The sequence below is a fragment of the Gillisella vitis genome (assembly GCF_021559775.1).
In the GTDB taxonomy this organism is placed as follows: Bacteria; Pseudomonadota; Alphaproteobacteria; order Rhizobiales; family Rhizobiaceae; genus Allorhizobium; species Allorhizobium ampelinum.
This window is the reverse complement of the sequence record NZ_CP056047.1, coordinates 1,429,321-1,482,432: the sequence shown is the minus strand read 5'-3', so window position 1 is coordinate 1,482,432 and position 53,112 is coordinate 1,429,321. Positions and strand designations below refer to the sequence as shown.

67 protein-coding genes and 5 tRNA genes (2 of these 72 cut by a window edge) are annotated in these 53,112 nt (G+C 57.6%); 32 read left to right on the top strand and 40 right to left on the bottom strand.

Annotation, left to right across the window (positions count from 1 at the left end):
* The 18 genes from AVCG78_RS07095 to AVCG78_RS07010 form a co-directional block, all read right to left on the bottom strand.
* Positions 1-878, bottom strand: the 5' portion of a protein-coding gene (locus AVCG78_RS07095) for a phage tail tube protein (RefSeq protein WP_071585178.1). Its footprint begins 52 nt before the window's first position; the window shows 878 of its 930 coding nt (coding positions 1-878); it begins with the start codon at positions 876-878; its stop codon lies beyond the left edge, outside the window.
* A gap of 77 nt (positions 879-955) precedes the next feature.
* Positions 956-1,396, bottom strand: coding sequence for a phage tail terminator-like protein (locus tag AVCG78_RS07090; RefSeq protein ID WP_071585177.1), 441 nt, complete (start codon positions 1,394-1,396; stop codon positions 956-958).
* Positions 1,397-1,399: 3 nt separating this feature from the next.
* Positions 1,400-2,029, bottom strand: coding sequence for a hypothetical protein (locus tag AVCG78_RS07085; RefSeq protein ID WP_071585176.1), 630 nt, complete (start codon positions 2,027-2,029; stop codon positions 1,400-1,402).
* Positions 2,029-2,310 (bottom strand): hypothetical protein, encoded by a 282-nt coding sequence (locus tag AVCG78_RS07080; protein WP_071585175.1) that lies wholly within the window; start codon positions 2,308-2,310, stop codon positions 2,029-2,031. Before AVCG78_RS07080 ends, AVCG78_RS07085 begins: the two co-directional genes overlap by 1 nt.
* A 1-nt stretch (position 2,311) precedes the next feature.
* Positions 2,312-2,695: a hypothetical protein gene (locus tag AVCG78_RS07075; protein WP_071585174.1), complete on the bottom strand. Its 384-nt coding sequence runs from the start codon at positions 2,693-2,695 to the stop codon at positions 2,312-2,314.
* Complete coding sequence (locus AVCG78_RS07070) at positions 2,695-3,339, bottom strand: phage head-tail connector protein (RefSeq protein WP_071585173.1); 645 nt, start codon at positions 3,337-3,339, stop codon at positions 2,695-2,697. The genes AVCG78_RS07075 and AVCG78_RS07070 overlap by 1 nt, the downstream gene beginning before the upstream one ends.
* On the bottom strand, positions 3,339-3,614 hold the full coding sequence (locus tag AVCG78_RS07065) for a hypothetical protein (RefSeq protein WP_071585172.1): 276 nt from the start codon (positions 3,612-3,614) through the stop codon (positions 3,339-3,341). The genes AVCG78_RS07070 and AVCG78_RS07065 overlap by 1 nt, the downstream gene beginning before the upstream one ends.
* Positions 3,611-4,075, bottom strand: coding sequence for a hypothetical protein (locus AVCG78_RS07060; protein WP_071585171.1), 465 nt, complete (start codon positions 4,073-4,075; stop codon positions 3,611-3,613). The genes AVCG78_RS07065 and AVCG78_RS07060 overlap by 4 nt, the downstream gene beginning before the upstream one ends.
* Before the next feature lie 60 nt (positions 4,076-4,135).
* Positions 4,136-4,603, bottom strand: a complete 468-nt coding sequence (locus AVCG78_RS07055) for a hypothetical protein (RefSeq protein WP_071585170.1) — start codon at positions 4,601-4,603, stop codon at positions 4,136-4,138.
* 96 nt (positions 4,604-4,699) lie between these two features.
* The gene (locus tag AVCG78_RS07050; RefSeq protein WP_071585169.1) at positions 4,700-6,103 is read right to left on the bottom strand and encodes a phage major capsid protein; all 1,404 of its coding nucleotides are present in this window, start codon (positions 6,101-6,103) and stop codon (positions 4,700-4,702) included.
* Positions 6,104-6,175: 72 nt separating this feature from the next.
* Positions 6,176-7,540, bottom strand: coding sequence for an HK97 family phage prohead protease (locus AVCG78_RS07045; protein WP_156582723.1), 1,365 nt, complete (start codon positions 7,538-7,540; stop codon positions 6,176-6,178).
* Positions 7,537-8,853, bottom strand: a complete 1,317-nt coding sequence (locus AVCG78_RS07040) for a phage portal protein (RefSeq protein ID WP_143049418.1) — start codon at positions 8,851-8,853, stop codon at positions 7,537-7,539. The genes AVCG78_RS07045 and AVCG78_RS07040 overlap by 4 nt, the downstream gene beginning before the upstream one ends.
* On the bottom strand, positions 8,854-9,036 hold the full coding sequence (locus tag AVCG78_RS07035) for a hypothetical protein (RefSeq protein WP_071585166.1): 183 nt from the start codon (positions 9,034-9,036) through the stop codon (positions 8,854-8,856).
* A gap of 21 nt (positions 9,037-9,057) precedes the next feature.
* Positions 9,058-10,770 (bottom strand): terminase large subunit, encoded by a 1,713-nt coding sequence (locus tag AVCG78_RS07030; RefSeq protein ID WP_071585165.1) that lies wholly within the window; start codon positions 10,768-10,770, stop codon positions 9,058-9,060.
* 1 nt (position 10,771) lies between these two features.
* Positions 10,772-11,167, bottom strand: a complete 396-nt coding sequence (locus tag AVCG78_RS07025; RefSeq protein WP_234796164.1) for a hypothetical protein — start codon at positions 11,165-11,167, stop codon at positions 10,772-10,774.
* Between the two features lie 185 nt (positions 11,168-11,352).
* On the bottom strand, positions 11,353-11,613 hold the full coding sequence (locus tag AVCG78_RS07020; protein WP_071585163.1) for a spike base protein, RCAP_Rcc01079 family: 261 nt from the start codon (positions 11,611-11,613) through the stop codon (positions 11,353-11,355).
* Positions 11,610-11,939 carry an HNH endonuclease gene (locus AVCG78_RS07015; protein WP_071585162.1) on the bottom strand — a complete coding sequence of 110 codons (330 nt, stop codon included), beginning with the start codon at positions 11,937-11,939 and terminating at the stop codon, positions 11,610-11,612. Before AVCG78_RS07015 ends, AVCG78_RS07020 begins: the two co-directional genes overlap by 4 nt.
* Positions 11,940-12,227: 288 nt before the next feature.
* A complete protein-coding gene (locus AVCG78_RS07010) occupies positions 12,228-12,896 on the bottom strand; it encodes a hypothetical protein (RefSeq protein WP_143049417.1) in 669 nt (222 codons plus the stop codon).
* Here AVCG78_RS07010 and AVCG78_RS07005 point away from each other — a divergent pair.
* From AVCG78_RS07005 to AVCG78_RS06995, 3 genes are all read left to right on the top strand, one after another.
* The gene (locus AVCG78_RS07005; protein WP_156582724.1) at positions 12,895-13,161 is read left to right on the top strand and encodes a hypothetical protein; all 267 of its coding nucleotides are present in this window, start codon (positions 12,895-12,897) and stop codon (positions 13,159-13,161) included. The genes AVCG78_RS07010 and AVCG78_RS07005 overlap by 2 nt on opposite strands.
* 677 nt (positions 13,162-13,838) lie before the next feature.
* Entirely contained in the window at positions 13,839-14,819 is a 981-nt protein-coding gene (locus AVCG78_RS07000; RefSeq protein WP_071585160.1) for a hypothetical protein, read from the top strand.
* Positions 14,816-15,019, top strand: a complete 204-nt coding sequence (locus AVCG78_RS06995; protein ID WP_071585159.1) for a hypothetical protein — start codon at positions 14,816-14,818, stop codon at positions 15,017-15,019. The genes AVCG78_RS07000 and AVCG78_RS06995 overlap by 4 nt, the downstream gene beginning before the upstream one ends.
* 87 nt (positions 15,020-15,106) lie before the next feature.
* On the opposite strand, the gene AVCG78_RS06990 is transcribed toward AVCG78_RS06995, so the two are convergent.
* From AVCG78_RS06990 to AVCG78_RS06935, 12 genes are all read right to left on the bottom strand, one after another.
* Positions 15,107-17,095: a phage/plasmid primase, P4 family gene (locus AVCG78_RS06990; protein ID WP_156582726.1), complete on the bottom strand. Its 1,989-nt coding sequence runs from the start codon at positions 17,093-17,095 to the stop codon at positions 15,107-15,109.
* A complete protein-coding gene (locus tag AVCG78_RS06985) occupies positions 17,092-17,232 on the bottom strand; it encodes a hypothetical protein (RefSeq protein ID WP_156582728.1) in 141 nt (46 codons plus the stop codon). Before AVCG78_RS06985 ends, AVCG78_RS06990 begins: the two co-directional genes overlap by 4 nt.
* A 59-nt stretch (positions 17,233-17,291) precedes the next feature.
* Positions 17,292-18,560, bottom strand: a complete 1,269-nt coding sequence (locus tag AVCG78_RS06980) for a hypothetical protein (RefSeq protein ID WP_071585156.1) — start codon at positions 18,558-18,560, stop codon at positions 17,292-17,294.
* On the bottom strand, positions 18,557-20,764 hold the full coding sequence (locus tag AVCG78_RS06975; RefSeq protein WP_156601544.1) for a DNA cytosine methyltransferase: 2,208 nt from the start codon (positions 20,762-20,764) through the stop codon (positions 18,557-18,559). Before AVCG78_RS06975 ends, AVCG78_RS06980 begins: the two co-directional genes overlap by 4 nt.
* 2 nt (positions 20,765-20,766) lie before the next feature.
* Positions 20,767-21,087: a hypothetical protein gene (locus AVCG78_RS06970; RefSeq protein WP_071585155.1), complete on the bottom strand. Its 321-nt coding sequence runs from the start codon at positions 21,085-21,087 to the stop codon at positions 20,767-20,769.
* The gene (locus tag AVCG78_RS06965; RefSeq protein WP_071585154.1) at positions 21,080-21,589 is read right to left on the bottom strand and encodes a hypothetical protein; all 510 of its coding nucleotides are present in this window, start codon (positions 21,587-21,589) and stop codon (positions 21,080-21,082) included. The genes AVCG78_RS06970 and AVCG78_RS06965 overlap by 8 nt, the downstream gene beginning before the upstream one ends.
* Positions 21,586-22,047 (bottom strand): hypothetical protein, encoded by a 462-nt coding sequence (locus tag AVCG78_RS06960; protein WP_071585153.1) that lies wholly within the window; start codon positions 22,045-22,047, stop codon positions 21,586-21,588. The genes AVCG78_RS06965 and AVCG78_RS06960 overlap by 4 nt, the downstream gene beginning before the upstream one ends.
* Positions 22,044-24,653, bottom strand: coding sequence for a DNA methyltransferase (locus AVCG78_RS06955; RefSeq protein ID WP_071585152.1), 2,610 nt, complete (start codon positions 24,651-24,653; stop codon positions 22,044-22,046). Before AVCG78_RS06955 ends, AVCG78_RS06960 begins: the two co-directional genes overlap by 4 nt.
* Positions 24,650-25,081 (bottom strand): helix-turn-helix domain-containing protein, encoded by a 432-nt coding sequence (locus AVCG78_RS06950; protein WP_071585151.1) that lies wholly within the window; start codon positions 25,079-25,081, stop codon positions 24,650-24,652. The genes AVCG78_RS06955 and AVCG78_RS06950 overlap by 4 nt, the downstream gene beginning before the upstream one ends.
* The gene (locus AVCG78_RS06945) at positions 25,078-25,281 is read right to left on the bottom strand and encodes a hypothetical protein (protein WP_071585150.1); all 204 of its coding nucleotides are present in this window, start codon (positions 25,279-25,281) and stop codon (positions 25,078-25,080) included. Before AVCG78_RS06945 ends, AVCG78_RS06950 begins: the two co-directional genes overlap by 4 nt.
* Positions 25,278-25,757, bottom strand: a complete 480-nt coding sequence (locus AVCG78_RS06940; protein ID WP_071585149.1) for a hypothetical protein — start codon at positions 25,755-25,757, stop codon at positions 25,278-25,280. Before AVCG78_RS06940 ends, AVCG78_RS06945 begins: the two co-directional genes overlap by 4 nt.
* A gap of 280 nt (positions 25,758-26,037) precedes the next feature.
* Positions 26,038-26,220 carry a hypothetical protein gene (locus AVCG78_RS06935; RefSeq protein ID WP_234796163.1) on the bottom strand — a complete coding sequence of 61 codons (183 nt, stop codon included), beginning with the start codon at positions 26,218-26,220 and terminating at the stop codon, positions 26,038-26,040.
* Between the two features lie 21 nt (positions 26,221-26,241).
* On the opposite strand from AVCG78_RS06935, the gene AVCG78_RS06930 reads away from it, so the two are divergent.
* The 20 genes from AVCG78_RS06930 (at position 26,242) to AVCG78_RS06835 (ending at position 37,874) form a co-directional block, all read left to right on the top strand.
* The gene (locus AVCG78_RS06930) at positions 26,242-27,087 is read left to right on the top strand and encodes an XRE family transcriptional regulator (protein WP_156582730.1); all 846 of its coding nucleotides are present in this window, start codon (positions 26,242-26,244) and stop codon (positions 27,085-27,087) included.
* Between the two features lie 301 nt (positions 27,088-27,388).
* Positions 27,389-27,889 (top strand): hypothetical protein, encoded by a 501-nt coding sequence (locus AVCG78_RS06925; protein ID WP_071585147.1) that lies wholly within the window; start codon positions 27,389-27,391, stop codon positions 27,887-27,889.
* 7 nt (positions 27,890-27,896) lie between these two features.
* Positions 27,897-28,085 (top strand): hypothetical protein, encoded by a 189-nt coding sequence (locus AVCG78_RS06920; RefSeq protein WP_071585146.1) that lies wholly within the window; start codon positions 27,897-27,899, stop codon positions 28,083-28,085.
* Positions 28,082-28,417, top strand: coding sequence for a hypothetical protein (locus tag AVCG78_RS06915; RefSeq protein WP_071585145.1), 336 nt, complete (start codon positions 28,082-28,084; stop codon positions 28,415-28,417). The genes AVCG78_RS06920 and AVCG78_RS06915 overlap by 4 nt, the downstream gene beginning before the upstream one ends.
* On the top strand, positions 28,414-29,112 hold the full coding sequence (locus tag AVCG78_RS06910; protein ID WP_071585144.1) for a hypothetical protein: 699 nt from the start codon (positions 28,414-28,416) through the stop codon (positions 29,110-29,112). The genes AVCG78_RS06915 and AVCG78_RS06910 overlap by 4 nt, the downstream gene beginning before the upstream one ends.
* An 18-nt stretch (positions 29,113-29,130) precedes the next feature.
* Positions 29,131-29,376 carry a hypothetical protein gene (locus AVCG78_RS06905; protein ID WP_071585143.1) on the top strand — a complete coding sequence of 82 codons (246 nt, stop codon included), beginning with the start codon at positions 29,131-29,133 and terminating at the stop codon, positions 29,374-29,376.
* Positions 29,376-29,621: a hypothetical protein gene (locus tag AVCG78_RS06900; protein WP_071585142.1), complete on the top strand. Its 246-nt coding sequence runs from the start codon at positions 29,376-29,378 to the stop codon at positions 29,619-29,621. Before AVCG78_RS06905 ends, AVCG78_RS06900 begins: the two co-directional genes overlap by 1 nt.
* Positions 29,621-30,097, top strand: coding sequence for a single-stranded DNA-binding protein (locus AVCG78_RS06895; RefSeq protein WP_071585141.1), 477 nt, complete (start codon positions 29,621-29,623; stop codon positions 30,095-30,097). The genes AVCG78_RS06900 and AVCG78_RS06895 overlap by 1 nt, the downstream gene beginning before the upstream one ends.
* An 11-nt stretch (positions 30,098-30,108) precedes the next feature.
* Positions 30,109-30,525, top strand: a complete 417-nt coding sequence (locus AVCG78_RS06890) for an HNH endonuclease signature motif containing protein (protein ID WP_234796162.1) — start codon at positions 30,109-30,111, stop codon at positions 30,523-30,525.
* Entirely contained in the window at positions 30,509-30,853 is a 345-nt protein-coding gene (locus AVCG78_RS06885; RefSeq protein ID WP_071585139.1) for a hypothetical protein, read from the top strand. Before AVCG78_RS06890 ends, AVCG78_RS06885 begins: the two co-directional genes overlap by 17 nt.
* Positions 30,854-30,912: 59 nt before the next feature.
* A complete protein-coding gene (locus AVCG78_RS06880; RefSeq protein WP_143049415.1) occupies positions 30,913-31,854 on the top strand; it encodes a DUF2303 family protein in 942 nt (313 codons plus the stop codon).
* A 4-nt stretch (positions 31,855-31,858) separates the two neighbouring features.
* Entirely contained in the window at positions 31,859-32,119 is a 261-nt protein-coding gene (locus AVCG78_RS06875) for a hypothetical protein (protein WP_071585137.1), read from the top strand.
* A gap of 4 nt (positions 32,120-32,123) precedes the next feature.
* A complete protein-coding gene (locus AVCG78_RS06870; RefSeq protein ID WP_071585136.1) occupies positions 32,124-32,531 on the top strand; it encodes an ASCH domain-containing protein in 408 nt (135 codons plus the stop codon).
* Positions 32,531-33,304: a hypothetical protein gene (locus AVCG78_RS06865; protein ID WP_071585135.1), complete on the top strand. Its 774-nt coding sequence runs from the start codon at positions 32,531-32,533 to the stop codon at positions 33,302-33,304. The genes AVCG78_RS06870 and AVCG78_RS06865 overlap by 1 nt, the downstream gene beginning before the upstream one ends.
* On the top strand, positions 33,301-34,401 hold the full coding sequence (dnaN, locus tag AVCG78_RS06860) for a DNA polymerase III subunit beta (RefSeq protein WP_174089669.1): 1,101 nt from the start codon (positions 33,301-33,303) through the stop codon (positions 34,399-34,401). Before AVCG78_RS06865 ends, dnaN begins: the two co-directional genes overlap by 4 nt.
* Before the next feature lie 10 nt (positions 34,402-34,411).
* Positions 34,412-36,013, top strand: coding sequence for an NAD-dependent epimerase/dehydratase family protein (locus AVCG78_RS06855; RefSeq protein ID WP_234796161.1), 1,602 nt, complete (start codon positions 34,412-34,414; stop codon positions 36,011-36,013).
* A complete protein-coding gene (locus tag AVCG78_RS06850; protein WP_071585133.1) occupies positions 36,010-36,252 on the top strand; it encodes a hypothetical protein in 243 nt (80 codons plus the stop codon). The genes AVCG78_RS06855 and AVCG78_RS06850 overlap by 4 nt, the downstream gene beginning before the upstream one ends.
* Positions 36,253-36,427: 175 nt before the next feature.
* Positions 36,428-36,670: a hypothetical protein gene (locus AVCG78_RS06845; RefSeq protein ID WP_071585131.1), complete on the top strand. Its 243-nt coding sequence runs from the start codon at positions 36,428-36,430 to the stop codon at positions 36,668-36,670.
* Positions 36,667-36,840, top strand: a complete 174-nt coding sequence (locus tag AVCG78_RS06840) for a hypothetical protein (RefSeq protein ID WP_174089668.1) — start codon at positions 36,667-36,669, stop codon at positions 36,838-36,840. The genes AVCG78_RS06845 and AVCG78_RS06840 overlap by 4 nt, the downstream gene beginning before the upstream one ends.
* Positions 36,840-37,874 (top strand): tyrosine-type recombinase/integrase, encoded by a 1,035-nt coding sequence (locus tag AVCG78_RS06835; protein WP_234796160.1) that lies wholly within the window; start codon positions 36,840-36,842, stop codon positions 37,872-37,874. Before AVCG78_RS06840 ends, AVCG78_RS06835 begins: the two co-directional genes overlap by 1 nt.
* A gap of 61 nt (positions 37,875-37,935) precedes the next feature.
* Here the strand turns inward: AVCG78_RS06835 and AVCG78_RS06830 are convergent.
* The 5 genes from AVCG78_RS06830 to AVCG78_RS06810 all read right to left on the bottom strand — a co-directional run bounded on the left by AVCG78_RS06830 (position 37,936) and on the right by AVCG78_RS06810 (position 39,691).
* Positions 37,936-38,012, bottom strand: a tRNA-Arg gene (locus tag AVCG78_RS06830).
* 43 nt (positions 38,013-38,055) lie between these two features.
* On the bottom strand, positions 38,056-38,361 hold the full coding sequence (locus AVCG78_RS06825) for an ETC complex I subunit (protein ID WP_015916058.1): 306 nt from the start codon (positions 38,359-38,361) through the stop codon (positions 38,056-38,058).
* A gap of 85 nt (positions 38,362-38,446) precedes the next feature.
* Positions 38,447-38,523 (bottom strand) — tRNA-Pro (locus AVCG78_RS06820).
* A gap of 96 nt (positions 38,524-38,619) precedes the next feature.
* Complete coding sequence (locus AVCG78_RS06815) at positions 38,620-39,087, bottom strand: DUF192 domain-containing protein (protein WP_322267439.1); 468 nt, start codon at positions 39,085-39,087, stop codon at positions 38,620-38,622.
* A gap of 25 nt (positions 39,088-39,112) precedes the next feature.
* Entirely contained in the window at positions 39,113-39,691 is a 579-nt protein-coding gene (locus tag AVCG78_RS06810) for a cold-shock protein (protein WP_015916056.1), read from the bottom strand.
* Positions 39,692-39,999: 308 nt separating this feature from the next.
* On the opposite strand from AVCG78_RS06810, the gene gloA reads away from it, so the two are divergent.
* From gloA to AVCG78_RS06785, 5 genes are all read left to right on the top strand, one after another.
* A complete protein-coding gene (gloA, locus tag AVCG78_RS06805; protein ID WP_071206269.1) occupies positions 40,000-40,440 on the top strand; it encodes a lactoylglutathione lyase in 441 nt (146 codons plus the stop codon).
* A 161-nt stretch (positions 40,441-40,601) separates the two neighbouring features.
* Positions 40,602-41,540 (top strand): hypothetical protein, encoded by a 939-nt coding sequence (locus AVCG78_RS06800; RefSeq protein ID WP_071585130.1) that lies wholly within the window; start codon positions 40,602-40,604, stop codon positions 41,538-41,540.
* Between the two features lie 101 nt (positions 41,541-41,641).
* Positions 41,642-41,716: transfer RNA gene (locus tag AVCG78_RS06795), tRNA-Glu, on the top strand.
* A gap of 213 nt (positions 41,717-41,929) precedes the next feature.
* Positions 41,930-42,004 (top strand) — tRNA-Glu (locus AVCG78_RS06790).
* 176 nt (positions 42,005-42,180) lie between these two features.
* Positions 42,181-42,255: transfer RNA gene (locus tag AVCG78_RS06785), tRNA-Glu, on the top strand.
* A 103-nt stretch (positions 42,256-42,358) separates the two neighbouring features.
* Here the strand turns inward: AVCG78_RS06785 and recJ are convergent.
* The 4 genes from recJ to AVCG78_RS06765 all read right to left on the bottom strand — a co-directional run bounded on the left by recJ (position 42,359) and on the right by AVCG78_RS06765 (position 47,470).
* Complete coding sequence (gene recJ / locus AVCG78_RS06780; protein ID WP_156601535.1) at positions 42,359-44,161, bottom strand: single-stranded-DNA-specific exonuclease RecJ; 1,803 nt, start codon at positions 44,159-44,161, stop codon at positions 42,359-42,361.
* Between the two features lie 40 nt (positions 44,162-44,201).
* A complete protein-coding gene (locus AVCG78_RS06775) occupies positions 44,202-45,524 on the bottom strand; it encodes a homoserine dehydrogenase (protein WP_071585128.1) in 1,323 nt (440 codons plus the stop codon).
* A 69-nt stretch (positions 45,525-45,593) separates the two neighbouring features.
* Positions 45,594-46,811, bottom strand: a complete 1,218-nt coding sequence (locus AVCG78_RS06770) for an LL-diaminopimelate aminotransferase (RefSeq protein WP_156582733.1) — start codon at positions 46,809-46,811, stop codon at positions 45,594-45,596.
* Between the two features lie 281 nt (positions 46,812-47,092).
* Positions 47,093-47,470 (bottom strand): hypothetical protein, encoded by a 378-nt coding sequence (locus tag AVCG78_RS06765; protein ID WP_049777171.1) that lies wholly within the window; start codon positions 47,468-47,470, stop codon positions 47,093-47,095.
* Positions 47,471-47,880: 410 nt separating this feature from the next.
* Here AVCG78_RS06765 and AVCG78_RS06760 point away from each other — a divergent pair, with 410 nt between their 5' ends.
* Together AVCG78_RS06760 and sfsA are read left to right on the top strand one after the other, a co-directional pair.
* The gene (locus AVCG78_RS06760) at positions 47,881-49,683 is read left to right on the top strand and encodes a PHA/PHB synthase family protein (protein WP_071206308.1); all 1,803 of its coding nucleotides are present in this window, start codon (positions 47,881-47,883) and stop codon (positions 49,681-49,683) included.
* A 24-nt stretch (positions 49,684-49,707) separates the two neighbouring features.
* Positions 49,708-50,415, top strand: coding sequence for a DNA/RNA nuclease SfsA (gene sfsA / locus AVCG78_RS06755; protein WP_071206277.1), 708 nt, complete (start codon positions 49,708-49,710; stop codon positions 50,413-50,415).
* A gap of 12 nt (positions 50,416-50,427) precedes the next feature.
* Here the strand turns inward: sfsA and AVCG78_RS06750 are convergent, their stop codons facing one another.
* A complete protein-coding gene (locus AVCG78_RS06750) occupies positions 50,428-51,471 on the bottom strand; it encodes a YeiH family protein (RefSeq protein ID WP_409065475.1) in 1,044 nt (347 codons plus the stop codon).
* Between the two features lie 70 nt (positions 51,472-51,541).
* Here AVCG78_RS06750 and AVCG78_RS06745 point away from each other — a divergent pair, with 70 nt between their 5' ends.
* The gene (locus tag AVCG78_RS06745) at positions 51,542-52,456 is read left to right on the top strand and encodes a LysR family transcriptional regulator (RefSeq protein WP_156582734.1); all 915 of its coding nucleotides are present in this window, start codon (positions 51,542-51,544) and stop codon (positions 52,454-52,456) included.
* Between the two features lie 125 nt (positions 52,457-52,581).
* Positions 52,582-53,112: the 5' portion of a type I methionyl aminopeptidase gene (gene map / locus AVCG78_RS06740; RefSeq protein WP_071206282.1), read on the top strand. The gene runs 306 nt beyond the window's last position; the window shows 531 of its 837 coding nt (coding positions 1-531); it begins with the start codon at positions 52,582-52,584; the stop codon falls past the right edge of the window.

The following is a 53,112-nucleotide window of genomic DNA, read 5'->3' as shown; positions in this document are numbered from 1 at the left end:
GCCTGGAACGGCACATCGAGCAGGACCGGCTGCCCATTGCCAACGCCTGTCGGACCGCCATCCATCAGCTTTACCTTCGGCAGGCTGAAGGCATAAGACTTACTGTTGGCGTCCAGCAGCGTGAAGCCAAGATCGATATCAGAGTGGTCGACGATTGCCTGATAGGTATCGAGGTTCTCGAAATAGGTGGTTGCGGTGCCAGTGATTTCAAATCTGCCATACCCATGACTGTAAGGCTCATAGGCACCGACAATATCGTTCTGGTAGATATTGTTGTTGATGCGCATCGTAAGCTTCTGCATCTTCGGCGAATTGGTGATACCCGTCATCGCCAATGATGCGACATTCAGACCGGCATTGAACACCGGCGAGGTTGTCGGGTCGGTATAGGTGGCGCCGGTCAGAATGGCCGATGTCGGGGTTGGGCTGCGAATACCCATAATCCCCCAGTTCGCTTCGACCGATTTGCGCGCTGTCAGCGTCAGGTCCAGCGTGTTCCACCGGACACCCTGATAGCGGATGAATGTATCGGTGGCGCCCTGCTCGAAGAACTGTTCCAGCGTGCCGGTCTTGGGCGTGACGCCGTTTTTCAGAACATTGGTGCTCCAGGCAGAGCACAGGAGCCGTTCCAGCCATGTATCGAAGGTGCCATAGCTCAACAGTGTGTTGATCGATCCGGTTACGGATCGGCCAACGTCAACGATGCTGCCGACATTCCTGTCGGCGCGAACCTCGTTTGGCACGTCGGTCTGCTTGGAAAGTTTCACATCCGAGGTCACATAGCGCATGATCTGGAACGTGGGGGTGGCCGGCGTGGTGCCGATGGTCGTTTCCGACACATCGGCAAGCCGGACCTGACTGCCGTCTGCTACGGTCATAAGAGGCTCCCTCTATGCATGGGTGAAGGGCCAGGCGCTGCGCACCGGCCGGTTATCTGTCGGATCTGTTCGAAATGTCACGCGCCAGTGATGTCGCGGCGATACCAGGCGATGGTGGCTGTCAGCGCCCAGTATTCCGGGAAATCCCGGCCCGGCTCCCCGGCCCCGACGCTCATCTGCGGCATATGAAGCTGCTCGCCCGTCGCAACATCAACGACGATTGACTGCTCACGAAACAGCGCCAGCAATTGTTTTGCCCAGGTGCGGGCCTGACCACTGCCGGAGCCGGATTTTACCATGACATGCAGATAGGCGGCGCCCTCTTCCCGCCACATGTTTTGCCCGGGAGCGCCGACCGTTTCCTGATCGAGGCTATCGCCATAGATCTCGACATAAATGAAGGGCAGACCCGCTTCCGTGTAATCCTGGGCGAACTCGTTTTCGAACACCACTCCGGTGGCAGACCATCCTGCATTCAGAGTGGACTGGAATGCGGCGAAAACTTCAGGGCTGGCCATGGATTACACCGCGTTAATGATGAGGGCTGGATAGGTGATCGGCATACCGGCCTGCCTGTCCTTGCGGCGTCCTCCGCGTTTCAGAATGTATGGAACACCGTTTTGCAAACCCGCGCCAACGGCGAGATAGCGAAAATCGACATCGAAGACACCACGGAACCGGGAGGCCATGGCGTTCTTCGTCGCCTCGAAATGGCGCTTTCCAGACCCGTTTGCCCCGCTTTCCATTTTTCGAGTGTAGGGCCGCGCGTTGATAATGATGACCTCGGCACTGACCGGGATTGAACTATAGTCACGTACCACCGCCTGATTGGCGATCACCATGAACCCATTGGCATAACGACCGGACTTGACCGGAACCCGCATACGCAGTTCCGAAATCGCCGTCCGAACCAGCAAGGGCCAGTTGACGAACTGATAGACGATAGGACCAGGCGCCCGCACACTCTCTTCCAACGCCCCGGATACGCCATTCACATAGCGCTCATAAGTCGTCGATGCCTGCCCCGAGGCAATAACTCGTTGCAATTCACGCTTGGCAAAGGCCGCCAATGCGGCATTGATCGTTGACGGCTCAAGACCAGCCGTCGCCAGTTTCAAGTCCCGTTCAAAAAACTGCATCTTGCTGGCCATCAGATTCCGAGGCTCCTCAACCGGCCAAGCTCACGCCATGCGGCAGATGGGGCACCGTCTTTCAGGACAAGCTTGACGCTGCCAGAAACCGTCTCGGACACGAAGTGACCGTTTTGCGTCAACAACAGGCCATCGGAACCGATGCGGAGCCGCTTGACCGTGCCAGCCTCTTCATCCGCAAAGATGCAATTGTCGCATTCCCTGCCATTCAGGAAGACACGAAGATAGAGGTGCAGAATATCGTTATGGAACGGATGCCCCTTTTGCGCGCTGATCCGCATATCAACCTGCCACGACCATATCCATGCGCACCCAAACCCCGCCGACATAGATCGGCTTGGCACTGCGCACCTGGCGTTCCTTACCCTGCACCACCATCTTGTCGGTCTCCTTCGGCAAATGCTGGTCAACAGCATTGCCGGAGGTGATGCTGTCATTCTGCCCCGGCCAATCGTCAGCCAGGATCTGGGTCGGCGACAGGATCACGTTCAGATCCTTCTGCGTGATCGTCCCTACAATCTGGTCCACCGATACCGCCCTTACAGCGGCGCGGCACGTCACCTCGACGACGACATCAGCGCCGCTGCGCTTGACCGTGCGGCGCAGGACCACGTTTTCGCCAGCGCGGCGAACTGCATCGTCGAGAGCTGTGATTTCCGCAGTCATCAGACGCTGACCACTTGGCGATAGTTTGACAGGATGTCGGAGACATCGGGCGGCAGGTTTCCAGCATCATCGCCGGTTGCCACCCAATATTGCACCGAACGGACGCCCGGAATGTCTTCCGACTTCAGGAACGGGTCACGGCCCCGCGCCAGATAACGCGCCTTAACCAGGCGGATCGCCGCGTCCTGCACATCGTCAGGAATATCCTGATACCCGCCATCGTAGATGGCAATAATCGGCCAGGACCGCCAGACATTCGGATAGGCCAGGTCATCCAACCTCCAAAGCGCTCCAGCAACATTTTCAACGCGAAACTCAGTGTTCTCCGTCAAGGCAACACCGTTTTCGGTTACACTGGTCACGGCGCCGACCGGCCAGCGGCTCAGCTGCAAGCTCTTCAGGGTCGTGGTCAGCTGGAACGCATAGGGTTCGCGATCCGGCCAGAACTCGTCCTTGATCGTTTCACGGGCGAAAACCCGATTGCAATACTGCTCGATCGCCTTGGACGATGCACGGATGTAGCGCCCCAGCAGGGCGTCACTGTCGGTATCGGTAATCGACAATTCGGCCTTCACATCAGCCAGCGTAGCCAAGTCATAGGATGACGCTGCCGTGACGATGGTGGTGACCGAGCGATAGCCCATCAGGCTTTTGCTTTCTTCTTGCTCGAAGGCATTTTGCCAGACAGCTTCGCAGAGAAATCGCGAAAACCCGATGCTACGGCTTTCACCCGATAATTTTGAGAGCCTTGCCCTTCTTCCGGTGACATCACCTTGGTCTGGTAACCCTGGGGGCGGAACGGACGCATGTTCTTCGCCTCTTTGGTTCCTATAAGTTTCAGAGCCAGGTCGTCCTCGACGTGGATTTCATCGCCAGCGCGCCAAGGCCGAAGATCTGCCGTCAAAGTTACGGTTTTCATACGACTGTCTCCGGGGTTTCTGTCGCAGGGGCAGTTGTCGTATCAGGTGCGCCCTCAGAAGTCGGGTCAACCGCATCGTCGGCACCAGCAGAATCTGCAACAACGTCTGACTGCCCAACAGCGGGCGAAGAACCATCGACATCAGGATCGACGGGAGCCGAGGGGTTGATCGGTTCCACGGTACCCACTGTTTGCGAAGGTTCCATCGGGGCCGAAGGATCGACCGGGGGTACCGTCTCCACTGGAACCTCATGTTCCACCGGTTCGGCAGGCTTTTCGCTTTCAACGGCCTCGATATAACCCCGGGCCATAGCCGCATCGAATTCCTGCCGCAAGGCATTGGAGAGCAGGCCATGGGCCGCCATGATATGCGGACGGGTTACGGAGCCGCCATCCGCATCGGCATAGGTCTTTGCCGCAGCAGCCATTGCGCCGCGCAGCGTGCTCCAGATGTCATCCATGATCGAAGGCCTTTCCTGGAAGGGGGAGAGGCGCGGCTGTCGGACGCCGCGCCGTCTGTTTTACTGCGGAACCCGGTCAAAACCGGCGAGGAAGCCCACGGCGCGCAAAGCGAATGTATCGGTATTCGCCGCCGAAAGATCGGGCGTGAACAGAATACGGACGAAACGCTTGGCCGGGCCGAGGTCGATATCGATATCCAGCTCGATGCCATTGGTGGAACCACCCGTGGCGCCCGTGGAAATCACCGCATTGGCACCGGTTGCATAGGTCGTCCAGTTTGTGCCATCAGCACTGTCCTGGGCGGTATAGGCAAGAGACAGCGTGGCAGCGGCGGCCAAAGTGGCTTCACCGATAATGGCCAGGGCGAGCGACCCTGCCAATGCACCGCCGACCATCCGGTCAATGGTAACACCGGTCACCTGAGTGTTGTCGCCGGTACCGCCGGCAGTGCCAGCCGCAGCGGCAGACAGGCGCTTGACCTTGCCGAGGCCACCAACATTGCGCTGTGTGACGATTGTCGAAGTCATCTGATTGTATCCTTCACGATGGATGGGGTTTCGGGCCTAAGACCCGTGCGGATGGTCAGGCGTGGGGTGATCCGCGCCCAATCATGGCATCAAAGGTCAGGAGATAGCCGGAGCCCAGCGAACGCCCTGGATAACGGCAACAGCCGCATCATGACGCATCTGGTGATCGTGTTCGGCAATCGCGCGGATCACGGTCTGGTCGTTCGTCATGGCGGAAATCGTCGCGCCAGTGACCGGATCGACATAGGAGCCTTCGCGGAACACGGCCAGTTCCAGCTGCATGCTGTCGAGGACGATGTCTTCCGTCATTTCGACCAGCATGACAAAGGACAGATCTTTGTTCGTGCCGGCTGCATCCCAGTAGTTCGTGCGGATCTGCGTGGTCTTCTTGACGGGGTAGCTGAACAACGTTCCCTTGGTCAGCTCGTCACGATAGACGTAAACGCCGAGCGAATTCTGAACGTTGTAGAGATAGTTGAAGCTGCGCGGGTTCATGAACCATACACGCTTGCTATCCGGCACGTTCGCCTGGTCAAGCTTGTTGACCGCGCCGCCGAGTTCGGTGGCGACGGTCGACAAGGTATAGTTGGCCGTCGAGGTGATGAAGTTACCGCCCGTTGAGTTGTCGGGGTCCGCACCGTTGACCGCCAGGGTCGAAGCGGCTGTGGTGAGCCAGTTTCCGACAGTGCCGCCGCCCTTTTGGACCCAGCCGTTGGCAAAGGCCAGAAAGCCTTTCGGCGTATTCTGCATACCGTCACCGAGCAGGAAGGCGAGATCCTCACGAAGGCCGATGACCCGGACAAGGTCATCACGAACGAATGCATCGATGGCAGGGTCTGCGTAGCGCATCATGTCGTTCGAAACCGGAACGAAAGCGGTGAGTTTCTTGTAGCTGGCGACGATATTGCCAACAGAAGGCTGAGACCCGACGATCGGCTGGTTTTCAGACCCATAGAAAGCGGTCGCGGCGGAATTCTGGCCGGGCAGCGTCATTGTACCGCGAGGCATTGCGATATTTCGCGGGCCAGCAGCACGCACAACGGACTGAGCGCGCAGCAGGGGGATCACTTCGTTCATGACATCTGGAGGGACCAGGAAGCCCCCTGCGGACCCGGTGGAAACGTTCAGTGCCTTGGTGACGGGGTGATTTTCGCCATAGGTTTCTTCGGAGTGCTTGCGGGCATTGTAGATGTCGCCGTTCGAGCGGCCGATCATCTTAGTGATCCCGCCGAGCAACAGGGACTTTTCCTTGACATAGGCGTCATTCTCGACAGTCGCAGACACTTTTGTCAGGTCGTCCTGGCCAACGGAAGGAATGGCGGTCGAAGCCATTAACGTCTGCGCATCTTTGAGGCGCTTGATCTGCATGTCGATGTCGGTGACAGCTTTCTTGGCCGCTTCATAGACATCATCGGTCGTGGCTTCGTCGGAGGCAGCGACTTCAAGGGCGGAAAAAGCCTTGGTGCGGGCCGCCAGAAGGTCAGCAATCTTGGTTTTCATAGGAATAGATCTCCGTGGCGCATCCAGTGCGCACAGTTTGAATGAGGGTTGAAACCAGCCTGTCGCCAGCGATCAGAGCGGCTGGGAAAGCCGCAGAATGTCCGCCTCGCGCATGCGTTTGATCTTCATGCGCTGGGCTGCCTTGACCGTGTCGGCCTCGGCGGTCTGGTCCCCATCCGTGTCGGAGGGTTCCGCATCAATAAGTTTTTGCAGGGCGTCATGCCCGTCCTTGATCGCCTTGCAGGCATCCTGCATCGTGGTGATCGAGCTGGCCGAAAATTTGCGACCGGTCTTCACATGAACGGCGACCACAGCCTTGACCAGTGGTGAAGCACCGGCTGCGCAATAGCCCTTGATGACCGTGTCGGCGGCCTCTGCACTCTCTTCTTTCAGAAGTTCGGCAACCTCTTCCTGCGTCATGGCGATCAGCGCCGCCCCCATCTCCTGCATGATTTGGCCAAGGGTGGCTGGCATCTGGGAGCCGTCTTCTTCGTAGACGCATTCCCATTCGACGCATTCCTTCAGCCAAGCGATGTCTTCCAGGATATTGGCGAGTTGCGCGACATGCCAAAGGCTCTTGATCTTGATCTCTGCCCCGGCCTTGATGACGGTTTTTGCAGCGGCTTTGGTCATGATACCCTCATAGTGATCCAGCACGGCGGCAGCCTTGGCAGCGGCCTCATCAGGAAGATTGGCGGTCAGGAGTTCGGCCCGAGCGGCCTTGATCAACACCGGGCAAGCGGCTAGGCGGCCATTCAGCATCTTGGCGAAACGCAGGCGGTAGGATGAACGGTCGTCGGGGTTGGCCGCGTCATAGGCAAGGAAGCCCTTACGGGCGAAAGTCGTGTCCGGGCTATCACTGTCGAAATCGGCGGCGGCGAAAATATCCCCGTCGCTACCGGATGCGCCGTCGTCATCCATCGGCAGATTGCGCGAGGCTCCGACTTTCCAGTTGGTCCCCTTGGCATTCTTGTCAACGACGATGGCGTTGGGATTGCAGGGAATCGGCGTGAAGGAAAATTCCATCATGTCGCAAGACAAGTATTTCTGAGGCCCATCCACTGGGTTGCCCTTATCCAGCGGTGTCGCGTCTGCCGGCTGAAACCCGATCGATACACCGGGGACAGACCCGAACTTGATCTTATTGTAATAAAGGTCCGACTGCGGATCTTCGCCTTCCAGCGGGAACTGCACGAGTGCCACGATCTGGTTGCCCTGCAATCCGATGTCAATGCACTTTGCGATCGGCATATTCGGGTTGTGGTTCCACAGAACAGGCCCTGCACCCGTTGCCATGTAGGCCGCCCATTGGATGCCCTTCGGCACAATGATTTCGCCTGACCGGTCGACATCGCCGGTAGAGACGATAACCCTCACTTGCCGCTTGTCAGTCAGCGTTTCCGTGGTGGCGGCAAAGGCCTTATGGACCAGGTTCATAATGTTTTCCCATCCTTGCTACCATTGCCGGGGTCGGCCAACGTACCGTTTTCGGGTCGGCCAGCGCCATCCGCCGCGGTTCCAGTGACATTTGATCCCAACGCCGCTGTGTTGACCGGGAAGAACAGTTTGTCGCCACCTTCCATCGGCTTCAGGCCCTCTTCGGCGCGGCACTCATTTGGGGTAGCCAGGCCCGACATGACCTTCAGACGCTGGTTGTTGATCCGGATGGTTTCAGATGCGCGCAACAGGTTACGTTCATCGAAATCCGCCTGGAGACCCGCAGCATCGAGATCGAAATGCATTTCAAGCTTCTGTTCCCATAATTCGATATCCGGCATGATGACGGAATCGACGTATTCTTGCTGCGCATCCTCGATCTTGGTCTTGCCCAACTCGCCAGTAATGCCGATCTTCCACAGCGGCATATTCATGAAGCGGGCGATGTCCTCACTCTGGAACTTACGTTGTTCCATGAATTCGAGATCGACCGATGTCATCTGCATCGGCTTCCACTCGGTGCCCTCTTCAAGAACAGCCGTCCGCCCAGCATTCTGAATGCCCGACCGCATGCTGTCCCACTGGTCGCGCAGCCGCTCGGCAGAATCTTTGTTTAACTTGCCTTTAGACTGCAACACGCCAGATGGCCGGGCCCCATTCTGCATGAACCGGGATGATTGCTGTTCAAGCCCCATGGCTAGGCCAATCGCATCCCGCGCAATGCCGATGGTGGACACGCCGACCAGCATATTGAAAGCCAGACCGCGCAAATGCAGCACATCCTCTTCCGGAATGGATACGGGATGATCCCGCAACGCCGCCATCTGAAACAGGCCCTGCCGGTTGACATTGTAAAACACCTGGCCGTCAGAAGCCTCCAGCACCATGACATTGTCGGGATTGACCGGGATCAGATATTGCGGCGTGCCATCTGGACGGCGCAGGATGACGGCATAGGCATTGTTGCGCAAAAGCAAGGCAACATGCATCTGCAAGGCAAATTCAAACCAGGTCTGAACCCAGTTCGGACGGCGCAGGATCTTCGCCAGATAATGGTCGGTGTTCTTGTCGCCGGAGCGGCCATCCTCCAAGCTCAAGATGCGCGGCGTGCAACGGGCAAAATCACGGGCACGCTGCATGACACAGGCATAGACCGTGGAAACACCAATCGCTGTCCCCTGGCTGATCTGCACACCCGCAGCCGACGGGATAGCGCCGAGGGTCGGCAGAAAACCGGAGGCAGGGATACCTGCCGACTTTGACACGGAACCGGATGACGATCCCCTGTTTTGGAAGCCAGACAGCAATCCCACTTATCGGACCCCAAAAATGGCTACAGCGACCATAATGCCACCCGGCACGATGAACGCGGCAGGCAGGAAAACCAACGATAGCCCATAGCCAACCAGCACGAGACCAGCGAACAACACAAGCTCACGTCCGCCCACGATGCCAAAGCACCGGGCCATCATCGTTGGCAGGTTGCGCAGGTTCATATTGGATCTTTCGATAACAGGTTAAACGACAAGCAAGTCGTTTTCTTCGTAGACCGAAGCCTTATGCTTCGGCTCCGGGTTGGTGATCATGATGCTAGCCGCGTCGAACAAGGCCATCGCTGGGTCAATCTTCGCATCACCCGCATTCTGCTTGGTCGCGCGGATGGCCGTCGCCGTGGCCTCAATCTTCAGGTTCGAAACGCACCAACGCATCAACAGGCTCTTGGCAACGCGGAATGTCCCGCGCGCCAGGCGGCGTTCGGTGCTCTTGATGGCGTTCATCAGTTTGATGCCCTGTCCAACGCCTTCGATGAGGCCTTCGTCCTGGGTGATATCAATCTTCGCAAGCTCGTCAACAAGCTCGCCATATGGGCCTTCCACATCGACCGCGACACAGGCCAGCAGACCTGCTTCATGGATGATGCGGATCTTCTCGATGATTTCGCCAAGGTCCTGCAATTCGTCATCGACGATTGTCAGATCCTTGGCTTCCTCGAAACCTTTCAGCGCCGCGGCGATTGTCTGGCGGCGCTCCAGCACACCTTCATGACACCAGGCGTAAGACCATCCGAGCCAGTTCTTCGTGACCTTTTCACGCCCGAGGGCTGAAAACCCGAAAAGATCATCAAGTCCCCCGCCATCGATGCCGACAACGATAACCTCCGACCGCTCCAAAAGCGTTTCAAAGGTCAGGGTGTCGTCTTCCCTGGCTTGCCAGAAATCAACGCCCGGCCAAGCATCCGTCTTCAGACCAATCCCGACCTCGATATTCAGATGCTGGGATGCCCAGATCTGGATATCCTTCTGGCCCTTGGACCGTTCGCCTTCCCAATCCTTGATAAGGCTGTCCAGCCGCATGGAACGGCCAAGATTGGGCATCACCAATCGCCAGTTCTGAGGGTCCTGCCAGAGCGCCGGGTCTTTGGCGATATGATCTGGGAACTCATAGAGCACCGGCAACATCGCCCGGAATTCCTTATCCCGGAACTTGCCATCCCGGATCTTACGCGCCGTGATCAGCTCGTCCTTAAAGACGCCAACCGGCGGCTCATCGGATTGGGTGCTGATAATCATGAAGAACCCTTCCGAGTTCTTCTCAAGGCCACCACGAATCTGGCGGATAACTTTTGCCGCATGCGCATTTCTGCCCAAGAGCCAAAGCTCGTCCAGCAGTACGAAAACCGGCATGGACCCGGTCAGAATGTCCAGGGCGAAGGTCTTGACCTTCATTTTGGACTTGTTTTTCAGGTCATGGATCTCTTTGAGATGTTCCTTGACCTCAAATCGTTTCGCCAGATCAGGATCGGCCTCGATCATCCCCTGCGCCTGGGCGAAGGCGCGATCCGAAATCGCCTGCGTCGGTCCAACGAACAGCATTTCTGCACGTGGGCGCTGGTTCATCACCATCGCGGTGATCATCATGCCGCCAGAATATGTCGTCTTGGACTGCCCTTTCGGGACAAGAGCGAGGACCTCGCGGATCAGGCGTTCATTGGTAGCCGGGTCGCGTGAACCGAACACTGCCCGGACAATATCACGGAACCAGTCGCCGCAGGCATCCCGCAGTTTCGGCATACCAATCACATCCGGTAACCGAAGCTCGTCGAAGATGGCGACGGCCATTTCAGATTCATCACGATACAGCGGCAGATCCGGCACCAGCGATCGGCTGGACATCAGCCGTTCTTCCCAGTCGGGGCACGACAGGTCCCAAGGCTTCACATGGATGCTCATATCAGTTGAGCTTCCCGCCCATGGTATCGCGTTCTGCCATCAGCCGGCCAAGCGGCGTTTCCGTGTTGGGCGTCAAAGCATCCTTCAAGGCTTGCTCCTTTTTGCCCAATTTCGGCACTTTGGTGACATTGGCAGTGGCGGCTTCCTTGGCCCGGCGCTCAAATGCGCCATCCGCCAACAGTGCATCGCCAAGGCGCTTGCCCAGTTCCTTTAAAGCGCCGACATTCCCCTGCTCGCACTGTTGATACAGCCGCAGAAGCATCTGACCCTCGACCCGGAACCGCGCTTCATGCCGCGACCGAAGCTCCGAAAAATAATACTTCCGCAACGTCGGTTCGGTGATGTTCAACGCCGCCGCCATCTCCGCAGTGCTACGGCCAATAGCCATTAACAGCATGATTTTATTGCGACTTTCTGGCGTTGGCGTATGAGCCGGACGACCTCTACCCTTCGGAGGGGCATCATCATCCCATCCAAAGAGGTTGAAATTTCCAGTCATACGAAAAAAAACCTCTCCATGGGCCCTATGCGGTTACGGTCCCCGGGTGGGGGTGGGGAATTAAACCCCCTACCCCTGCCGGGTCAGCCAATGACGGCGACGACGGTGGCGGTGGCGGCGGTGACCCTGCGGACGACCAGCGGGATGAACTGACCCGCCGTCAGGCCAGTGAAGGCGACCGCCTCAGCGTCAGCGTTGTCAATCGGAACGACTGTCACGTCACCGGCAGCGAGGACCAAGAGGCCCTTTGCAGTCGATGACAGGTCAGCGTTACCTGGCACGACGGCCAGCGTCTTGCGTCCCTGATCCTGCAAGCCACCGCCTGCGTTCTTGTAGTCGGTCATGAGCGTAGCCTTTCGGTGCGGGCCGCGATGGTCTTGCGGGTATGGTGCGAGCCGCAGAGGCATTGCCCGTTGGCAGGGTCGAGCAGCGCACCACCATCGCGGCGCTCTAACTTATGATCAGCGAAGAGCCGGGCGCGCGCACCGACATGGCATCGTTTGCCAGCCTCAACCCACTCGCATTGAAAGCCAGCGCGCCGCTTCACTTCCGCAGCCCATGCCCGGTACTCCGGGCTGGACAGCTCCTTATCCGCCTGCTTTGGCGGCGGCTTGACTGAGCGGGTGTCAGCGATGCGGATGGACGATGACAGCGTCTTAAGCTTTGCCAATAGACACTCTCCAGATTGATCAAGGCGACCGCTGGGCCGCTTATAGATGTTTGGTCGTTCGTGATAGCTGCTATCCCAGAACAGCACCGAACATCATCACCTCAAACTAAGAGCCACCATTACAGCGGCGGGGGGCATGGTCGCCTCCATCGGCTGGAAATGCAAAACCCGCCGAGCGTTTCCGCCAGCGGGTTTTCCTAACCTTTTTTACTGTCCTCAATCTATGTCAAGCAACTGGCGCATGTCAACGAACCGCAATTACGATTATTTCAAAGCATTATCATCACTTTAGGCCGCTTTATCCATTTTATTCGACTGCGACCACGGCTCAAGGTCGGGGATAAAGGGCAGGATTTCATGCCCCTGCAAATCACCCTGGATATCCGTATAGATCGCGGAGAGGGCCGCCTGCCATATCTGCCATTCCAACCGGTCAAGAATGGCACCACGGATCGAACAGGATAACTGATACTTCCGATAGGCCCCCTTCACTGGACGACGCGACCGGCGGTTATAGCCATCCACCTCCAGGGTGTAGGATCGGCCGAATGCATCCTTGGATTTAGATAGAGCAAACCATTTCGGCTTGCCATCCGGGCTCATCACCATTCCCTCGCCAGGCTTCTTTGCACGCCAGTCCGGGCCACGGTTCAGAATAGCGCATGTGGTAACCAGCGCCACCATATGACTGCCTGCCAGCCGGTCGCCCTTGATCAACACCTCTTCCCGTACCCGCGCCACTTCCGCCGCGACCAGACCATGCTCGTCTGGCCAGTCAGGGAACAGGCTCCAATCTTCAGGGATATCGAAGCCGAAGTCGATCAGGCCTCTCACGGCTGCACCAGCCCGCAGCGCGTCCGGGTGCGGGTCGCCCTCCTCTGTATATCCAGCAATCACACCATACACATTTGGGCTCTTATCGATCAACGTTCCAAGGGTCGCAAAATCACTCACCATGGACCAAGCCGATCCGACAACTGCAGAGCTACCCGATCCAGAGCCCGCCTTACACAGTTCTTTCGTGAAAGCCCAATTCAGAAAGGCTTCAATCCTCATTTTCTTCATGGAAGAACCCCTTATTCCTGTTTTTTGGAACGGTAGGAGAGATAACAAATCAAAATGGAGAGATAAAAATATAACAAATGGAGAGATAGAAGTAAATAAAATCATACACTTAAAACAGAATGGAGAGGTAGGAGAGGTAAAGTGCGGCCCAACATGACGCGCACGGGAAACACTTATTACAAAGCGCCACCATCAATACACACTTCATATCGAAGGAAATAGGAAATGGCGCGCGCACATGCGAAGGCCGCAGTTTTGCTCTCCTAGCGTTCCAATTCTGGCAAGTATTTGAATTTGTTTCGGTCTACCGTTCCAGACCTTTGGGGCTAGCGCTCCGCGCCGAATAATTTGCGCTCCTAGCGCTCCGTCCCTACACCCCTTGTCTCAGATGAAGGACCGTCAAACGCTTCGCGGTCCTCGCATTCCAACGAAGGGTCCGGGATTTATGGCCGAGATTGAGCAGAGAATGCAAGAGAAACAAGGTAGAGACCGTCGAAATTTTCATCCTCAACGGAACGAACGCAAAACTACCAATGCTCATTCTTCTAGGCATGACATTTATCATCCAGGCAACGAAAAGCAGTGTTGACGTGAGAGAGACAACAATCTCGCTCTTTTGGTGGCGGAGCGCCGACTAGGTCATTCCCCAAAGACTAGACAAGCCATACCTAATGTTGCAACTATCCCTTGCCATTGGGGGCAAGGGGACATTTCAGATGCAACGCATTCCAGCGGCGATTGCCGCAGTTTTTTTGCTGCCGGATAGCTGCGGCGTTCTCGCTGAAATCAATTGGATTTGATCCAGCCGCCCACGGCTTGGCGGAAGAGGGGAAAATGGAGACTATCGAAAATTTAGACCGGTCTATCGGGCAATATTTGAAAGACGCTGCGCGCGGGGCAAAAGCTATGAAGCTTGTCTTTCTGGTAATCGCCGGCGGGGTAGCAACGCTTTGCCAGTTCACTGACTGGCCGAACGGATTGCCTTCAACATCTCAAATAGTAGGGATCGCCGCAAGCGTACTTGCCGTCATGGGTGGCCTATATGCTCTTTTCACTGACAGAAATGCGCCAGAACACCTGATGATCGCAAGAGCTGCACTTCAAGAAGCAAAAGATCTAGAGGCGCAGCTCGAGTCGGGTCGGAGCCTCTATGCTCTTTACGAAGCAGACATGCGTCGGGCGGCAAACGCGTATTTATCGACTTATTTGATGGCCCACGCTTTAGAGAGGATGGACTTCAGCAAGTTTGAGGAGGCTGATTTAGCTGATCGCATCCTCCTCGCTACCCAACCTTGCCTACCCATGGCACTGGGATTTGAAACGCACCATCAATGGACCGTTGGCATATATAAGGCCTGCGTCAAAGAGGATGGCGGAGAAGAACTCTGCCTCGTACAAAAGTTAAGGGCGATCGAATGCGATATCTCCAAGGCGAGGGCATGGCCTGCCGGCGCAGGTTTTTTAGGATTGGCTTACACTAATCTTAAAGAGGTTGTGATCGAAGATGCCAATGATCCGGCCGTTGCCAGCGTGCTTGGAGCGCCGCAGCACTTAAACAAAAACCATGATACAGAACGATACGTGTCAATGGCTCTTGTTCCAATTCATGTCGAAAGCGACCAAAAGCCTTGGGGAATTGCGATTGCGACTTCTAATGAGCCTCGACATTTTAATTTGGCACCAGAAGCAGGGGTTAAGCCAATTGAAGCCGTAAGGGCGCTGGCTAAAATGGTCGCAGCGTCGATTTCGATCAGACGAAAGCTTGAAAAAGGCATCAAGGAGCATAAAGTTGATTCTCGGGAGGTAGTAAAATGAGCTTAGCTATGAAACCCCATATCGGCTTCGAAGAGTCCATAGAGTCATTGATAGACAGGGAATCTGAAGAGCTGGTCGCGAAAATCATAAGCGACGATGCAGCAAAGGAAGATTTGGAGAAATTCAACGATCTGATGCTGCAAAGATCAAGGATGATGATACGTCCGCCTATGGCCGTGAACGGCTTTCGATTTCGCTGACTATCGCAATCCCTATAGACTCAAGTGAATTGCAAAGCCGCCATATTGGCGGCTTTTTATTATCAATATGATGGGATGCCGTCAGCTTCATTGAAATGGCTCGTAGTTGCTGCCTTCTGGCGCCTCTGGCCGCCATTCTGTTTTGATGTAAATCCCGGTATAGACCGTTCCATTCGAATGCATCTTCACGAACTGCTTCATTGACCCGTCCGGCCCACGCCACGTCTTTTTGGCCCGATCCGGCAGGCGCTTATTGAAGGTGTTGCTATGGAATTCTGCCAAGCCTTCCATTTTCGCGTAGCGTTGGTATGCAGCGAATAATTCGGGCGGGAAGGCTTTGTCATTGGGGTCACCACTCACGATGCATGCATGGCGGATGAATGAACCGATCGGATCGCTTTCCTCACGATATTCCGACGTTGCGTCCTTAATGCCCTGAGGTTCCTGCAACCCACCTTCCAGATAGGAAATCGCCCCCGCCACCATCCAGGCGAATATGCCGTTGCGCTCCTCGCGCAATTTGCGCGGCAGGTCGCGGTCTACGTCCTCTTCCGGTATCTGGATTTCCCACGGCACCAGTTTTACGCGGCGCCATATGCCGTCAGAATCGTCCTTGATGATCGGCTTATGGTTGCCCGACAGGATGATTTTGAATTGCGGGATCAGCTCGAAGAAGTCCTGGTTGAGCTTTCGCACCGGGAGCGGTTCGCCGCCGGTCAGGGATTTGATCAGCGCGTCCTTGAGCTGCACGCCCATTTCTGGCTCCGAGGCCGCCACCAGGCGCACGCCGGGAAGGCGGGCCAGATCGGGCGTGGCCTCGGCGCCGGATCGGCGCTTTTCGCCAGCGAAACTATCAATCGACATGGATGCGGCATAATCCGCCAGTATATCCACCATCAAGTCCACGAAGGTGGATTTGCCATTGCGGCCCGCGCCGTAGAAAAACAGCAGGCACTGCTCGCCTGTCATGCCCAGCAGGCAATAACCGAGATAGCGTTGCAGAAAGTTGCGATATTCGACATTCGGCATCACCTGTTTCAGGAAGTTGCGAAATGTCGGGCAATCGTCGTCTGGCGTGAAATCCACTTCTGCCATCTTGGAAATCAGATCTTCCGGCTGATGCTTGTCCATCCGGATTTTCCAGCGCCGCACGCCCTCAACCACCCGGCAGTAAAACCGCAGCGTGCCGCTCTGGCAATTGATGGCGTAGAGATCGGTATTCAGATCCTTCACATCAAGCGAGCAATAAGGCACCGCCTCTTTCAGCATGTTGTCGATTTTGGATGTCCCGGCCGCGCTCTTGGCATGGCTGTGGCGGGAAGACATGCGGCCACGCCGCCCCTCTTCCACCTCATCCATGGCGTCGACCATCTTTTCCAGTTCGGCATATTCGGCATATTGCTCTGGTGTCCAGGAGGACGTGGCATCCACCATCTTGCGGCGCGCGCGTTCCGCCTGCTGGCCGGTTTTGATCCGATCCTTGATTTTCTGATGCTGCACATGGGCTTCCTCCGGCCATTCGGCTTTCGGGGTGCCCATCATGACCTTTTCCCGTTCGGCTTCCTTCATATCGGCGATCAAACCGTTCAATTCCGCCAGTCGATCATCGTCGACGGCTTCGCGCACGGTTGGCGGGCGGCCCATGTCCTGCAATTTTTTCGCCGCATCGCGCCCGGCCTCGATGGCAGCCTGTTCCTTGGACGAACAATCCAACAGGATCGCCTCATCATCGATCAGCTCGGCGGTGCGATGAGCGAAACGGCGCACCACGGCGCCGGATGCATCCTCCATCCAGCGCTGACCATCGAACCCGTGCCAGCCCACATGTGTCACATGGCGCAAAAACCGGCCGTATCGGGTCAGCAGCCGGTTGGCATTGCCGATGTCGGTTTCTGGCAGGGCCGCGCATTCTTCGAGGATTTCCGGCCCAGACAGTTCTAGGACATCCTCATCCGGTTCCGGCTCATCAATAGGCAGAGGGTCCGGGCGGCCAGCATAGGCCCGCCGCTGCGCCTCGGCGTCTTCCAATATCTTGCGGACAGATTCCGGCAGGTCCGGTTTTTTCGGCTCTGTCATGGCTTGCGTGTCCAGTAGCGATCAAGGATGAAGCGAAACAGCGCGACAGCCATCAAGGTGACGGCCAAAACGACCCCAACCGCAGGCCAGAACCCAAACCATGCAACCTTGAAGCCATTGGCAAATGATCCGGCCATAAAGGGGATCATAAATAGCCAATATCGAGCGCCGAACCATTTGAGTGGATTTAGCATCATCATTCCTCCCCTCGCACGGCGGCAAAGGCTTCTGAAAAATCGGTCCCTTGGGGCGGGAACTGGATCTGAATATCCAAGCCCGGCCGCTTCAGGCGGGAGGACATGCGGGCGAGGCAGGCGGCGGTTTGCACCGGTTCGCTATCGCCATCGGCCAGCACCAGCAGCTCGGTCACATGGGCAGGCACCTGCATGGCCTCGTTCGGCTCAAGGTCGGGCTTTGGCGCCGGTCCCTGGACGTTGACGCGGCGCCAGCGTCCGGCGCTGTCCTGATTTTTCAGCGTCGGGTGTTTGAAATCCGAGGCGGGGTCACGCGGACCGGCGAGATTACCGATGTCGCCGGCGGCGAGGTAGAACGTGTCTTCGCGCCAGCCTTCCGGCCCAGCCCATGCGGCGGGGTTTTCGATCCCCTCGCCCACCACCCAGCGCGTAGCCTCCGGACTGCCAAACACCGGCAGGATCGAGCCTTTCTTGGCGCCGTGCATCTTTTTGGATGACAGCGGCTTACCCTCGGCATCGATCAGTTGCGGGCGGAATTTCGGTTTGTTGGCGAGATCAATCCATATCTGCTGGCTGCCGGTGATCCGGCCTTCGAGATTGACGAAGGGCACGGACAGCGCCGGACCGGTATAGAGAGCGGCCACCCGGCCAAGCTCATCCTGGCCGTGGTAATAGGTGGCGCGAGGCAGGAAGCGGATATGCTCGAACACACCATCATGCGGCCAGAAGCCGGTGCGAAGCCGCAGGTACCGGCGGATCAGCGCATAGCCTTCCGCCTCACGCTGGCCAGCGGCAAGGCAATCCAGCGCATTGAGCCAGAGGTTGCGCCCGAGGGTAATGGCCTTCTGGCGCTCCTTATCGGCCTTGGCATCGTTTTCGGCCCGCTTCTTATCGGCCTTGGCGCGGCTATCCGCCGCTCGCTGTTCGCGGGCAAGGCGCTGCTCTTCCGTTTCCTGCTCGCCCTCGGCTGGCACCGTCTCGCCCAAGGCATGGCCGCAGGCCATCAGAAATTCAGCACGGTTGCGCAGATCGAGATCGCGCCAGACAGCGGCCAGACCAATCCCGTCACGCCCGCCGCCACAGGTGCGGCAATTGAAGACATTCTTGGTGCGGTTGACGGAAAACCGATCCTTGCCATCATGGCAGCGCGGGCACGGTCCCTGATATTCGGTGCGGCCTTTGGTTTCGCTGATCCCGAGCCGGTCAGCGGCCTCCGATACGGTAACATCACGGGCACGGGTGACGAAGTCGTCGATGATGGGGCTGGTCATTCGGCAGCCTCGCGCCAAACCATCAGTTCCGGGCAATTTGCCGCGACGATAGCCGCATAGGGCGGCGGCGAAACGCTGTTACCGACGCATGACACCTGCACACTCTTCGGAAAACTGACCCATACAGGGTCGCCACCCGATTCGGGGACTGTCCACCCGCCATCAATGACGTAATCGGGCGGGAAACCCTGCGCATTGTAAAGCTCGCGCGGGGTCAGCATGCGAATGCCGATATCGACGACGACATAGGTCTGTTCGCCAATATCAAGGGTGACGAATTCCCGCTCATCCCAGAAACCGTAGGACCGCAGAAAGGCGGCGACCTGGCGCGCCCGGTCTTCCTGATCGACCGTGAATGGCGGCACTGACATACCTGCCTCGACATGACCGAAGCGGTCTTTGACCGTCACGGTATGCATTGCGTCGTCGAGGCGAGCGCCGTCACCTGTCCCGTAATATTTCTGGAGATATGGCGCCACCAGTTGCGATTTACCGCCACCATCCGCCATGACGGTCGCCGCAGGCTCATCAATGCCGTGGCCGGTGGACGTTCCGAACTGGCGGGCAATGAATGCCGAAACCGCGCCCTGTTGCGCGCCGGTCTGCGTCACGGTTGAAAGCGGCTCATCAGCCGCCCGGCCCGGGTTGACGCCACCTTTGCGGCGGCTGTCATTATTGTGCTGGGCAATGAACGCCGCGGCAACGCAGGCATCCGCCTTGGTGGTTATTGTCGCCGTTGGCTCATCACCGCTGCGCGGGCGGCTTTGACCAGCGCGGCCACCGCAACCGACCAGCGACGGGATGATGACGGCATTCTGGTCTTTCGCGCTGGCGCAGATTGTGTGGTGCGGCGCATCAATGGGCCGGACAGCGCCACCCTGTTGCGCGTGGGTCAAGACAGGGGCGACAACGGAAAGGCCAGCGCCACCGGCGGTTATCGTATGGGTCGGCTCATCTGCGCCATTGAAAGGCTTGCCTGAGTTGCGCATGGTCATGACATGCGGCGCGATTAGCGAATGCCGATTTTCAGTTGGGATCGTCGCAATCGGCTGAGAAAGATCGGACACGCGCTCCGACCGTCCATCGGTGTGGCTGTAATAAGACGCGAGATGCGGGGCAACAACCGCATGGGAAATCCCGCCGCTGGTGACGGTGCCCATTGGATCATCCAGCGGATATTCCCGCCTTCCGCCGCTATATCCGTGGGCAACAGACACCAGATGCGGTGCAACGACTGCCTTTTCACCACGGTTCGCGCCCGTAATCGTTTTGAACGGGTCATCGACATCTTCAAGGCGGGCGCCATGGGTCAGATTGACAAGGAATGGCCGTTCGGCATCGAGAACATAGCGCTTCATGCCCCTCGCCACACGGGCCATCGTGGCATCTGCCAGAGGCCGCACCGCCCGAAGGCGATGCTTGACCATGATGTCATCGGCACTATCGAATATCGACGGGCATGGCAGCGACCAGTCAATGCATTCTGCCGCCGTGCGCCATGGCTGTTTCTTGCCCGAGATAACGTCGGGATCACCAGGTGCGCCGTGCGTTGGCTCTGGCCATACAATCGGCTTGCCATCAAACCGAATAACCAGAAACAACCGCTTGCGGATTGTCGGTGCGCCGAAGTCACAAGCCCGGATTTCACGGAATTCCATCTTGCCGCCGAGCTTCTTGATGGCTTTGCTCCAGGCAGCGAAGGTTTCGCCACGCCGTTCCGGATCGGGCATCAGGCCCTTTTCGGTTTGCAGCAACGGCCCCCAATCCTTCCACTCCTCGACATTTTCCATGGTGACGACATCAACTTTGCCGCCGCTTTTCTGGATACGTTCGATCCAGCCGGGAATGATCCAGGCGAGATCACGGATATTCCGCTCGACTGGCTTGCCGCCCTTGGCCTTGGAGAAATGTTTGCAATCGGGACTGAAATGCATCAGCCCGATATGCTTACCGCGCATGTGGTCGAGCGGATCGACGCGATAGACATTTTCGGAAAGATGCAATGTCTCCGGGTGGTTGGCCGCATGCAGCGCCAGCGCCGCCGGATTGTGGTTGATGGCAATGTCCGGTGATCGGCCCAAAGCCATTTCACTGCCGGTGGATGCACCGCCGCCTCCAGCAAAGCTATCAACGATCATCGGGCGACCAGCGGTCAATGCAGGCGTGGAGGTCGAGGCGCGGAAATCGTCCGGCAAAAAGCTCATATTCATGATACCACCTCCCCACGGGAACCGTGCTCCCCACGCAATTCGCGCAATTCCTTGAACCCGATTCGCCTCAGCCGACCGTGGGTCAGCAGGCTTTGGGCAAGATCCTTCAGCCGCACGTCGTCCCGGCCAAACAGGTTGAAATCGATCAGGCAGGCCGTGCCTTCATGCCAGCCTCGCAAGCCTTCCGGGCAGGTGATGACGCGCAGCGCACGGCCATCGCCAAGGCGGCCACGCGGCACACGCCAGGCGTCCAGCGTGAGCCCGGCCGCTTCCCGGCTGGGCGCGATGATCAGGGTGACTTTTTGCTTCTCACGCATCGGCCGCCTCCGCCAATGAAGCGGCCAGCGCCTCGCGGCCCGCGTCCGTGATCGACCATGTGGCCTGTCGAGACCCCTTGCCCCGGCGCAGGCAGACGATCAGCCCGCGACCTTTCAGACTTTCCAAAATCCACCGGGAAGAGCGCGCCGCCAGACCGGCCTGCCGCTCCATTTCAGCCTGTGGCATTGCCACCGGGCCACCGGCTTGTTGCATCAGCGTCAAAAGCTTGAGGGCTGGCCCCGAAAGGTCGCCTTCGTCCTGGCCCCGACCCCAGCCTGTGGTGTCACCCTCATTCAAAACCAACGGACGGTGATCTTTCTCGCAAAGTGCGTGGATCTCTGCGAATGGCAGGCCTGTCGCCTCTTCCACATCTGTCTTGAACACCGCGCGCTCGCGCATCAGGCGGGCAAACAAGGTCTTGTCCGCTTCACTCAGGTCGGCAAAGGTTTGCGGTGACATCGTTGCGGGGGTTTTGTCGCTGAAAAGGGCAATGGATGTCATGACCACCTCGATTTTCTGGGAAGGGAAGACGGCGCGGCCCGATCAGGCTGACAGACCGCAGGAAGGGAGGAAGGCGGAACCGACGCGGAGGGTGCGGGTGGCGGTTCCGCTGTCATGGCAGGAGCATCGACGGCCCACCGCTTGTCATGCCAGGCCTTCAACGCGGCCTCATGCGCTCCGAAATCATCATTGAATGAGCGCCGCCGCCGCTCTTCGCGCCATTCCTGCTCGATCATGCTCCGCTGATGGAGGTGAATGCCTATCGGCCCAAACCAAAGCGCCATAACCTTGGCATTGGTCGGGATCGCCGCAAGGTCGCCAACATCACTGACGATCCGCGCCCATGCGGGCACCAACTCCAGATCGCAATGAAAGAGATCGATGGCCGCCGCCTGCGGGCAGTTGGTGACGACGTAGAGACCCGGCGCGGCCGGTGGTTTGCTGCTGGCGCTGATCACTGGGCCGCCTCCAGCAGGTCAAACAGGTTGGGCATCGCCATATCGCGGGCCGCCGCCTCGACATATTTGCAGCCGTCGAGAAAATAGGCCGGGTTCAATTCAGTCGCGATGCCCTTACGACCGAGTTTGATGGCCCGGTAAGGCACCGTCATCAACCCGCCAAACGGATCGAATATCGTTTCACCCGGCTCGGTATATTGGCTGATAGCCCGGTCGACGATGTCGAATTGCAGCGGGCAGAGGTGCATTTCCTTGCCTGCCTGCGCCTGCAACGTGTTCATGGACAACATGCGGGTGATATCGGTCCAGACATCGTTATGCTTGGAATGCGGCGGCAACAGCATGAAGGTCGAGGGCAGCATGCCCCGCTCTTCAAGCACCTCGGCAATCTTCACATGATGCTCGAAATCGTAGACCGAATCGAGAGAGTAGCGCTTCCAGAGCTTGAAGATCTGATGATGCTCCAGCCCGGCCAGATCCTGGATGGTCAGCAACCGGTTGCCGGAACTTGGCATGAAACCATGCGCATCGAGCTGCCACCGGGCGCGGGAATAGCCAGTCTCATTCGACCATGCACCATCGGCGCCGCTCCATTGGCGCTTGTCCTTCTTCACCTGCCGATCAGCATAGCCGTTTGAGGCATCGGAGGGTGGTTTGCGGAAGATCAGCAGATATTCCGGCATGCCATTGCCCATCCGGCTGCCATCCTTGCACTGCTCGGACCAGCCGAGCCGATAGGTCTGGTTGTTTTCCCGCACCACATCTGTCGTGATGGTCTTGCGGGACAGGAAGGCAAAGCCATGCTGCTTGAAGCGGGCAACGCAATCATCCGAGAACGGATAGACGGTCTGGAAACCAAGCCCCGTCAGGCCACCCGGCACAATCCTGTCCTTTACATGAATGGCGGCAATCCGGCCCGGTGACAGAACCCGCAGCAGTTCGGGAATGAGGAAATCCATCTGTTGCCAGAAATGATCGTTATCGTCGGTATGGCCGAAATCGCAGTAATTCGGCGAATATTCGTATTGGGTCGAAAACGGAATGGAGGTGACGATCAGGTCGACGCTGTCGGCGGCCATCATCTGGGTTTCCAGCACACAATCATTGTTGATCAGCCGGTAACCGTCGCCGGAAACCTCGATTCGGTCGACGCCAAGCGAGCGTTGCAGCGTGGCGGCCATGGCGGCGCTGGAAAGGCCGTATTCCTTGATGATATCGGTCATGATTTGCATCTGCTCCTCGTGGCGCTGCCATTTTTCTTGCAGATTGTCTCGCACCGGCCGCTCGGCCTCCGTGTAGATGAGGTCGAGGCGCACCTCGTGGTCCTGCATGAAGCGGTAGATGCGGTGGACGCCCTGGATGAAGTCGTTGAACTTGAAGCCAATGCCGAGGAAGATTTCCCACCAGCAGTGATATTGAAAGTTCGGGCCGGACCCGAGCATCGACGGCTTGCCCGCCAGTTCCGGCAACCGCCCATCGGAAAAGGCGCAGATCGTCTCTTCGCGCGCGTCGAGATCCTGGCTACCGTAAACGGTGGCAATGCCTGGAATTGCCGCCTCGATGGCAAGCCGCTCGGCTTCCAGATCGTGCCAGATCAGCCGGTGCGCATCGGGGTTTTCCGCCCGCAATTCCATCAGTTTGGCGATCCGCACCGGCAGGCTGTCACGCTTTTCGCGCGCCGCATCCGACAGCGATGCACTGGCATTGCGAAACAGCCGGGACTGGCCATTCTTTTCCGCACCGGCGCTAGCATGGTCGGCAGGCAATTCGTGCCAATGCACCACCATGGCTGGCAGGTCGTAACCCTCATCGGAAAAGCCGAGGTCGGAAGGCTTCTGCACAAACAGCGCCCAGCTTGCCACCCACAGCCAGAATTCACGCTGCTTGTGTGGGTGGATGGTCAGGCTGTCGGCTTTTTCGGAATTACGCTTGAAGAACCTGGTCTTTGCTTGCCCGACATCCATGATTTCGAGAAAGGCCGAATAGGCCAGAAGCTCAATGAACTGGTTGGGGCTTGGCGTGGCCGTGGCAACAAACTTGAAGCGCACCCCATCGAACAACCGCATGAATTCGCGGAACGTCTTGGAACCACCAAAGCCGCGCAGACACGACGCTTCGTCGAGGCTGACAGCATCAAACTGATGCGGGTCCAGTTTCCCATCGCGCACCGTCTCGTAATTGGTCATGTAGAGGCCGGTGGCACCGGCATCATCAATCGACCGGATGAATTCAAGCGTGGGGATACGATCAGGCCGACCAGCCTGCCAGGCCCGCAGCTCGGCGCGCTGCGCATCGGTAATGCGTGGGTGATCGCCGGTTGCCAGCATATGCGCATCGCGGCGAAATTCCTGCCGCACACCAAGCGGCGTAACGATCAGCCCGCGACCGCCAAACCTGGCGGTGATGATGCGCAGGATCTCGATTTGTATAACGGACTTGCCAAGCCCGAACTTGGCGAACACTGCGCGCCGTCCACCACGGCAGGCCCATACGACCATCGCCTTCTGATGCGGCAGGAGAATGGGATTGATTTCGTCCAACGAGACATCAAACCCGCCTTGCGGGGCCATCTGGACTTTGTTTTTAAGGAAATCGACGTAGTTCATGCCACGTCACCCCCATTGACCTTATAAAGTGTCGCCGGTCCGCCAGGCTTTCCCTTTTCGACCACAGTGAGGTAGCCGGCCTTGCGAAGGCTGATCATCACCTGCGCCGCCACGTCCGGGCCGATACCGATTTGGCGGGCCAGACGTTTGGCACCAATGCGCACTTCTCGCCCCGGCTGGGTCAAAAACCAGTCGAGCACCTTCTTTTGCCGCAATCCAAGCGGCTGATTATGCCGGGTCAGGCGGGCGTTGGGGCAAAGCTCTTGCGGCGTTTCGCCGTCCAGAACAGCATCGACCAGATCGCTTTTGGCAATCGCCTTGGTCAGCGCCAGCACCACATGACGCGGCGAGCAATTAAACCGGGCGGCCTGGGCATCCAGAAACGTCATGACCTTGCGGTCCTGAAAGGAAACGACAAGGCTTTTCACAGCAGCTCCCTCCGGACTTCCGCGACTATGTCCGCGCAACGGATGCAGTGCTTTTCGATTACCTCGGCAATCGTCAGCGCCGATCCACACTCCCGGCAGGTGCGCCGATCCATCGGCGGGCTGGGCGCAAAGGCGGCAACGTTGATATCATGGTCATGGCGACGGCGGGCATCGTGGAGCTTCTGTTCAACCGGGGTCATAGCCCTGCCCCCGCTTTCCGCATGATCTCACGGATATTCCTGATCAGCTTTTCGCCCTCGCGGCCGATGTCTCGACCCTCGCCTGTGGTGATCGACCGGCCACCGGAGCCGTTTTCGTCGAGGGCCTCGACAACCACCTGTTTCAGCGCCGAGACCACACTGTCCATTTTCAGCAAATCGATCAGGTCCAGGCTGGCGGGTGCCGCCTCCGGCTCGTCCTTCACCAGCCGATAGCCCTGCAAACGGGCGAGCTGTTCGGTGATGACAGGCGATCCAGCCTCAAGGTCCGCTTCCAACACGATATCGAGCGGCATGAATTTTTCCGCGTTGTCTTCGGACGTGCTGGCATAGTTGGACAGCGGCGCCTTGCCGACGCGGGTCGTGTGCTGAAAGCATTCCGCCGTGCCCGCCATCTGGACTGCACGGCGGGTAGCGCCCTTCAAGGCGGCGGCCTGATCTTTGTTAATTGCGCGCACTTTTCCCTCCCCGGAAGTCAAGGATATTTTTCGCCGATTTGTTTTCGTGAATTGCCCCGCGCGGGCGGCTAGAACCGCAACAGAAACAGGGACTTAACTTTAGCTTTCACTCATTTTCGAGGCAGATATGACCCAGATAAATCCTCCTGCCGAAACCGGGAGCCCCCAGCCCCGGCAGGAGAGCCGCACAACGACCGGGAACACCCCCCAATCCGGCGGCAAGATGGCACCGGGAAACGACCAGACCCGGCGCGGGAGGAACGGAAAGGAGGCTGACAAGTCATTCGGCAGCCTCCGGAATGAGAGCGGGCTGCGGACGGGTGATACCATCCGGCCAGACCAGATCATCCGGCCAACGGTCGGAAAACCACTGCATGGCCCGTTCGAAAATGCCGGTGGTAATGTCGCCACCGTCAACAATGTTATCCAGCTTCGTGCTACGGCTCAGCACTTGCCAAGACACCGTCTTCCTCGATACGCCGCAATGAGCGGCGTAGAGGTCGGCGACAACAATGATCTGATTTCTCATCTTCATGGCGTACAAACTGCGTACAAAAAACAGGAAAGTCAACAGACAAATGTACGCATTCCGATTTTTTCATCGGCAGGCGATAAATCCGGCATGGAAAATCCGGTACAGGCTAGAATCAGAGCACGCCTCACGGAACTTGGGCTTTCAGAAAACGAGGCCTCAGTTTCCGCTGGGTTGGACAGAAATTACCTGCGGGTAATGTTCGACCGCCCCAAAGCCGTGCCGCGCAAGAAAACGCTACATCAGTTGGCTGAGGCGCTGGGATGCTCTGAAGCATGGCTTCGCACCGGCAAAGCAGAAAGCGCGGCTCCCGAGACCGAAACTGCGCAAGACATAACGACCCTGGCGTTTAGCCGATCATCAGTCGGCCCCGCCCCAACCGCAACAACCGCTAAAGACGTGCCTGTGCTGGGCTCTGCAGCTGGTTCGCTGGTCAACGGCAGTTTTGCATTGCGCGATGAAGTGGTGGATTACGTGGCCCGGCCACCTGCCATGTCCAGCGCCAAGGGACTTTATTCCCTCTTCGTCGAGGGCGAATCCATGCAGCCCCAATTTTATCCGGGAGACATTATTTTTATCAATCCAGATCGCCCAGTGCGGCCCGGCGATACCGTCATTGTACGCTCGAAAGGTGAAGAAGGCCGCGAAGTTGTATCCCTGGGCATCCTTAAGGACCGTCGTGGTGGGCAAATCGTTATCGGCAAACATAATTATGGAAAACCGACGGTCAGCATACCTTCATCCCACATTATCGCAGTTCATAAAGTTCTCAGCATAAACGAAATGTTTGGCCTTTAAGACAGAACTGGCTGCGTCGCACCACAAACGCAACGTGAATTCCGCCACTTGTGCGCAAAAAAATGCGCACAAGTGGCCTTCATGTGCCTTATCAACAGAAAAATCCGTTTAAATTCAACAATTACCGCGTGATTATTGCAATCCACGGTTTTTTGTACGCATTTTGCGTTGACAGTAACCTCTTGTACGCATACGTTTGTACGCATCCACTGAAACCACACGGTGGATAGCCCCCAGCCCGCCGCCTTCGCCCCTACGATCCACCGGGCGGCGGGCACAAGGCGCGAACAAGGGGAACACCATGTCATTTTTCACGGACAAGGCCCGGCACATTAATGCCGTTTGGCCCGTAAAGCATCAAAACAGCTACACAAGCAATCTCAGGGTCTTGTCCCTGAAATGGTGCCATTTGGTTCCTGACTTGCGTGGTCAACTCCTGCGTGTCTCTGGCGATATCAACGCCATGAACATAAGCAATCGCGGCAACTGTGCCGGTGTTCAGCTCGATCCGATCACACATTTGCGCACCAGCCATAGCCTGCGCAATGTGATTGAGAGCGTTCTCACGAGCGCCCGCCTGAACTGGCAAAATATGGCAAATTGCCATGCCACAGGCGATGATAAGTCTTCGCATTTTAAATCCCCAACCGTTGCCCCTGTGCAAAATACTGCACCAAAGGCAGGTATTTCGCAAGAAACACAATCTTCATTTGATGCGTGGGGCCTCATCGCCCGCCACCAGATCGCTTTCATGTCGCCCTGTGCTTTCGCCATCGGCTTCATGATCGCTTGCAGCGCGTGAGGCGGCCATGACACCGCAAGAGCAAGACGCCCTTTTCCGCGAGAACCATCGGCTGAAAATGATCATCGTCCGCACATTCCGCGAACTTGATCCATGCGCGCACGTGGATACCCGCAGCGACATCGATGTGCTGGCCACCCTGCCCGACACAATCCGTAACCAGCTCCGGCTGATCGGCATGGAGTTGGCGCGATGATCGATATGCTCACAGCTCTCCAGGATGCCTTCGCCGCACTCTACAATTCCTTGTTTATCATCCTGGTTCTGTGGGTGATTTTGATATGCGTTGGCTTGGTTTTCTGGCTCTGGAACAGCAATAGCCGGCTACGTGAGGAAAATTATGATCTGCGGAGGCGCGCGGTTAGAGCCGAGGCAGCTATTGCTTTTGCTTATGATCTGCCATCGCCAGAAGCCAAGTCTGATTTCATTTTGGAATATCGCCTCGGCTACAAAATCAGGGCCACGTATTCCGGCTGGCCCGAATTTCTCCAGGCGCGTCTCTCTGCCGCGCTGGACAATCGCTCATGACCCGCCTCGCCAGCGCGCCCGTCGCATCTTTCCGCGCCGATGGGTCGACCGTTGATCTGGTTGCGCCGCACCCCGGCGAGGTTTGCGTCTACAAGATGGCGTCGGCGCTGTCGCGGATCAACCGGTTCAACGGTGTTCCGGAGGCTGGCGGCTATAGCGTGGCGCAGCATAGCGTGATGGGCACCGAGGCGCTGCTGAATGAGCGCGCAGATTCGATGCTGGCAGCGCTGTTTCTGTTTCACGATGGCCATGAATATCTGTTGGGCGATTGGACCCGCCCGGCGCAGGACGCCATTGCCGCCGTGATCCGCCAACAGACGGCAGAAATCGGCGTGGCCGTCGCTTTCCGCACCGCCATAGCCGCCCTGAAAAACGGCTGGGACACGGCAATTTACAGCGCTCTGCACCTGCCACCGCCAAGCGCCTGGAAATCAGGAGACCGCAAGCTGGTCCACGCCATGGACACGATGATGCTGGGCGCGGAAGCCCGCGCACTCTTCCTGCGCGGCCAGGAGCTTTACCCCATCGATAAATACCGCCAGCCGAAGCTGAAGGGGGCCATCACCCCATGGGGTCCAGCCAAGGCCGAAGAGGCCTTCATCAAACTCGCCATCCGCCTACTCGGCCAGGACCGCATAGACGCCTGCCGGCTGGCCCACCTCGCCCATATTTCCAAGCCAGCCAAGAGCCGGTGAACTGGAGGAGTTTTTACAATGGAAGATAGCGAAATTCGCGCCAACGCCGCCCGGCTTGCGGACGATATCCGTGAGTTTGTCGAGGATGAGAGCCCTGAAGCCGCAGTGATGGCACTGGGCGGCATTCTGGCGGTTTTGATCTTCGCCAACACAAGCAACATTGAAGAGGCCGCCGAGAAGATCGCGGCGGTCGCGGAGAACATCACCGCCGTTACGCTTCGGTTGCATCGAGAAAATGCCATGCCCGAAAAGGCAGGTGCGTGATGGCCTATTTTTCCAACGCATCCGAGGGGATGGACTACGTCGAAGAGCATTGCTCTCGCTGCGTCCACGACGATGGCTGCCCAGTCATGGCGGCCCACATGCTGTTCAATTATCGGGAATGCAACAATCCCGACAGCATTTTGCACATGCTCATCCCGCGAGACGGCATCATCAATCAGCGATGCAGAATGTTCATTGAGAGGAAAGCAGTCGGTGACCTGTTCGCAGAAACGGCAGGTGCATAATGGCCGGTTCCGTCAACAAAGTCATTCTTATCGGGTTTTTGGGCGCCGATCCGGAGATCCGCCGTACCCAGGACGGTAAGCCGATTGCCAATCTGCGGGTTGCCACATCCGAGACCTGGCGCGACCGCACATCCGGTGACCGCAAGGAAAAGACCGAGTGGCACAGCGTGGTGATTTTCACCGAAGGTCTCTGCAAGGTTGCCGAGCAGTACCTGAAAAAAGGCGCTCACGTCTACATCGAGGGCAAGATGCAAACCCGCAAATGGCAGGACCAGAGCGGCAACGACCGCTACAGCACCGAGATCGTGCTGAACGGCTTCAACGCCATCCTGACCATGCTGGGCAGCAACTCTTCCAACCGCCCGCCCGCCGCCGATAGCCCGGATGATTACGGCCAAAGCCGCGATACCGGCAGCCGCGCTGCGCCTGCTGGACGCGGCTTCCGCGACGACATGGATGACGAGGTGCCGTTCTGATGGAGTTCGCAATGATTGGTGAAGTCTGGAGAGTGGTTCCGAGCGCGCCAGCTTTTCTTGCCTCAAGCGAAGGCCGGATCATGGTTGCACCATATGTCGCCGGACTTCCGAATGGAGGAGAGAGGCAATACGGCGGCGAACCTCATTTTGGCGTCTGGGAAAAGACCGCAGCTCGCTTCATCACGGTCTTAAAAGGCAAAACATACAAGGTTCATCGCCTCGTTTGCGAAGCCTTCAACGGGCCACCACCATCAGCAGATTCCGTATGCATGCACCTGGATGAGAACGCGGCGAACAACAGGCCCAGCAACCTCCAGTGGGGCACCCAAAAAGAGAATCTGAATTTCCCTGGGTTCAAGCAGAAATGCACAGAACGCAACGCCAGAAGGCACAGCCGAAAGGACCAATCTAATGAAAATCATCAATGAAGCCAGCGTGCTGCTCGGCATCCTCGAACATGGAGAGCTGAACCAGGATCTGTCCGCCAAGCTCAAGGAAGTTGTCGGGTTCCTGCGCGATCTCTCGATGGAAAGCCCGAAGACGAAATTCAAGGGCGAGGTCACGCTCACCATGAAGTTCGAGATGCACAACGACATGGTCACCGTCAACAACGAGATCAAGACCAAGATCCCAAAGGTTCAACGCCGCGGCGACGTGTTCTGGGCCACCGACGAAGGCGCCCTTTCTACCGAGCATCCGGCCCAGCGCGACATGTTTGGCGGCCCGCGCGTCCTCGATGGCGCCCGCCAGAACTGACCTTTCCCTCTCTTCGCTTTCCAAATTTCACAGGCTTTTAAACCCCAAGGAGCATGACTATGACGATCTCACCCCCAGACGATGTAATCTTGACCGCGCCCCTCGATATCATCGCCATCCGCGAAATGGCCGACGACGCCGGCACCACTCTGGTGCGTGTTGAGCTGCCGGAAGCCATTCACGGCCTGCCGTCACAAATCCCGGTATTGATCGACCGCAAGTCCGGCAAGGCGACTTCCGTCAAGTCGCTGCTGGAAGAATACCGTGAAAAGCCCCGCGTCAAACTGGGCACAGCAGAAGTCAAAACGCTGGAAAGCTTCATCAGTCTGGTCAATCGCCACAAGACCAGCGACAGCGTGATTTTCGCCGAAACCGACTGGAAGAACCCCAGCATTACCGCCGTGATCGATTACCATCAGGCGGAAAGCGGCGGCACTGCCGACAACTGCAAGCACCGGATCAAATATCCATTCCCGCTGTCGGAAGAATGGCAGGCATGGGTCGCTCAAAACGGCGAGCCCATGGTCCAGGCAGACTTTGCGCAGTGGATCGAAGATCATATCCCCGATCTGTCCGCCCCGACGCAGCAGGAAATTGACGAATACCTGGACACGTTCAGCTTGAAAACCGCCTATCCGAATGAGCTGGTCACGCTCTCGCGCGGTCTACAGGTCAACGTTGCCAGCAACGTCAAAAACAACGTCACCCTGCAAAGCGGTGAAGGCCAGATCACCTTTGAGGAAGAACATCGGGACGCTACCGGTGCCAAGCTTTCCGTGCCCGGCCTGTTCATTCTTTCCATTGCGCCGTTCTTCATGGGCACCAAGGCCCGCATTCCTGTGCGCCTGCGCTACCGCGTCAAGAATGGGGCGGTGATCTGGAGCTTTCACCTCTACCGGCCGGACATCCACATCACCGACCAGGTGCGCGCCGATCTGGACAGCGCGGAACAAGAGACCGACCTACCTGCCTATGAAGGCAAGCCGGAAGTGACGGTCTAACACCATGACCCCACTCGCCAGCAACCCCGCCGTGACCGATCCGAAAGCGACCCTGACGCCAGCCCAGCGGGAAGCCCTGCTGGCCATCCGCTTCTATCGCTTCAATGTTCGCGCGCGGCGCCACTGGCGAGTGGGGAACCTTCCCGTAACTGACGCCACCATCAAAGCCCTGATCGGCCACGGACTGGTGCTGAAACGCGGCGGGCAAAACCCACTGACCTTAACCACTGCTGGTGAGCTTGCCAGCGATAAGCTGAAAGGCTGAGGTGATGAGTGACCTCCCAAAACTCGCCCTGTCGATTCTCCAGCCATGGACGCATTACACCGTCAATCTGGGCGAGAACATTAAAAAACGCAATTTGTACACGCGGTTTCGCGGACCAGTGTGCATTCACACTGGCCAAAACATACCGATAGACGAGATGCATGGCTGCCTTGCTACAGCGCATGGCCTTCGCGGCTTCAACCTTTGGCCTAGAGGCAATGATCTTGGCGATGGGCAAGGCCGACAGCCCGAGGGCATCATTGCAACAGCAGAGATTGTTGATTGTGTTGGTCGGCCCGGGGTCTTAGCCTTCAATTTCGTTCTTCGAAGCCTGCAGCCCGTCGATTTTATCCCCGTCAAAGGCGCACTGGGCTTTTTTGATTGGCGCCGGAACCTCGAAGGGGCGAACTGATGGCCGACAAACCAATCCCTTTCAGCGGCCCGATGGTCCGCGCAATGCTGGACGGTCGCAAGACCCAGACGCGCCGCACGCTGAAAGATGTAGACCCCAGCTATTACGACGCATTCCACGGCTTTGTCGGCATAGATTGCACCAAGGCCGTCTTCACAGGGTTGCGCGAGAAGCCTTATTCATCCCGCCTGCGTTACTCTGTCGGCGACCGCCTCTGGGTCAAAGAAGCCTTTATCCCTGATCCGCCGTCAGACGATCCATCATGGGACGACAATGTCAGCACCTATGTCGAATGGAGCGGTTGCGGCTCACGCCTCAAGGATATTCCCGCGAAGCTGCGCGATAGCGACTGCTGCATTTTCGCGGCCGATGGGCTGATAGAGCCGGGTACGATCCGGTGGGTGTCCGGCATGTTCATGCCACGCTGGGCTTCTCGCCTCACCCTCATTGTCACCGATGTCCGCGTCATGCGGATGCAAGATATCACGGACGCCGATTCCATTGCAGAAGGCGCGACCTATCGGCTGGAATGCCGAGGCCCAGCGCTGGAAGACCCCGGCTGGTCAATGGATTGGGGTCCGGTCGATAGTCGCAAGGTGTTGGATATCGATCACTGCCTGTCGTCGGCTGGCGGCGCGTTCCTCAACTATTTCCACACCTTGAACAAGTTCGCCAAAAAATACGGCGATGACCCGAGCATATGGCCGAGCCCATGGGTCGCTGCCTACACCTTCCGCGTCATCAAATCCAATATCGACAGGGTCGCACCATGATCACCGCCAGCAAATCCGCCCTCGCCGCCGCGCTGAAAGTCCGCAAGAGCATCGTCGAGACCCGCAACACCATCCCGATTCTCTCCAATGTCGGATTTGAGCGTGGACCGTTCGGCCTGCAACTGCGCATGACGGACCTCGACATTGAAGGCACCGTCGATCTCGCGGCCGATCTTGATATGGATTTTCACCCTTTCACGGTCGCGGCCAAGCTGCTGGACGAGATCGTCGGCAAGCTTCCCGATGGCGCGCAGGTGAAGATCAAGCTGGATGAGGACAAGACGCAAGCTATCGTCTCGTCTGGACGGTCCCGGTTTCAGCTCCAGGTGCTGCCATTGGATGATCTGCCGATCATGCCGGATTTCACCGCCGATAAACCCACCCGTTGCACCGCCTCCGGGTCGGGGTTGAAAGCCGCGCTCACCTCCGTCGCCTTCGCTATTTCCACGGAAGAGACCCGATATTATCTGAATGGCGTCTTTATTGAGCCAGGCGCCGGTGGTGCCTTTCTGGTGGCAACGGACGGTCACCGGCTGGCCAAGCGCTGGCTGCGCATCGAAGGCGCTGCCCCGCGTTGTATCATTCTGCCGCGCAAGCTGGTCACTGCACTGCTGGCGCACCTGCCCGATGGCGACGTGACGCTGGAGGCGACGGATAGCCGAATCTCTATCACCATGCCCGGCCTGCGGATCGTCTCGAAGCTGATCGACGGCACTTTCCCCGATTATACCCGCGTCATTCCGCAGGCGGGCGCGGCGAAGGCTGAGTTTGAAGCCAAGGCCATCAGGCCCGCCGTCGAGCGCGTCATCGTCATTTCCAGCGAGAAAGGCCGGGCCGTCAAGTTCAAGTTTTCGGATGGCCAGTTGCAGCTGTCGGTCAACAACCCCGACGCCGGATCGGCCGAGGAAACCATTACCGTCGAAGGCCCGCTGGAAATCGAAGCGGGGTTTAACGGCAAATACGTCCTCGACGCCCTGGCCCACCTCGGCGACGGCCCGCTAACCCTCGCCATGGAAACCGCTGGCAGCCCCGCCATCCTGCGGGCCGATGGCGACCACGAAGAAAACCTCATCGTGCTGATGCCGATGCGGGTGTGATTGGAGAGAGATGATGGAAATCACACAGGAAACACTATCGTCCGCTTGCGCAGCACTGATCGCGCGCGGCAAGGGAAATAATGTCACCATCGCGGATATCCGCGCAATGCTTGAAGCCGCGTTTTCTACGGAATTTGGCAACGAAGAACAGCCTCGCTACACGACGCGCCGCTTGCGCGAAGAGATCGCCAAGGCAGAAGAGCGTGGTCGGCAGTATGAATGCGAAACCGCTGGGGCAGAGGATCCAGCTGAAACACTACAGAGCCGCGTTCAACCGTGGATGATCGCTTGCTTTGGTCCGGAGATTTCCGCCGACAAGTTGGAGCGCGGTGACCGTTTGCTTGAGGAGGTATTCGAGCTGCTTCAATCTGGAGACTATCCTCGGGAGCGCATTCGAGCGCTTGAGGATTACACGTGGGCAAGACCTAAAGGAGCGCCAGCTCAAGAAGTCGGCGGCGTCATGGTAACGCTAGCGGCTTATTGCCTCGCTCACGATTTGAATATGCATGAAGCTGGCGAAATTGAGCTTGCTCGCATTTGGACGAAAGTCGAAAAAATCAGAGCGAAGCAGGCAGCAAAACCGACAGGCTCGGCGCTTCCGATTGCCGTCGCTAAAATGCCTGCACAGGACGTGCCAGTCACGCTCAACTACACCAACTATCGCGGCGAGACATCAGAGCGCACCATACTGCCCAAGAATATCTGGTTTGGCTCGACCGAGTGGCACCCGGAACCGCAATGGCTCCTCACGGCCTTCGATCTTGAAAAGAAGGCTGACCGTGATTTTGCGCTGAAAGACTTCGGTAAATCACCATCTGCCGAATTGGAGCCATTTACGATCAAGAATAATTGGGTAAGGGCCAGACATCGGCCAGAAGCACCCGGCCCAGTACACGAAGTTTGGGCGTTTACCGAGAACGGTTATACTACAGAATGTGAGCCTTGGGCTGAAATCGCGTCCGCTATTTGCGCCCAAGCGGACCCAGCGGAGGCAAAGCCGTTGCATAAAAAACCACAGCCAGACGAACCTACTGTTCTCGCGCCAGCAGGAAAACAGGGCACCCCTGACAGCTTTGCTGACCCGAAACTACTCATCATCGGCAGCGAAGGCATTGTCGGGAGGAGGCTAAAGTCCTGTTTCCCGTCAGCCTTGACAATGGACGCAACAGGCTCGCCAACAATTCGGGCAGACATCCTTGACTGCCCCAATTTACCCGATTGCGATGTTGTCATCATGCTCGCTTGCGCAAGCAACGATCCAAATCTGGGATGGGAGACGCAATCTAAATCGCTCCGCATGGCCGAGATTGTCATCCACAACGCTGCCGCCAAAGGCATACCGGTGATTTATGCATCCTCTGTGTGGGCAGAACGCCATCCTCTAAATTGTTATGGGGCAGTTAAGCGCTGCATTGAACAAATGGTGGATAGCTTTGGCGGTATATCCATCCGGCTCGGATGGATCGGCCATACACCGGCAGATATCGAGCGCGCAGATGACCGCGACAAGCAGGACGCTTGGTCGGATGAAAAACTATGCCTCGAGGTTCGGAAAGCCCTTCAAAAGGTTTGCCGCACGCCGCAACAGCTACGCGGAGGGCTAAATCAGTGAGCAACATTTCTAAAAACACGACGCAGGCAAACCTTGCAGCAATCGCGATCATCGGCGACCGAGATCCGAAGAAGGATACCGTGGATATTCTGATGACAATGGAGCAAAGCGTTACGGCAATCCTGCTCATGGCCACAGGTGATCCACGTATGGCGGCGATGATGCTCAACGATGCACTGGTTCCCGCCGTAGAAGGACGCCTCTCATTCTTTGCGTCAAAACTCGGTGGCAAGCAATGAAGATCCGCTGGAATATCACATACATCGGCATGTTTGGCTGCATGTGGCTGGTACGCGAAGTCTGCGCCGCCTTCTATCCTGGCCTCCCAGCGCTCGACTACCCAAGACTGACCTTCTATGCCGTGATGATTGGGCTCAGCGAGGTTTGCTTTTTGCTAAAGCAGAGGAATGGCCGATGACCACCGCCCGCGCCTACAAACTCCAATCCACCACCCGTTGCCCATGCTGCGGCGCCGACCGTATCATGCTGGATATTGACACCGCCAAGACGCGGGCAACCGTCATCTATAAGTGCCTCGCCAGCTTCACCATAACCAACGGTGAAATCACCGTCGCCGGTGCCTGTCACGCCGGGACAAACCTGGCGGCGCATCTGATGAATGCTGAAACCATGAGATCACGGGGGGAGGTAAAATGACAACACCAGCTATTATCAAAACAGCCGACCTATCCCGCATGGCAAAGATCGCCAAGCGCGACGGCGTCCGCGTCGAGGTTGAGATCGATGGGAAGATCTTTCGCGTTGCCCCGGACCATCCCACTACCCAAAAGCCGCAGATTGCGCGATATGAGGATTTTGATCTGTGATGGACACGATGCCGCGCAAACCATTCCTGTCGCATGAGAAAACCCGCCATGGGAAAATGGTATGGTATTTCAAACGGAATGGCCGGCGCGTGCGGCTGCCCGATGTCTACGGCAGCGAAGAATTCCAGGCGGCCTACGAGGCAGCCTTATCCGGATCGAAACCAATGCCAGAAAAGCCTAAGGCAAAAAGCGGTTCGCTGGTCTGGCTGGTCGATCAATACAAGCGCAGCGGCGTCTTCGCGCGGCTGGCGCCCGCCACAAGACGAGCGCGCGATAACATTTTAAAGCAGATTATCGCAGACCCCAAAAATGGCAGCGGCCCTTTTGTCGACATCACCAAGGCAAAGATCAAAGCAGGAATCGATAAGCGCGCCGCAACCCCAAATGCTGCAAATAACTTCCTGAAAACCATGAGCCATCTTTTCAAGTGGGCAGTTGAGGCTGGCTATATCGAGACCAACCCCTGCATTGGCGTTTCGAAGCTCAGTGTGCGGTCGGACGGCTTTCACACTTGGACTGTTGAACAAGTAGAGCGCTACCGCAAACGCCATAACATCGGCACAAAGCCACGCCTCGCTATCGACATCCTGCTTTTCCTCGGATTGCGCCGCGGCGATGCGGTCGTTGTCGGTCGACAGCACATGAAGGACGGCTTGATCTCTCTTCGAACCGAGAAGACCAAGCAATGGGTCTACCTTCCAGTTTTTAAGCAACTGCAGGAATCGATAGACGCAACACCAACGGGCGACCTCGCCTTTTTGACGACAGAAAAGGGAAAACCCTTCAGCTCCGGTGCGTCGTTCGGAAATTGGTTTGCAAAACAGTGCAAGGCCGCCGGGCTGCCTGACGTGTGCCGAGCGCACGGCCTCAGAAAAGCCGGCGCGACAATCGCTGCCGATGAAGGCGCGACCGCTCACGAACTCATGGCAATGTACGGCTGGTCTCGCCTCTCGATGGCGGAAATCTACACCAAAGAAGCAGATAAAAAGAAGCTCGCCAGAAGCGCTTCGGAACGTCTGTCGAACAGAATGTAGGTCGCACCTATATCCCCGACCGGTCGCACCTTCAATAATATCAATGCGTTACACATGGTATTGGCGACCCCTGCAGGACTCGAACCTGCGACAACCTGCTTAGAAGGCAGGTGCTCTATCCAGCTGAGCTAAGGGGCCGGTGTTGGCCCGTATCACGGGCCAGAGGCAGCAGCAGATGGGATTAATGCGTCCAGGGCTGGAGGCGGCTGAAGCGGAAATTGTCTGTGTAGGAAACCGACTGGCGGCGTGGTTCCTTTGGCTGGATGACGCGGTAATCGATTCCATTGCGCTGAGCGTAGGCTTCGGCCAATTCCTGCGTTTCAAACGTCAACTTGACCTGCTGGAGCATGTCGCCGGAGCTTGTATAGCCCATCATCGGGTCGATCGTCCGAGGTTCGGATGCATCGAATTCAAGAACCCATAGATGGGTCTTTGCTTTTCCGGATTGCATGGCTGTTTTTGCAGGACGGTAAATCTTAGCGGACATAATTCCGATTCCTCATGAAAACGAAGAGACTATATCTCTTCCCTTCCTCGCCGTCATCTTCCAGCGAAAGGATTCGCCGGAAGAATGGTCGGAGTGGAGAGATTCGAACTCCCGACCCTCTGGTCCCAAACCAGATGCGCTACCAGACTGCGCTACACTCCGTGACCGCCGAATGATGGGGAGATACACGGTTCACTCTTTAATCGCAACAGGAAAAACTCAAAAAAAACCGTCTTCTCCATGATTTTGTTCGCAACGTTATGGAGGGGGTGCAATTCCCTGTATTACCATGCTGCCGGGACCGATCCCCAGCGCCTGTGCCCGCCCACCGTTCAGTTCAATCACGTAGCGAACTGGACCCGGCGAAGGTATCAAGTCCTCGGAATAGGGTTTTGTACGCGCTGCAATCCCGGTCACCAAGCCTTTTTCATCGATAAACAGCATATCCAGCGGTAAAGGCGTGTTTTTCATCCACATCACCACATTGCGGCTGTCGCCAAAATCGAAAACCATGCCATCATTCGGGCCAAGCTTGGTACGGCCCATCAGGCCCTGCTCGCGTTGTGCAACGGAGATCGCGTATTCCATCTTCAGACGAAGCTGCTGACCGGTCGGTGTCTGAATGACAGCTGGCCCTTTGAGAAATTGCTCAGCCAGAGCCGGGGATAGCGTGAGTGCAATATAGAAAAAAAGCGCCCAAAAGGCGCTTCTAGAAAAAACCAGCATTCCCATCACTCACAATACGGGACAATCAATGCGCCATAACATGCGGCGCAGGGTTATCCGGGTGAATTTCTGCCGCCATCAGGCCTTTGTCGCCATTGCCGAAGCGCACCAGCACTGTCTGTCCGGGCCGCAATTCTGTCAAGCCGAATCGACGCAGCGTTTCCATGTGAACGAAAATGTCCTCGGTGCCCTCGCCCCGCGTCAGGAAGCCGAAGCCTTTGGTGCGATTGAACCATTTGACCAGAACCCGCTCCAACCCACTCGATGGCGTCACCTGAACGTGGGTCCGCACAGGCGGCATTTGTGACGGATGCGTTGCCGTCGATTGGTCCATCGACAGAACACGGAAGGCCTGATAGCCCCGATCGCGCTTATGGATCAGCGCGACGATCCGGGTTCCTTCCAGGATGGTCTGGTAACCGTCCCGGCGCAGGCAGGTTACATGCAGCAAGACGTCCTGCATGCCATTATCCGGTACGATAAAGCCAAAACCCTTGGCAACGTCGAACCATTTCACCACACCGGTGATCTCGACAAGATCCAGGGGCTCTTCCGAGAGCCCGCTGAATTCCACGAACTCTTTCGCTGAAATTCTATCCGCCATCTCTAAACCGCCCCTCGACACGCCAAACATGGATAACGCTTACTGATTCCCGAAGGCTAGATTAACATTTTGTTAATACTGTTGCGCAAGCCCTAGTTTCAGTTATTCGCATCTGCTTTTTCGCGCCTGGAGCTTGTTCGAAACTGACGAGTGCAGATTTCCCGCTTTCCCCTTTATCTATTCAGTCAATTTTCTTTGGGCCGGTCATTTTCTCTCATGATGTCATTTTTTTCAGGCGCGGCCATGACAACGCTTGAAGCCGTCGCCCTCAGGCGACATATGCGGCATGCAACAGGGAGAATTTCAAAATGCGCTATCTTCACACAATGGTCAGGGTCAAGGATGTCGACGCTTCCCTGAAATTCTATTGCGAATTGTTCGGCATGAGCGAGGTTCGCCGAATCGACAATGAAAAGGGCCGTTTCACGCTGATTTTCCTTGCCGCCGACGAAGACAAGGCCAAAGCCAGCCAGGACATGGCCCCATGTCTCGAACTGACCTATAATTGGGATGCGGAAGACTATGCCGGTGGGCGCAATTTCGGCCATCTTGCCTATGAAGTGGATGACATCTACGCCATTTGCCAGAAGCTGATGGATAATGGCGTGACGATCAACCGCCCGCCCCGCGATGGCCATATGGCTTTCGTGCGCTCTCCAGACGGTATCTCCATCGAAATCCTCCAGAAAAACGGCGCATTGGCACCGGCAGAGCCTTGGCTCTCCATGCCTAATACCGGCGCCTGGTAGCCGTACCCGCCGCACGTCTTTCCGTGCGACACACTCATCTGCGATGCCGCTGTGATCGCGGCGGCATCATGCCTGACGCAAGCTCATTGTGTCACTATCGCTCCAACCATAGACACTGCCCGCCATCGACAGGTCCGGGCGGTCTCGTCAAGGAGAGCGACATGATGTCCCCAAACCGTCTGTTCGGGCAAAAGCCTTGGACTGCCAATTCCATGCTTTTCAAGTGTGCGCCCAGGCTTTTTAAGGGTGCGAATGGCAAGCCAGCGTCAACAAGTATTGCCGTCGTTTTCGGCCTTGCCTTGCTGGCGGGCTGCGCGACCACGAAAACCCCACCTCCCGTCGTTGAACAAGGCGCGATTGGCGACGCGGATGTCGTGGAAACGACTGCGCAACCAGCCAGTGTGTCGCCGCAGCCCAATAAGGGTGGCTTATATCGCGACCCCCTCGTCAATACCGGCCATCGCAAGCCCGGGACGGTGTCTGGCGCTGCTGGAGCCGATGGCAGCGCCACTCTCTCCTCCGGGCCGTCAGCCGAACAGGTTGTGGCGATGAACCAGCCCAGACCGGAGCAGACGGCATCGCCAAACTCATCCGGGCTCTATTCCGCGTCTCATCCATCAGATGACGGTGCGGCATCGGCCAGTAGCCCGGCCAATAGCATTGTGCCGCCGAACATGCCTGTTCGTCCGTTTCAGGCCACGGTAAACAGCGTTTACAGCGTGCAAAAGCCGATGGAACAGTCACAAACTCAAACTCAAACTCAGACGCAGGCCAATCAACCGATAGAGCCTGTGGTCGCCCCTACCCCGGCGCCGATTGTTGTTAAACAACGCCCGGCCTCAAAAGCGGAAATTCTCGCAGGTCTCGCACCAGATCCGAAGAACGTTCGTACGGCGCCAAAGGCGCAACAGACAACGATGCCACAACAACAGATGTCACCGGTACCAGCGCAGTTGCAGACGAGCCTGCCGACCGCAGCACCCGGTATGGCCAATTCGGCGGGCGTTACCGAAATGGAAAAAATCGAGGGCGCGCCTGGAGCTCAGGGCATGACGAAGGACAGTTTCATCAAGAAATTCCTCGCCAAAATACGCAAATGACGGGCTGAATGGCTCGTTTTCGGGCTGTCATTTTTCCGTAAAATTTTGGATTTCAGTGCTTGCCAGCCTCCAAACACGTGATTATAAGGGCGCCACAGCACGCGCCCTTCGTCTATCGGTTAGGACGTCAGATTTTCATTCTGAAAAGAGGGGTTCGACTCCCCTAGGGCGTGCCACTGCTTTATTTCCCAACATCTACCAAAATTAGGATCGTTTCAAAGAGAACGATTGAAATGTTTAGATTCGACCGCTGCACATTACAGCGCCCTTTCGAAGTAAGGCTGTCGTGCATTCGCGGTTCTCCACAGGCCGAGGAAAAATCGGCAGTAAAGCTGAAAAATTCGCTTGCAGCTCCAGTCTGTTCGCACTAAGAGAGCCGCACGCAACACGCGCCCTTCGTCTATCGGTTAGGACGTCAGATTTTCATTCTGAAAAGAGGGGTTCGACTCCCCTAGGGCGTGCCACTGCGTTTCCCCGGAAAATTCGTTTCTGCATCCTGCTTATTGAAGCGGAAAAAAATGTGCGACCTTAGGTCAGTCAGCTGATAGATCGCATGAAAAAAATCATTGAGCCTACGGAAAAAGCTCATTTTTTCGCTTGCCATGAATCATCCGCCTGCCTATAAGCAGCCCCACAGCACGCGCCCTTCGTCTATCGGTTAGGACGTCAGATTTTCATTCTGAAAAGAGGGGTTCGACTCCCCTAGGGCGTGCCACTGACCCTTCCCTATATTGATGTTTATATCGTTGCCAAGCGCAGCGTGAGCTTTACGTTCTCAGCTTAATCGAACCGCTCTGGCGTACTGTTGTTCGCCGCGCTCAAAACGCTGGTGCGGCATCCAGAATTCGGATCTGGATACGACGCGTGCCTTGCCAGAGTTCTGCCCCAAGGCAGCCGGCGACATGCACGGCGTCACCTCGGCGTCCGAGCAGGAGATCACCGAGCGGTGTTTCCTTGGCGCGAAAGGCAATGCCGTCGATTCGGCTGCCATCCGGCGCTTCCAGTGTGACCTTAACGTGGCTGGTGCCAATCAGCCGAGAATCGCGAATGCGGTGGGCCGGGATGGCGAAGATCGGTTGGGAATGGCCGGAACCATAGGGTCCGGCGGTTTCCAGGAGGTCGATCAACGCAAGCGTAGCACCGGATGCGCCAACCGCACCATCGATCTTCAAGGCCCTGATGGCGGAAAGCGCCATGACCTTTTCCTGCGCCTGTTCATCAAAAAACGCCCGCAACTTGCCGAGATTGCCGCGCTCTACCGTCAGCCCTGCGGCCATGGCGTGGCCGCCGCCCTTGACCAGCAGGCCATTGTCCACCGCCGCACGCACCATCTTTCCCATGTCGAAACCGGCAATGGACCGGCCGGAGCCCGTCCCCTTGCCTGATCCATCGAAGGCAATGGCAAAGGCAGGCCGTTGGAATCGCTCTTTAAGACGGGCCGCCAGCAGCCCGACAATGCCGGGATGCCAGCCTTCCCGGGCTGTGAGAATCACGGCGGCATTCTCGCCGGTGCCATATTCCGCCATGGCCTCGGCTTCGGCCTCGGCCAGCATCTGCGCTTCCATCGCCTGACGTTGGCGGTTCAGGTCGTCCAGTTGGGCGGCGATTTCATCGGCCTCGGCAGCGTCGTCCAGCGTCAGCAACCGGCTGCCCAACGCGGCATCGCCGATCCGGCCACCGGCATTGATTCGTGGCCCAACCAGAAAACCGAAATGATAGGGCGTCACCGGGCCGCCAATCCCGGCGATCTTCAGAAGGGATGCAAGACCGGCATTTTGCTGGTGACGAGCAGCAATAAGGCCCTTCACTACATAGGCGCGGTTCAGCCCCTTCAGCGGCACGACATCGCAGACCGTCGCCAGCGCCACCAGATCCAGCCAGGCCAGCAAATCCAGCGAGCGCGCGGCACCATGTCCCGCTTCGCGCAGCTTGCGCAGCGTGCCGACCAGCACCATGAACACCACGCCCGCCGCGCAGAGATGGCCCTGCCCTGAAAGATCGTCGCTCCTGTTGGGATTGACCAATGCCAGACAGGCGGGCAAATCCTGGCCCATCTGGTGATGGTCGATCACCACCACATCCACGCCTCGGCGCCTTGCCTCGTCAAGAGTATCGTGGCTGGTCGAGCCGCAATCCACCGTGACGATCAATTGCGCGCCGCGCTCGATCAACTGACCGATGGCACCAGCATTCGGGCCATAGCCTTCGAAAATTCGGTCAGGAATATAGATTTCGGCCTCAATACCGAAATGCGCGAGAAACCGCCACAAGAGCGCCGACGAAGCAGCACCATCGACATCATAATCGCCAAAAATCGCCACGCGCTCAGAGCGCATGATTGCCGCCACCAGCCGGTCCGCGGCCTTGTCACCATCGGTCAGGCTGGAGGGATCGGGCATCAAATCGCGGATGGTCGGATCGAGAAAGGCTTGCGCATCGGCAACCGCCACGCCCCGCCCGGCCAGAACCCGCGCCACAAGATCGGGAATGCCATGCACCTGCGCAATTGCCAGCGACCGGTTCAGCCCAGCCTGATCCAGCCGAGATACCCAGCGTTGACCGCTGACCGAGGTCTCGACATTCAAAAAGGCGCGTTCGATCGGGTCGGCGGGTTCAAGCATAGAGGAAGCAACTCGGTTATCGCCGCTCCACAGTCAGGAGCTAAGCTGTTTTCGGCCGCTCGATGCGGATCACTTGCGGCTCACCCAGCAGATAGCCTTCCTCCTTGATGGCGGCAACGGCCTGGCGCACGGATTTTTCCAGTGTGGCATGGGTGACGAGAATGATCGTCTTGGTTTGGTCCGCGTCAGACGATGTCTGCGAGTGCTGGACAATCGATTCGAGCGAAATGTTGTTTTCCGCCATCTGCGTCGCAATGCTGGCGAAAACGCCGGTGCGATCGACCACGGTCAGGCGGATGAAGTAGCCGCCTTCATGCCGGGTCATCTCGGCCTGAACATAGGGTTCCAACAGATGCGCCGGGCGGCCCAGAACCGGAACCATCTGCGCGCCGGGACGGCTTTTGGCGATGTCGGTAATGTCGCCCAACACGGCGGATGCCGTGGCATTGCCACCGGCACCAGGGCCAACCATCAGCAATTCGCCGAGAATATCGGATTCCAGCGCCACCGCATTTGTCACGCCATCCACCTGGGCAATCACCGAATCGAGCGGCACCATGGTCGGATGGACGCGCTGCTCAATGCCGGTAGCGGTCTTTTGCGCCACGCCGAGCAGCTTGATTCGGTAGCCGAGATCGCGGGCGGCGTTGATGTCATCGATGGAAATATTGCTGATGCCTTCGAGATAGATCTCGTCGGCAGCAATTTGGCTGCCGAAGGCCAGCGTCGTTAGGATCGACAGCTTATGGGCCGTATCATTGCCCTCGATATCGAAGGTCGGATCGGCCTCGGCATAGCCGAGACGCTGGGCTTCCGCCAGGCAATCGGCAAAGCTCAGTCCTTCCTTTTCCATCCGGGTCAGGATGTAATTGCAGGTGCCGTTCATGATGCCGTAGATCCGCGAAAAATCATTGCCGGTCAGCGATTCACGCAGCGTCTTGATAACCGGAATGCCGCCCGCGACAGCAGCTTCATAATTGATCAAAAGGCCCTTTTCTTCCGCCAGCTTGGCCAGTTCCACACCATGGCGGGCCAGCAGCGCCTTGTTTGCAGTCACCACATGCACGCCACGACCAAGGGCCGCGCGAACGGAGTGTTCGGCTGGTCCTTCCGCACCGCCGATCAGCTCGACGAACACATCGATATCGGCCTTTTCAGCCATCTCGACCGGGCTGTCGAACCAGGCGATACCGGCAAGATCGACGCCGCGATCGCGGGTCTTGTCGCGCGCCGAGACCGCAGAAATGGCAATGGGCCGACCGCAGGCGACGGTAAGCGCTTGGGTGCGGGTTTGCAAAATACGCGCCAGTGACGCACCAACGGTTCCGAGACCCGCAATGCCGATCTTAAGGGCATCAGCCATGAGACAATCCTGATATGCTTTTCAATATTCGGAAAAGAGCGGCCACGAATGGGCCGCTCCGATAAAAACTCAACGGTGAGCGTTGAGCGATACGACATTGTGCAGGGTGTCGTCCGCTGTCGACAAGAACCGCTTCAGATTGCGGGCGGCCTGGCGGATGCGGTGCTCGTTTTCGACCAGCGCGATGCGGACGTAATCATCACCTTGTTCACCAAAGCCAATGCCCGGCGCGACGGCCATATCGGCCTTTTCCACCAGCAGCTTGGAAAATTCCAGCGAACCGAGATGGCGGAATTTTTCGGGAATTTTTGCCCAGGCAAACATCGTTGCCGCCGGTGGCGGCACCTCGAAACCGGCCTTGCCGAAGCTTTCGACCAGCACGTCACGGCGGCGCTTGTAGATATTGCGCACTTCGGCAACATCCGTGCCATCGCCATTCAGCGCATGGGTAGCGGCCACCTGGATCGGCGTGAACGCACCGTAATCCAGGTAGGATTTCACCCGGGCCAGGGCGCCGATCAGCCGTTCATTGCCGACAGCAAAGCCCATGCGCCAACCGGGCATGGAGAAGGTTTTCGACATCGAGGTGAATTCCACCGCGACATCCATGGCTCCAGGCACTTCCAACACCGATGGCGGCGGGTTGCCATCGAAATAGATCTCCGAATAGGCGAGATCCGACAGCACGATCAATTCATGCTTTTTGGCAAAGGCGATCACGTCCTTGTAGAAATCCAGCGAGGCGACGCGCGCCGTCGGATTGGACGGATAATTGATAATCAGCGCCAGAGGCTTCGGAATAGAGTGGCGCACCGCACGCTCCAGCGGCGGGAAGAAGGTTTCATCCGGCTCGACCGGGATGGAGCGAATCACGCCGCCGGTCATCAGGAAGCCAAAGGCATGAATCGGGTAAGTCGGATCGGGGCAAAGGATCACGTCGCCTGGCGCGGTGATCGCCTGCGCCATATTGGCAAAGCCTTCCTTCGATCCCAGCGTCGCGACAACCTGAGTTTCGGGGTTGAGCTTCACATTGAAACGGCGGGCATAATAGGCGGCCTGCGCCCGGCGCAGCCCCGGAATGCCCTTGGACGAGGAATAGCGATGGGTGCGCGGGTCCTGAACGGCCTCACACAGCTTGTCGACAATGTTCTGCGGGGTCGGAAGATCGGGATTGCCCATGCCGAGATCGATGATATCAGCGCCACCGGCTCGCGCGCTTGCCTTCAAACGGTTGACCTGTTCGAAAACATAGGGCGGCAGACGCCGAACTTTGTGAAACTCTTCCATCTCAGACCTCGTTGAACCGCAGGCTCCCCGCCTTGCGGACGATCCGTTTTCCACTGCAGCATCCCCGAAAACGGATCTGGCAAATCGGGGTGCCGTGACAATACCGCAAATTGCAATGATTCGCGGTAGATTTTGGCCAGAAGCACCCTGCCCTGTCCCTCCCGGTCATCGGTTCCGGGGCACATTCGACATGGTAGAATGCAACTGTCACATTGCATTTGCTTTGCGGCCAAATGCCCTGCAAGGCAAGGGCTATTTACAGGCAGGCGGTACGGCTGGCTCTATTGACCCTGAACCTGCCCGTTGGTCTTGGCGAGCTTGCGCATTTCCTCGACGCGGCGCTCGTATTCGGCCTGGCTGATCTGCCCGGTCTTGCGCAGATAAGAGAGCGAAGACAGGCGCTTACCCATGTCCTTCGCCTCGTCATTGCTCATCTGCACATTGGCCGCGGTCAAGGGCCGTGAAAAATCCGGATAACCATCCGGCGTCGTATAGGCCGCAGCGGCTGGATCGGTCTTGTCGGTCACTGTCACGTCAACATGGCCCGGGCGCACCGCAGACTGCGCAGCGGGCGTGCTATTGCAGCCCGCAAGCGCAAGCAGGCAGGCAACGCCAGATCCAACCACACCGGCTTTTGCCAGGCGCAGAGCCGGCTTCATACACGAAGACTGCCCAACCAAAGAGACGATCGAAACCATATTCAAACCCAACCAAATCCGCCCGGCACCGGGAAAAACAGCAGCGCAAGCCGTGTGATTATTCTCACGATGCTTTTCACAACGCAAACGTGAATAACCTGCGACAAAACGCGCAAACCTTGTAAAACATGTGAGTCAAACCACACCCACACCTTTCATCTGTCTGGAACTTGTAGTCATTTTCAGGCAGGATAGGCAAATATAAAAAAGAGAAGAGCCAAGGGGAGATGGCATTGACCACAGCATCGAAGGACCAAGGTCGCGCCGGTCAATCCCGTCCCGCGTCCGACGCGCCAGAACGCGGGCCGGAAACCAGCAAAACAGCAAACAACGCTGACGGTTCTGAATCCGAAAAGGCCGGTTTCAATCAAATGGGTTTCGACCCGTCCCTGCTCGATCCCTATATCGTCAAGGACCCCGAAGCGCTGGCCGTCAATCTTGCCAAGGCGCTTGAAAACCTCGGCAAGGCGGCCTCCTCCTGGATCGCACCGCGTGAAAAGTCTGGTCTTGTCGATCCGGTGGCGGAGCCCGCCGTCGAACTGGTCAAAACTCTGTCAGGCGTGGCGGAATACTGGATGACCGACCCTCAGCGCAGCCTGGAGGCGCAGACTCATCTGATGACCTCCCTGTTCGGCGTCTGGATGAAGAGCCTGAGCCGCCTTTCCATGCCAGCCCAAACACCTCCACCACCAGAGCCGATCAAGGACAAGCGATTCGCGGATGCCGACTGGCAGCGCAACCCGTTCTTCGATTTTTTGCGCCAGGCCTATCTTGTCCTGTCCGACTGGGCTGAGAAACTAGTGGAGAATACCCAAGGCATGGACGAGCACGCGCGCCACAAGGCGCTGTTCTACGTCCGGCAGATGACGGCGGCGCTGTCGCCAGTCAATTTCGTGATGACCAATCCGCAGCTTTACCGCGAGACGGTCGCCACCAGCGGTGCCAATCTGGTCAAGGGCATGAAAATGTTTGCCGAGGACATGGCCGCCGGTCAGGGTGAATTGCGGATGCGCCAGACCGATACCAGCAAATTCGCGCTGGGCACCAATATGGCGCTGACGCCGGGCAAGGTCGTCGCCCAGAGCGATGTCTGCGAGGTCATTCAATACGAGCCAGCTACCGACAAGGTGCTGAAGCGGCCCCTGCTGATCTGCCCGCCCTGGATCAACAAATTCTATATTCTCGATCTCAACCCGGAAAAGAGCTTCATCAAATATTGCGTCGACCAGGGCCACACGGTCTTCGTGATTTCCTGGGTCAATCCTGATCAACGCCATGCGGGCAAGGACTGGCTGTCCTATATTCGTGAAGGCGTGGATTTTGCCCTCGACACCGTTGAGAAAGCCACCGGCGAAAAGAAAGTCAATGCCATCGGTTATTGCGTTGGCGGCACTCTGCTATCGGCCGCCATGGCGCTGCATGCCAAGGAAGGCAATAGCCGTATTGCCAGCGCCACATTGTTCACCACCCAGGTGGATTTCACCCATGCAGGCGACCTGAAAGTCTTCGTGGACGAGGAACAGGTGAGCGGGCTGGAAGAGAAGATGCGGCAGAAGGGCTATCTGGACGGCTCGAAAATGGCCTCGGCCTTCAACATGCTGCGTTCGTCCGAATTGATCTGGCCCTATTTCGTCAACAATTACCTGAAGGGTCAGGACCCGACCGCATTCGATCTCTTGTACTGGAATGCCGATTCGACCCGGATGGCGGCGGCCAATCACTCGTTTTACCTGCGCAATTGCTATCTGGAAAACAATCTGGCGCGCGGCAAGATGCAGTTGGATGGCAAGACCCTGTCGCTGAAGGACGTGAAAATCCCGATCTACAATCTCGCCACCAAGGAAGACCATATTGCCCCGGCGAAATCGGTGTTTGTCGGATCGGCCTGCTTTGGCGGTCCCGTCACCTATGTGATGAGCGGGTCCGGCCATATCGCCGGTGTGGTCAATCCGCCCGACAAGCGTAAGTACCAGTTCTGGACCAATGGTAAGCCGGAGGGCGCATTCGAAGATTGGGTGGCTGGTGCTGAGGAAACCGCCGGCTCCTGGTGGCCGCATTGGCAGAAATGGATTGAAGGATTGGACAAACGCCGCGTGGCGGCCCGTAAACCGGGTGGCACGGCGCTGAATGCCATAGGGGATGCGCCGGGCGCTTACGTGCTGGAGCGTGTCTAAGATTGGCCGGACGATAGAAACCCCATGACTTTCGATCCACCATTGGTCGCGGCCACTTTGGTGCGCCGTTACAAACGCTTTCTCTTCGACGCCGTGTTGGAAGACGGCAGCGACATCACCGGATTTTGCGCCAATACCGGCTCGATGCGCGGATTGACTACGCCCGGTTCGCGTATCTATCTGTCACAAAGCGACAGGCCCGGCCGGAAGTATCGCTATGGGTTTGAGCTGATCGAAGCCGATGGCACATTAGTCGGCGTCAATACCAGCCTTCCCAACCGTCTGGCTCAGGAAGCGATCCGCGCCGGTCTGGTCAGCGATCTCTTACACTATCCGCAGATCCGCACCGAGCAGCGTTATGGCGAGAACTCCCGGATCGACCTTCTTTTGTCGGGGCCTGGCAAAGCGGATTGCTATGTCGAAGTGAAGAACGTCCATTTCATCCGTGAAACAGGACTGGCGGAATTTCCAGATAGCGTCACCACGAGAGGTGCAAAACATCTGAACGAAATGGCCAAGCTGGTGACGGCAGGCAAGCGGGCGGCGATGCTCTATGTGATCCAGCGGCAGGATTGCGATGTCCTGGCGATCTGCGCCGATCTCGATCCCGCCTATGGCCGGGCCTTTACCGCCGCCATAAGCCAGGGCGTCGAAGCATATGCGGTGAAATGCGCGATCACACCGGGTGGGATCATTCCGGCATGCGGCGTTCCCGTGCGCCTGACTAATTGACGACATCATAGACTATACCATGAAATGAATGGCCATCAGCGCAATCGCCCCCAGAGCGAGGATCGAGAGGCTTCCCGCCGCCAGCACCCTGCCCCCCGACGCAAGCAGGCTACGCAGATCGACCTGGAGACCAAGCGCCGCCATGGACAGGGTGGTGAGAAATCCCGACAGATGCTGCGAAGGCTCCAGCAGACGATGCGGCAGGACATCCATGGATCGCGCCACCATCAAGGCCAGAAAGCCGACGATAAACCAGGGCGCCAGTTGGGAAAGGCCAAACTTGCGCCCATTCTTGCGCTCGTTTGCACGCCCGGACCCCATTTCCATGCCTCTGGCACTCATCCCCAGTCCGAGCAGGACTGGCCCCAGCATCATCACCCGGATCAGCTTGACCAGCGTACCGATTTGCAGGCTGACCAGCCCGAAGGACGCTGTGGCCGCAAGCACTTGCGGAACGGCATAGACCGTCATGCCCGCCAGAATTCCGTAATGGCGGGGGTCCAGACCGGCTTGAAAAGCCACCAGCGGCAGCAGAAGCACAACAAGAATGCCAAGCACCGCAGTAAAGGCAATGGACGACGCTACCTCGTCGGCATCGGCGCCGATCACCGGGGCTGCCGCCATGATCGCCGAATTTCCGCAAATCGAATTGCCGCAGGCAACCAGCAAAGCCAGCGGATGCGGCAATCCGATAACACGCCCAATCCCATAACTGCTGACCAAGCCGCAACAGACCACGGCAATCACAAAAGCTATCAGGGTGAACCCGCTCCCGGCGATCTGGCTAATGCTGACCGATGCGCCCAAAAGGACAATGGCAAGTTCCAGCACGGTTTTTGCGCAGGCATGAATGCCTTTGTTCACGACCTGCGGCAGGACAAACAGGCTTTTGACCAGGGTGCCGAGTAAAATACACCAGACCAGGGCATCGACAGGCGTCCGCCCCGTGACACGCTGAACCGTAAAGGCGAGAGCATAGCCTCCCAAAGCGACAGCGCTGGACAGGGCAATCCCAGGCGCGAGCGAAACAACGGGGCGAAACAGGCGCATTTTCAGACCTTTCCATCGGTTGGCCTGTTTTGCATGGGAAATTCATTTTACTCCAACGCATAATTGACTACAGTTCATGCAGAATTATTTCACAATCGAGATCACCGTGACACTTGAGCAATTGACCATTTTCCTTGCCGTTGCCGAGCGCCAGCATGTCACACGGGCGGCAGAGGCAATCGGCCTGACGCCGTCTGCCGTCAGCGCGGCTATCCGCGCCTTGGAGATCAATCACGATGTCCTGCTGTTCGACCGGGTTGGACGGGGTATAGAACTTACCCAGGCAGGCCGGATCTTCATTGATGAGGCCCGCGCAACGGTTGATGCAGCGAACCATGCCGCATTGGTGCTGGCCGAATTGGGTGGGTTGAGCCGGGGCAAGCTGACCATCCATGCCAGCCAGACGGTGGCCAGCCATTGGCTGCCACGCAAAATGATGCAGTTTCACGCCCTCCATCCGGATATCGAACTGGCGCTGACCATTGGCAATTCCGCCTCGGTCGCTGACGCCGTCGAGACGGGCAGAGCGGAACTGGGCTTTGTCGAGGCCGAAATACCCTCGGAGACATTGACGCACCTGGTGGTCGCAGAAGACGAAATGGTCATCGTCGTCCCATGTGGCCATCCGCTGGCAGATCCAGCCGTGGATATGCCAGCGGCGATTCTGGCCACGCCCTGGATTTTGCGGGAGCATGGTTCCGGTACGCGCGCCTATTTCGAGCAGGCATTGAAGGCGATGGAGATAGAACCGTCGTCGCTGACCGTGGCCTTGACCTTTCCATCCAATGAAGCGGTTCTATCGGCGCTTGGAGCGGGCGGCTGCGCCAGCGCGCTGTCTCGGTCGGCAGTGCAAGCGCTTGTGGCAAGCGGCGCATTGCAGATTGCCCCGATCCCACTTCCGGCTCGACATTTCACCGCCCTACGCCACCGTGAGAGGCGCATCAGTGGCGCGGCCCGTGCCTTCCTGCAAGGAGCCACTGACTGCAATTGAAGATGACCTGGGTATAGCAGACCGGAAGCGGTTAAGAATTGATCATGGCCTGCGGATCGTGATGGACGAACAACCTTTGCCTGCGGTATGTAAAAAACTGAAATTGAATGCGGGATGATAATGGAATGGTAAATTACATCGACGCGGCAACCGCGCCGCTTAAAAACACCGGTGCGATCCGTCTCTATGGCGCGGATGCTTTCGAAGCGATGCGCAAGGCCTGCCAGGTCACAGCCCGCTGCCTGGACGCCTTGGCCCCGATGGTAAAGCCCGGCGTTACCACCAATGAAATCGACAGGTTTGTCTTCGATTTTGGCATGGACAACGGCGTTCTGCCTGCAACCCTGAATTATCGCGGCTACCGGCACTCGGTCTGCACCTCGATCAACCATGTTGTCTGCCACGGTATTCCCGATGAAAAACCGTTGCGCGAAGGCGATATCGTCAATATCGACGTGACCTATGTGGTGGATGGCTGGCATGGCGATTCCAGCCGGATGTATCCGGTCGGCGAAATCAAGCGCGCCGCCGAACGTCTGCTCGAAGTCACCCATGAATGCCTGATGCGTGGCATAGAGGTCGTCAGGCCGGGAACGCGCACCGGCGCGATCGGTGCGGCCATCCAAAGCTTTGCCGAAGCGCAGCGCTGTTCCGTG

What these genes read in the sequence shown, in the direction of transcription:
- AVCG78_RS07090 (WP_071585177.1), bottom strand. Translation starts at nt 1,396, where the DNA reads ATGGCCAGCCCTGAAGTTTTCGCCGCATTCCAGTCCACTCTGAATGCA.
- AVCG78_RS07085 (WP_071585176.1), bottom strand. Translation starts at nt 2,029, where the DNA reads ATGGCCAGCAAGATGCAGTTTTTTGAACGGGACTTGAAACTGGCGACG.
- AVCG78_RS07080 (WP_071585175.1), bottom strand. Translation starts at nt 2,310, where the DNA reads ATGCGGATCAGCGCGCAAAAGGGGCATCCGTTCCATAACGATATTCTG.
- AVCG78_RS07075 (WP_071585174.1), bottom strand. Translation starts at nt 2,695, where the DNA reads ATGACTGCGGAAATCACAGCTCTCGACGATGCAGTTCGCCGCGCTGGC.
- AVCG78_RS07070 (WP_071585173.1), bottom strand. Translation starts at nt 3,339, where the DNA reads ATGGGCTATCGCTCGGTCACCACCATCGTCACGGCAGCGTCATCCTAT.
- AVCG78_RS07065 (WP_071585172.1), bottom strand. Translation starts at nt 3,614, where the DNA reads ATGAAAACCGTAACTTTGACGGCAGATCTTCGGCCTTGGCGCGCTGGC.
- AVCG78_RS07060 (WP_071585171.1), bottom strand. Translation starts at nt 4,075, where the DNA reads ATGGATGACATCTGGAGCACGCTGCGCGGCGCAATGGCTGCTGCGGCA.
- AVCG78_RS07055 (WP_071585170.1), bottom strand. Translation starts at nt 4,603, where the DNA reads ATGACTTCGACAATCGTCACACAGCGCAATGTTGGTGGCCTCGGCAAG.
- AVCG78_RS07050 (WP_071585169.1), bottom strand. Translation starts at nt 6,103, where the DNA reads ATGAAAACCAAGATTGCTGACCTTCTGGCGGCCCGCACCAAGGCTTTT.
- AVCG78_RS07045 (WP_156582723.1), bottom strand. Translation starts at nt 7,540, where the DNA reads ATGAACCTGGTCCATAAGGCCTTTGCCGCCACCACGGAAACGCTGACT.
- AVCG78_RS07035 (WP_071585166.1), bottom strand. Translation starts at nt 9,036, where the DNA reads ATGAACCTGCGCAACCTGCCAACGATGATGGCCCGGTGCTTTGGCATC.
- AVCG78_RS07030 (WP_071585165.1), bottom strand. Translation starts at nt 10,770, where the DNA reads ATGAGCATCCATGTGAAGCCTTGGGACCTGTCGTGCCCCGACTGGGAA.
- AVCG78_RS07025 (WP_234796164.1), bottom strand. Translation starts at nt 11,167, where the DNA reads ATGCTGTTAATGGCTATTGGCCGTAGCACTGCGGAGATGGCGGCGGCG.
- AVCG78_RS07020 (WP_071585163.1), bottom strand. Translation starts at nt 11,613, where the DNA reads ATGACCGACTACAAGAACGCAGGCGGTGGCTTGCAGGATCAGGGACGC.
- AVCG78_RS07005 (WP_156582724.1), top strand. Translation starts at nt 12,895, where the DNA reads ATGGACCAAGCCGATCCGACAACTGCAGAGCTACCCGATCCAGAGCCC.
- AVCG78_RS07010 (WP_143049417.1), bottom strand. Translation starts at nt 12,896, where the DNA reads ATGGTGAGTGATTTTGCGACCCTTGGAACGTTGATCGATAAGAGCCCA.
- AVCG78_RS07000 (WP_071585160.1), top strand. Translation starts at nt 13,839, where the DNA reads ATGGAGACTATCGAAAATTTAGACCGGTCTATCGGGCAATATTTGAAA.
- AVCG78_RS06995 (WP_071585159.1), top strand. Translation starts at nt 14,816, where the DNA reads ATGAGCTTAGCTATGAAACCCCATATCGGCTTCGAAGAGTCCATAGAG.
- AVCG78_RS06990 (WP_156582726.1), bottom strand. Translation starts at nt 17,095, where the DNA reads ATGACAGAGCCGAAAAAACCGGACCTGCCGGAATCTGTCCGCAAGATA.
- AVCG78_RS06985 (WP_156582728.1), bottom strand. Translation starts at nt 17,232, where the DNA reads ATGGCCGGATCATTTGCCAATGGCTTCAAGGTTGCATGGTTTGGGTTC.
- AVCG78_RS06980 (WP_071585156.1), bottom strand. Translation starts at nt 18,560, where the DNA reads ATGACCAGCCCCATCATCGACGACTTCGTCACCCGTGCCCGTGATGTT.
- AVCG78_RS06975 (WP_156601544.1), bottom strand. Translation starts at nt 20,764, where the DNA reads ATGAGCTTTTTGCCGGACGATTTCCGCGCCTCGACCTCCACGCCTGCA.
- AVCG78_RS06970 (WP_071585155.1), bottom strand. Translation starts at nt 21,087, where the DNA reads ATGCGTGAGAAGCAAAAAGTCACCCTGATCATCGCGCCCAGCCGGGAA.
- AVCG78_RS06965 (WP_071585154.1), bottom strand. Translation starts at nt 21,589, where the DNA reads ATGACATCCATTGCCCTTTTCAGCGACAAAACCCCCGCAACGATGTCA.
- AVCG78_RS06955 (WP_071585152.1), bottom strand. Translation starts at nt 24,653, where the DNA reads ATGAACTACGTCGATTTCCTTAAAAACAAAGTCCAGATGGCCCCGCAA.
- AVCG78_RS06945 (WP_071585150.1), bottom strand. Translation starts at nt 25,281, where the DNA reads ATGACCCCGGTTGAACAGAAGCTCCACGATGCCCGCCGTCGCCATGAC.
- AVCG78_RS06930 (WP_156582730.1), top strand. Translation starts at nt 26,242, where the DNA reads ATGAGCGGCGTAGAGGTCGGCGACAACAATGATCTGATTTCTCATCTT.
- AVCG78_RS06925 (WP_071585147.1), top strand. Translation starts at nt 27,389, where the DNA reads ATGTCATTTTTCACGGACAAGGCCCGGCACATTAATGCCGTTTGGCCC.
- AVCG78_RS06920 (WP_071585146.1), top strand. Translation starts at nt 27,897, where the DNA reads ATGACACCGCAAGAGCAAGACGCCCTTTTCCGCGAGAACCATCGGCTG.
- AVCG78_RS06915 (WP_071585145.1), top strand. Translation starts at nt 28,082, where the DNA reads ATGATCGATATGCTCACAGCTCTCCAGGATGCCTTCGCCGCACTCTAC.
- AVCG78_RS06910 (WP_071585144.1), top strand. Translation starts at nt 28,414, where the DNA reads ATGACCCGCCTCGCCAGCGCGCCCGTCGCATCTTTCCGCGCCGATGGG.
- AVCG78_RS06905 (WP_071585143.1), top strand. Translation starts at nt 29,131, where the DNA reads ATGGAAGATAGCGAAATTCGCGCCAACGCCGCCCGGCTTGCGGACGAT.
- AVCG78_RS06900 (WP_071585142.1), top strand. Translation starts at nt 29,376, where the DNA reads ATGGCCTATTTTTCCAACGCATCCGAGGGGATGGACTACGTCGAAGAG.
- AVCG78_RS06895 (WP_071585141.1), top strand. Translation starts at nt 29,621, where the DNA reads ATGGCCGGTTCCGTCAACAAAGTCATTCTTATCGGGTTTTTGGGCGCC.
- AVCG78_RS06890 (WP_234796162.1), top strand. Translation starts at nt 30,109, where the DNA reads ATGATTGGTGAAGTCTGGAGAGTGGTTCCGAGCGCGCCAGCTTTTCTT.
- AVCG78_RS06885 (WP_071585139.1), top strand. Translation starts at nt 30,509, where the DNA reads ATGAAAATCATCAATGAAGCCAGCGTGCTGCTCGGCATCCTCGAACAT.
- AVCG78_RS06880 (WP_143049415.1), top strand. Translation starts at nt 30,913, where the DNA reads ATGACGATCTCACCCCCAGACGATGTAATCTTGACCGCGCCCCTCGAT.
- AVCG78_RS06875 (WP_071585137.1), top strand. Translation starts at nt 31,859, where the DNA reads ATGACCCCACTCGCCAGCAACCCCGCCGTGACCGATCCGAAAGCGACC.
- AVCG78_RS06870 (WP_071585136.1), top strand. Translation starts at nt 32,124, where the DNA reads ATGAGTGACCTCCCAAAACTCGCCCTGTCGATTCTCCAGCCATGGACG.
- AVCG78_RS06865 (WP_071585135.1), top strand. Translation starts at nt 32,531, where the DNA reads ATGGCCGACAAACCAATCCCTTTCAGCGGCCCGATGGTCCGCGCAATG.
- dnaN (WP_174089669.1), top strand. Translation starts at nt 33,301, where the DNA reads ATGATCACCGCCAGCAAATCCGCCCTCGCCGCCGCGCTGAAAGTCCGC.
- AVCG78_RS06855 (WP_234796161.1), top strand. Translation starts at nt 34,412, where the DNA reads ATGATGGAAATCACACAGGAAACACTATCGTCCGCTTGCGCAGCACTG.
- AVCG78_RS06845 (WP_071585131.1), top strand. Translation starts at nt 36,428, where the DNA reads ATGACCACCGCCCGCGCCTACAAACTCCAATCCACCACCCGTTGCCCA.
- AVCG78_RS06840 (WP_174089668.1), top strand. Translation starts at nt 36,667, where the DNA reads ATGACAACACCAGCTATTATCAAAACAGCCGACCTATCCCGCATGGCA.
- AVCG78_RS06835 (WP_234796160.1), top strand. Translation starts at nt 36,840, where the DNA reads ATGGACACGATGCCGCGCAAACCATTCCTGTCGCATGAGAAAACCCGC.
- AVCG78_RS06825 (WP_015916058.1), bottom strand. Translation starts at nt 38,361, where the DNA reads ATGTCCGCTAAGATTTACCGTCCTGCAAAAACAGCCATGCAATCCGGA.
- AVCG78_RS06815 (WP_322267439.1), bottom strand. Translation starts at nt 39,087, where the DNA reads ATGCTGGTTTTTTCTAGAAGCGCCTTTTGGGCGCTTTTTTTCTATATT.
- AVCG78_RS06810 (WP_015916056.1), bottom strand. Translation starts at nt 39,691, where the DNA reads ATGGCGGATAGAATTTCAGCGAAAGAGTTCGTGGAATTCAGCGGGCTC.
- gloA (WP_071206269.1), top strand. Translation starts at nt 40,000, where the DNA reads ATGCGCTATCTTCACACAATGGTCAGGGTCAAGGATGTCGACGCTTCC.
- AVCG78_RS06800 (WP_071585130.1), top strand. Translation starts at nt 40,602, where the DNA reads ATGATGTCCCCAAACCGTCTGTTCGGGCAAAAGCCTTGGACTGCCAAT.
- recJ (WP_156601535.1), bottom strand. Translation starts at nt 44,161, where the DNA reads ATGCTTGAACCCGCCGACCCGATCGAACGCGCCTTTTTGAATGTCGAG.
- AVCG78_RS06775 (WP_071585128.1), bottom strand. Translation starts at nt 45,524, where the DNA reads ATGGCTGATGCCCTTAAGATCGGCATTGCGGGTCTCGGAACCGTTGGT.
- AVCG78_RS06770 (WP_156582733.1), bottom strand. Translation starts at nt 46,811, where the DNA reads ATGGAAGAGTTTCACAAAGTTCGGCGTCTGCCGCCCTATGTTTTCGAA.
- AVCG78_RS06765 (WP_049777171.1), bottom strand. Translation starts at nt 47,470, where the DNA reads ATGAAGCCGGCTCTGCGCCTGGCAAAAGCCGGTGTGGTTGGATCTGGC.
- AVCG78_RS06760 (WP_071206308.1), top strand. Translation starts at nt 47,881, where the DNA reads ATGGGTTTCGACCCGTCCCTGCTCGATCCCTATATCGTCAAGGACCCC.
- sfsA (WP_071206277.1), top strand. Translation starts at nt 49,708, where the DNA reads ATGACTTTCGATCCACCATTGGTCGCGGCCACTTTGGTGCGCCGTTAC.
- AVCG78_RS06745 (WP_156582734.1), top strand. Translation starts at nt 51,542, where the DNA reads ATGCAGAATTATTTCACAATCGAGATCACCGTGACACTTGAGCAATTG.